Source organism: Gilvibacter sp. (genome assembly GCF_965601605.1).
Taxonomy (GTDB): domain Bacteria; phylum Bacteroidota; class Bacteroidia; order Flavobacteriales; family Flavobacteriaceae; genus Gilvibacter.
Genome location: NZ_CBFCWJ010000041.1, coordinates 57,672 through 113,623, shown reverse-complemented (window position 1 = coordinate 113,623; position 55,952 = coordinate 57,672). Strand labels below are relative to the sequence as shown.

Below are 55,952 nucleotides of genomic sequence, written 5' to 3'. Positions count from 1 at the left end.
CGGTGAGCTTTGAGATCAATCGCCGTGATTACGGCGTGGGTGGTCGCAGCTTGGTCATGTCCAAGAACGTTACCATCTCCATAAACCTTAGAAATTCCAAAAGTTTGAAGCAACAAGAAGCAGACGTACTGATTGTTGGTGGTGGATTGGCGGGTTTGAAGTGCTGCTATAGATCTGTCCGAGCAAGGTAAATCAGCGCTGCTTTTTGAACCTAAATCCTATCCGCGTCATAAAGTCTGTGGTGAATATATTTCTAATGAAGTGTTGCCATATCTTACTAAGCTTGGAATCGATCCCTTTGCCTTAGGAGCTGTTGAAATATCGAATTTTAGTTGGACCCATCCCAAGGGCAAAGCTATCCAAGCCAAGCTTCCACTAGGTGGATTTGGTATCAGCAGATATGCTCTTGAACAGGCCATGTTTGAAAGGGCCCAGTCAGTGGGTGTTCAGATTTGTAAGGCATCCGCAGAAAACATTGATCCACAACCAACGGGGTTGAAGTAAAGAGCAGTGACGGAAATAGCTATACCGCAAGAACTGGTATTGCAGCCTACGGAAGCGATCTATTCTAGATAAAAGTTACAGCGCGAATTCATCAGTAAAAAAGCCATTACGTAGCGGCCAAATGGCATGCGAAAGGAGCGTTTGACTCTTCCCTAGGAGCATTGCACATTTTGAAGGTGGTTATTGTGGTGTGTCCCGAGTAGAGCAGGGGCTCATCAATTTTGCTTTATTGCCAGTTATGAGGTTTTTAAAACTATCGTGATCACTCGAGATTCATGGATACGGTACTCAAATCCAATCCGCATTTAAAAGCCTTGTTGGATGAAACGGAGATGGTTTTTGATAAACCCTTGAGCATTGCACAAATTTCATTTAAGGATAAGCCTCCTGTAGAAGGTAATTGGATTATGTGTGGTGACACTGCTGGCTTGATACATCCGCTTTGTGGTAACGGCATGAGTATGGCCATTCGCAGCGCCGAGATGGCCTGCGAGGAGTTAATGGATTGCTTTTCCGAACGCCAGGATCTCAATCAAGCTTTACGGGGATATCAGTCTCGCTGGAAGCGTGAGTTTTCAAAACGCCTGCAAATGGGAAGGATTGCTTCGGGTATTTTTTCTAGTGATGCTGGCAGCAGTCTAGCGATGGATGCAATCAGATTTATTCCAGGCATTTTGCCGTTTTTCATCAAACAAACCCACGGAAAAGTGGATAAGTCATTAGCCTATGAAGCATAGATCTCATGAGCTGGAATGGATGGACGATCTTGAAATGGAAGGGCAACAGTTGTTGGATACCCTTAAAACCTTGGCCAAGATCAATGCTCGCTTGGGAGGAGATGCTGTTAGTCTAAAAGGAGTTTGTAAACTGAGTCGTGAGGCGGATTCCGCTACAGGCTTGCACATCATTGATTTGGGGTGTGGTGAGGGGAGTCAACTGCGACATTTAGCAAATTACAGCAGAAAACACCAATTAGATTGGCGTTTTACCGGCGTCGATGCAAACGCAACTTGTATTGCTTTCGCCGAGCAACGATCACAGAACTATCCTGAAATTACCTATCTTAAAGGAGATGTTTTTAAGTGGGACATGCCCGAATGCGATATCGTTTTGGCGACTTTATTTATGCATCATTTTGACGATCAGCAAATTAAACAGATGATTGAAAGCGCCAAATCCAAAACACGTTTGGGTTGGGTAGTGAATGATCTGCAGCGAAGCCCTATTGCTTATGGCCTTTTTTGGTCTTTGGGTCTCTTTATTCGCAATGAAATGATCATGCATGACGGCTTGTTGTCAATTAAAAAAGGATTTAAAAAACACGAACTAAAACAAATGTCGAATACCCTAAAAATGCAGTCGGAAGTCAATTGGAACTGGGCCTTCCGTTATCTGTGGTTGTTGCGCTCATGAGTGTACGTATAACAGCAGTATCCAAGGCCTTGCCCGAGTTTTCTCGTACTACGGATGAGATCCTTCCTTACGTTTCAAAATGGTTGGACGGCCAAGAAGATCGCTTCAAGCGCAAGGTTCTTAAGATCTTTGAAGGTGCTGGAGTCTCCCGTCGGTATGCTATTATGGATGCGCCAGATGTATTTAGTCAAACTTCCTTTGAAGAAAAGAATCGCTTGTTTGTCAAGGCAGCTATTGATCTAGGTATCGCTTCCTTACAGAAAGCTTTGGACAAAGCAGGGTGGCAGGCTGAAGAACTCGACATGCTTATCACTGTGAGTTGCACTGGTATTATGATCCCGAGTTTGGATGCCTATTTGATCAATGCCTTGGGATTGCGGCAAGATGTCATGCGTTTGCCGGTAACAGAAATGGGCTGCGCTGCAGGAGTTTCGGGAACCATTTACGCTTATAATTTTCTAAAATCGAATCCAAATAAAAAGGCGGCAGTGATCGCGGTGGAATCTCCAACGGCAACTTTTCAGCACAGCGATTATTCTATGGCCAATATGGTGAGCGCTGCAATTTTTGGAGATGGCGCCGCTTGTGTATTACTTTCTTCAGCTGCGGATGCGCAAGGGCCACAGATCTTAGGAGAAGGCATGTATCATTTTTACAACGCCACTCACCTCATGGGCTTTGATTTGACCAACGAAGGTTTGCAGATGATCTTGGATCCAGAAGTACCCAATATGATCGCCTCACATTTTGGTGAGATCATCCATCCGTTCTTAGCCAAGCATGGAAGTAGTATTGAGGCTGTGGACCATTTGATATTTCATCCGGGCGGACGCAAAATAGTGCAGACTGTTGATGAACTTTTTGGCTCGCTTGGAAAGTCGATAGAAGATACCCGAGCTGTGCTGGATCTTTACGGCAATATGTCAAGCGCTACGGTGCTTTATGTTTTAGAGCGCTTTATGGAAAAAGATAACCCCGCAGGAACTCAAGGTTTGATGTTGAGCTTCGGACCTGGATTCTCTGCCCAACGCCTTTTATTGCAATGGTAGGATCAAACAAATGGGCTTTGATATTGGGAGCCTCCAGAGGTTTAGGCTGGGCCACGACTCAGCAACTCGCCGCTCAAGGTTACAACTTGCTTTTGGTTCACCGCGATCCTCGGGCTAGCTTGGCCAATTTTCAAGAAGGCCTGGATCAGTTGCCATCCCAAGCAATTATACACACCTTCAACAAGGACGCGACACGTTCAGAAGGCATTGCCACTTTGATATCCAACTTTAAAGAGATCCTGCCAGAAGGAGCATCCATAGGCGTGATGATACACGCCATTGCCAAAGGGCATGTAAAACCACTTGCGGAATCGGAATCACTTACGGCTACAGATATGGCCATTACCTTGGAGGCCATGGCCAGCAGTTTAATGGAGTGGACCCAACAATTGCATCAGGCTAAATTGTTTGCAAGCGATACTCGTATCATCAGTTTTACTAGCGAGGGCAGTCATAAGGCCTGGAAACATTATGCGGCGGTTGGCGCCGCCAAAGCAGCTTTAGAAGCAATTACTAGAAGCATCGCTTTAGAATTTGCCCCGCACGGAATTCGTGCTAATTGCATACAAGCGGGCGTAGTAGATACAGCGTCGTTAAGACGAATTCCCAATGTGGATCAGATCTTAAAGTACGCAGCATCGCGAAGTCCATTCAAACGTATAACCACTCCAGAGGATGTAGCTCAAGTAGCAGGACTTTTATGTCGTCCAGAAGCGGCTTGGATCAACGGAGCAGTAATTCCAGTAGATGGCGGAGCACATATCCATTAATACGCGTGTAGTCATTACGGGCATGGGGGTAGTTGCTCCCAATGGTGTCGGTTTGTCTGATTTTGAGCGGGCATTGCGCGATGGGCGCTCCGGAATTGCCTTTATTCCACGTTTGGCTGATCTTAAATTCGGATGTCAAGTAGGCGGAATACCACCTGTACAGCAGCATCATATCGACGCCTGTTTGACCCCTTTGCAAGTCAGGAATTTTGACAGCGACGGAATCATTTATGGGATGATCGCTGCAGATGAGGCCTGGAAAAATGCAGACTTGGAATTAGGAACTGAGCAGTTCGATCCTCAAACTGGAGTCATTTTTGGAACTGGAACTTCTGGGATAGAAAAGTTAAACGCTTCCATGAAAATGGTGGATGAACAAAAGGTTCGTCGTTTAGGTAGCAATGTGGTGATCCAAACCATGGCCAGTGGTGTTAGTGCGTTTATCGCTGGACATATTGGGGCTGGGAATCAAGTTAGTACAAATTCGTCTGCTTGTACTACGGGAACAGAAGCCCTTTTGATGGGTTACAGACATATTAAAGCGGGTTATGCCCAGCGTATGTTGGTCGGTTCCACTTGTGAACACGGGCCGTATCTGTGGGCAGGCTTTGATGCCATGCGCGTAACGAGTCAGCGATTTAATGATGCTCCAGAAAGAGCGTCGCGCCCTATGAGTGCTACGGCAGGAGGTTTAGTGCCTGGGGGAGGCGCAGGTGCCTTTGTCATTGAAACCCTTGAATCGGCCTTGAGAAGAAAAGCTCCGATCATCGCTGAGGTTTTGGGTGGACAGATCAATTCCGGAGGGCAACGTGGCGGAGGAACCCTTACTGCTCCGAATCCACAAGCGGTGAGACAATGTATTACGGATGCGCTTAGTTCAGCAGGTGTTTCTGGCAGTAAGATTGATCTGATCAATGGCCATTTAACGGCTACTGCCAAAGATCCCGATGAGGTTGCCGCATGGGTTGACGAGCTTGGTGTAGAAAGATCAGATTTCCCTTATTTGCAATCCACTAAAAGTATGGTGGGTCATTGTTTGTCGGGCTCCGGAGCTGTGGAATTAGTAGCCACCGCTTTGCAAATTCAGCACGATTTTGTGCACCCTTCCATCAATTCAGAGGATCTACACGAAAGCATTGCTGCCCTTGTTTCACGAGAGAAGATTCCGCAGCAAGCTATAAATGCCTCAATTACAACCGCAATCAAGGCCAGTTTTGGTTTTGGCGATGTCAACGGCTGTGTCGTATTGCGTCAGTATAATTCGTAACTTCAAACCAAGCTAATACCGCAAATCCAATCAATTCATGAATGATGCCCAATTTTTTGATCGTCTCAAGGAGATCATCAGCCCTTATGTTCAAAATCAAGAAGCCTTTAAAGACTTAAAAGCAGAGACCCGATTTATTGAGGATCTGCAGATCAACTCCGCTAATTTAGTGGACGTGGTCTTGGATGTAGAAGATGCCTTTGATATTGAGATTGACAATGATTCCATGGAAAAGATGTTGACCGTTGAAGCTTCCTTGGCTGTGATCAAAGAAAAATTAAGCGCATGATCGGCAATGATGTGGTGGATCTTTCCTTAAGTACTTTCGATTCAGAAAGACGATTTTGGCGCTATAGCCAAAAGGTCTGTTCGCCTGTTGAGCTGAGTCAGTTCGGTCATTTTGAATCCAATAAGCAGAGCCTTTGGCGGTTTTGGAGTTTAAAGGAGGCAGCTTTTAAATCGGTTGTCCGCTTGGGTTATCAAGGACTTTTCCGTCCATCAAAAATCCAAGTTGAATTAATAGATTCAACGAGAGCGATTATCCAAATAGATCATTATAAGTTCAAAGGAAGAACAGGAATTGACCAACAGCAGTTGTGGTCGGATGTAGTTTTAAAGGATTTGGATTTCAAGTCGATCGTGTCTATCCAAAAGCCCGGTACTGTTCCCATTAGCTATAAGGGTCGTTTGCCTTTTATAAGATCCGTAAAACGAGGGAAGCTCCCTGCAAGTATTTCGCACCACGGTTCGTTTTTTAGATTAATCCATTTAAGCGAATGAATGCATTTATCGCCTATGCCCGAGACAAATTTAAGGTCGATAGACGCCTAATTTTGATCTATGTTTTGCTCTACTTTGGTTGGGGAATGGGCATGGACTGGTTTGGTGCCACGGTGGAGATTGCCACATTTACTTACTGGTGGCAAGTCATCACCGTGTATTTGCTGTACATGATCCCGATCTCACTTTTGCTTAGAGGTCTGCCTTTCCACATGCAATATGCCTATGGGCTAATAGCCATGGGGCTTTTAGAATTTGGTGGCTATGCGCTAGAAACTTCCATCGCTTTCCCGAACAATATTCTGGATCAGTTCTTTGGTGAACGAAACTTTGCCTTGGCCATGGCGCTCTTTTTTGCCCTTTATTTCCCGCTCGGGAATTGCGCTGTAAGTAAGATTTACAGCCTCATTTGGCCTAATCGGGACGTATCCCTTTCATAAAGGCTCCAATACCCGCAGTTCCCTTTTCACGAAGCATTTTGATAAATGCCGATCCAATAATGGCTCCTTTGGCTTTATGGGTTGCCGCCTTAAAAGTCTCCTCACTACTGATCCCAAAACCAACAATGCATTCACTCTTGAGATTCATGCTCGCAATGCGATCAAAATAGGCGGTTGTTTCACTGCCAAAGCCACTTTGCGCTCCCGTAGTACTTGCCGTGCTTACCATATAGATAAAACTGTTTGAAGCCGCATCAATTTCACGGATACGCGCTTCTGAGGTTTGTGGAGTGATCAGAAAGACCATGTCCAGGCCGTACTTTTCAAAGATGGCCTTGTATTCCAATTCAAACTCGCGCAGGGGTAAGTCTGGAATGATCAAACCGTCAATACCCAAGTCGCTACAGCGTTTGCAAAAGTCTTCCATCCCGTATTGCATCATAGGATTGAAATATCCCATCATGATCAGCGGAATGGACACCGTGTCGCGGATACCCTCTAATTGATCAAAAAGACGGGCAGTAGTGATTCCGTTTTTTAGGGCGTCGGTAGAACTTTCTTGTATGGTAGGTCCATCTGCTAAAGGATCGCTAAAAGGCAAGCCGATCTCGATCATATCGGCTCCGGAATTTTCCAATTCTTGAATTACCGTGACGGTATCGTCCAACTTAGGAAATCCAGCTGTGAAATAGATGGATAGCAGTTTTTTGTCTTGTTTTAAGGCCTGTTGAATTCGATTCATAACTAGGGCTTATAGTTTAAAGTATTCGATATAAGTGTTGAGGTCCTTGTCTCCACGACCAGACAGGTTGACCACCACAATGTCATCTGCCTTGAATTTTCGCTCTTCAAAAATCGCGAAGGCGTGCGAGGTTTCAATGGCTGGAATGATTCCTTCCAATTGACTCAAAAGCAGTCCAGCTTCCATAGCAGCTTTGTCGGTGATGGAGATAAATTCAGCACGACCACTGGCATAAAGGTGTGCGTGCATCGGACCAATTCCAGGATAGTCCAAACCAGCAGAGATGGAATAAGGCTCCGTGATCTGACCGTCTTCCGTTTGCATGAGCAAGGTTTTACTGCCGTGGATGATGCCTGATTTTCCAAGCTGAGAGGTAGCAGCACTTTCTCCAGTGTTAACCCCTTTCCCAGCTGCTTCAACAGCGATCAAGCCAACTTCTGGAGTATTGAGGTATTCGTAATAGGCCCCTGCAGCATTGGATCCTCCACCCACACACGCAACCACGTAATCTGGGTTTTCACGACCTTCTTTTTCTTCCAACTGCCATTTTATTTCCTGAGAGATCACGGCTTGGAAGCGCGCCACCATATCTGGATATGGATGTGGTCCCACAACACTACCAATGATGTAATGCGTATCCACAGGATTGTTGATCCAATCTCTGATAGCTTCATTGGTGGCATCTTTAAGCGTTTTAGAACCTGATTCCGCCGGAACTACTTTAGCGCCCAACATCTTCATTCGCGCCACATTTGGAGCTTGACGTTTGATGTCTATAGCGCCCATATAAACAATACATTCCATGCCCATCAGTGCGCAAACTGTAGCGGTAGCGACTCCATGCTGCCCAGCTCCGGTTTCTGCAATGATCCGCTTTTTACCCAAGCGTTTGGCCATCAAGATCTGGCCGATGGTGTTATTTACTTTATGCGCTCCGGTATGGCAAAGGTCCTCGCGTTTTAAATAGACTTTACAGCCGTAGTGCTCTGAAAATCTTTTAGCAAAATAGAGTGGAGTTGGTCTGCCCACATAATCTTTGAGTAAGGCATGGAACTCCTCCTGAAAAGCAGGGTCCGAAGCAATTTGAATATAATTCTGACGCAATTCCTCTACATTCGGGTAAAGCATCTCCGGGATAAAGGCACCGCCAAAATCTCCGTAATAACCGTGTACATCTACATTATAGTTCATAGTTCATCAAGGTCTTTAATTCATCAATTTTTTTTAATCCTGGGGCCGATTCAAACTTGCTGTTCACATCAATGGCCATTATGGGTAAAGAAGTATTGAGCAGTTCTTTGACTGCCGGCAGCTCTTCCAAGCCAATCCCACCACTGATCACAATGGGGAGTTCACTTCTGTATGCGTTAAGTAATTTCCAGTCAAAGGTCTTTCCGTTTCCGCCTGGTGCTTCTCCTCGAGTGTCAAACAAGAAGGCATCAACCAGTTCTTCAAAAGGTTTCAACTTTTTGAAGTCAAATTTTTCTCCAACAGAAAAGACTTTCCAAAAGTCAATGTCGGTGTGCACCAACTCGCGCAATAGACTTATGTACTGCTGATCTTCCTTCCCATGTAGTTGAATGACATCCAGGTTATGAACTTCAATTTGTTGCAGTACATATCCCTTGGGAGCATCTACAAAAACTCCAACTTTTTTAATGCCTTCAGGAACTGCTACGGGCTCCTGGTTCATAAACCGAGGAGACTTCTCGTAAAAGATAAAACCGATATAATCGGGCTTCAATTCCGTAAGCGACTGAATATTCTCCGCCTCACGCATGCCGCACACTTTAATTTTCATTGCTCGAAACTTTTAAAGCGTTTACAAAATCTGCTGCGGCCACTCCTGGGTTTTCAGCGCGCATAAAGTGTTCTCCCATCAGAAATCCTTTAAATCCTGCTCCGCGGAGCATAGCCACCGTTTCTGGATCACTCAGACCACTTTCAGAGATCGGGCAATAGCTTGCAGGGATCTGTTTTAGCAAATCCAAACTGGTTTGCACATCTACGGTAAAGGTTTTGAGGTTGCGATTGTTCACCCCGATCAAATCCACCTCAGGAATCAAATTGTCCTGTAATTCTTGCTCGTTATGCACCTCTAAAAGCACTTCCATTCCAAGAGATTTGGTCTTTTTAGCCAGCATTTGCAAACGGTCCGCCGGCAAACAGGCTGCAATGAGTAAAATCACATCAGCGCCGTGGGCTTTGGCTTCTGTGATCTGATACGGTTCGATCACAAATTCCTTACGCAATAAAGGCATGGAAGTAGCTGCTCGCGCCTGACTTAGATCTTCCAAAGAACCACCAAAGAAAGGACCGTTGGTCAATACAGACATTCCGCTAATACCTGCAGCTTGATAACCTGAAGCCACATAACTTACCTGCGCTTTAAAATTTATTGAAGGTTTGCTGGGTGAGCGTCTTTTAAACTCGGCAATGATTCCTGTATCACTGCTTTCGAGCGCTTGTTTTAGCGAAATACAAGGTCTGTTAAACAGCGGCGCTGCTTCCCAATAGCTTTCTGGGAAGCTTTGTTTTCTGCGGACGAGATCCTGCTGTTGTTGTTGTACTATACGTTCTAGAATGTCCATATTATGCGTTGGTTAGGGCTACCAATTGATTTAAATGTTGTTCTGCTCTTCCGCTTTTCAAGGTTTCCAGTGCTTTTTCAAAACCTTGCTGTGGAGAACAGGCCGTTACCGTAGCGATTGCCATTCCTGCATTAGCTGCCACCACGTGATTTTGTGGGTCGGTTCCTTTACCGGAAAGTACTTTTTTAAAGATCTGAGCCGCCTCCTCTACCGTATCTCCTCCGAAGATATCCTCCGCGGTAATACTAGCAACGCCAAAATCTGTTGGGTTGAGCTGCTGCTCAAAACGATTGCTAATCACACGCGTAGGCCCTGTTAAAGAGATCTCATCATATCCGTCTAGGGCGTGGAGTATGGTATAGTTCTTCCCAGATTGTTGATACAAATAGCCGTAAACGCGGGCCAACTCAAGGTTGAAAACTCCAACCAATTGATTTTTAGGGAATGCTGGATTCACCATAGGTCCCAACATATTAAAGAAGGTCTTCACACCTAAGGCGCGTCTAATTCCACCCACATTTTTCATTGCTGGGTGAAACAGTGGTGCGTGCAATACACAAATATTGGCCTCGTCCAAACAACGTTTCAAAACGTCCGTGTCATTGGTGAACATTACGCCCATATGTTCCATGACGTTGCTACTGCCGCTTACAGAAGACACACCGTAGTTTCCGTGCTTGGTCACTTGGACTCCAGATGCTGCTGTGACAAAGGAAGCCAAGGTGGATATATTGAACGTGTTCTTTCCGTCTCCGCCGGTTCCGCAGAGGTCAATGGTGTTGTAATCTTCTACGGGAACCGCAATACAGAGTTCCAAAAGGGCGTCGCGAAAGCCTTGAAGCTCATCTACCGTGATGCTGCGCATCATATAGACGGTCAAGAATGCAGCGATCTGCGCTTCGTTATATTGTCCTGCGGAGATATTGATTAAAATCTCTCGCGCTTCGTCTTTACTTAATATTTCCTGATTGATCAGGCGATTCAAAACAGCTTTCATAGCTTTAGTTGTTTTGGTTTAACCAGTTTTTGATCATGCTCTTCCCGTGAGGAGTTAGCACCGATTCCGGGTGGAATTGTACCCCACGTAAATCATACTCTTTATGCCTCAAGGCCATGATCTGTCCAGACTCATCCACTGCGGTGATCTCTAGCGCTTCTGGGAAGTCTTCCCGAGCTACCACCCAAGAATGATAGCGTCCAACTTGGAAGTTCTTAGGCAATCCTTCAAAGAGAGGCTCATCATCTACCAAGCGCTCTACATGGGTGCCCACGCCGTGAAATACCTGATCCAAATTGATCAGCGATCCTCCGAAGACCTCGCCAATAGCTTGTTGCCCTAAACAAACACCGAGCATAGATTTGGTAGGCGCGTAGCGTTCCACAACCGCTTTAAGCAGGCCAGCTTCCTCTGGGATTCCGGGACCGGGTGATAGAACAATTTTGTCAAAGGCTTCCACATCTTCTAAGACAAACTGATCGTTTCTCCAAACGGTTACGTCATCTACGAACTCGCGGATATAGTGTACCAAATTGTACACAAAACTGTCGTAATTATCGATCACTAATATCTTCATCTTATAAATTTTCTGCGAGCTCTAAAGCCTTGTTGAGCGCTCCTAATTTGTTATACACTTCTTGTAATTCTTTCTCCGGATCACTGTCGGTCACAATTCCTGCGCCGGCTTGATAATGCAGCTGGTGATTTTTGCTAACAAAAGAACGAATGATGATCGCGTGATTGAAATTCCCTTTAAAGTCCATGAAACCTATAGCACCACCATAAAAACTACGGTTGATGTTCTCATATTTTTCTAACAATTGCATGGCCATGTGTTTTGGCGCGCCACTCAGGGTACCAGCAGGGAAAGTGTCTGCAACGATTTGCATGGTTGGAGTTTCTGGGTGTTTCACTCCAACCACTTTACTCACCAAATGAATTACGTGAGAAAAGAACTGTACCTCTTTATAGGTCGCTACTTGAATATCTGTTCCGTGTCGGCTCAAGTCGTTTCTAGCCAAATCCACAAGCATGACGTGTTCGCTGTTTTCCTTCTCGTCTGCGGCCAACTCTAAGGCCAGAGCAGCATCTTTTTCATCGTTTCCGGTACGTCTAAAGGTTCCAGCAATGGGGTGAATCTCTGTCATTCTATCCTTGACTACCAGTTGCGCCTCCGGAGAAGATCCGAAGATCTTAAAGTTCCCGTAGTCAAAGTAGAATAGGTAAGGAGACGGGTTCACGCTTCTCAGGGCACGGTATACGTTGAATTCATCACCCGTAAATTGTTGTGAATAACGCTTGGAAGGAACAATTTGAAATACATCTCCGCGGTTGCAGTGTTTTTTGCACTGAGCGACCAATTCTTTGAACTCTTCATCGGTGCAGTTCGTGGTCACTGCGCCATCTTTTTGAAAAGGGTATTTTTTGTTGGTGGTACTTCTGATGAGTTGCTCTAGAGTGTCTAGGTTATCTTCGGAGTCATAACAATGCGCGAACAAATACGCCTGATTGTTAAAGTGATTGATCGCGATGATGTTTTGATAGACCGCGTAGTAGATATCTGGAATCTCCAGATCACCTTTTTTCTTGCTAATCTCAATGTCTTCAAAGTACTGAACAGCATCATAGGCAATAAATCCAAACAAGCCGTGATTTATAAATTTGTAGTCTTCACTATCCACGTCAAAACGGGCAGCAAAATCTGCAATTTCAGCAGGGACATCTATCTCCGAAGTCATTTCTTGTTGGGTGGTTGACCCATCTGGAAATTCACAGGAAATGTGGCCGTTGGCTACTTTTATACTGGCTATTGGATTGCAGCAGATATAGCTAAAACTGTTGTCATTAGCATGATAGTCACTACTTTCCAGCAGCAAGCTGTTCGGGAATCGGTCCCGCAATTGTAAATAGATGGAGACGGGCGTTAAGGTGTCCGCCAGCAGCTGTCTACTATGAGTTTTTAAGGTAAATCTTTGCATGTTTTCCATAAAAAAAGACCTGTCGTGAGCGACAAGTCTTTGGTATTTTTAACGTATACAATCAGACGATCAGCTTCACGAGCTAGGGCTTTGAGCTGACCACCACCAGGTATATACGTTGATTTGCTTCATTTGATCCCAAAGATAAATAGTCTTGAGAAATAATCAAACCCAATGGATAAAAAAATCCCGCCTTTTACAAGCGGGATTTTCTCGTGGGAATGGATCCTATTAAAAGGACAAATTTACCGTTAGGTCAAAATCATCATAGATGGTCTTGTCCCCAAGATTGTCAAAGAAGCTACCAGAACCGTAACGCACATCGAACTTAGAACGGTCGATAGTTACATTAGCAGTCATATCAGCACCATTCTTAGTGATGTCAAACGTGATCGGGTTTGTTTTTCCCTTGATCGTTAGATCTGCAGTTACTGTATAGGTGTTACCATTGCGGGCAGCACGTTTTACAGCAAGTTTTGCAGTTGGGAATGCCTCAACACCAAAGAAGTCGTCAGACTTTAAGTGTCCTTCTAGCTTTTCTTTCCCTTTTCCTGCTTGCAGGTCAGTTACGTTAATACTGGTCATGTCAATAATGAACTCTCCACCAACCATGGTTTCCCCGTCCATCATGAAATAGCCACTTTTAAGGTTGATCGTACCTTCATGCTGTCCAGTAACTTTTTTACCTACCCAGGTAATGCTACTGTCTTTAACCATTAGCTTTTCAACCGTGGTGGTATTGAATGCGCTAAAGGCGATGGCTAGCAACAACAAAGCTGCTGTTTTTACGTGATTTCTCATTAGAGTTGTTTTTAAAATTTATGAATGTATGTTATTTAAATAGGTATTCAATTGTTCCAGTTCGCCCGAATCCAGTTGATTGAGCATCTGCTGATTGTTCGCTTCAATGATGGGGTCTAAAACCTTGAGAAGTTCTAAGCCCTCGGTCGTTATAAAGAGCTCCACCTTTCTGCGATTGGTGGCGCAGACCTGTCTTTTGACCAAGTCTTTCTTCAATAGTTTGTCAATGAGACGCGTGGTGTTGGAGTTGCGATCCACCATGCGCTCAGTCACCGTAGACAGGTTGGCAGGATTGCCGCCTTGTCCGCGTAAGATGCGCAATACATTATACTGCTGAATGCTCAACTCATATCCTTTAAGGATGCGGTTTACCGATTCTTCAATAATACGAGCGCGATACATTAAGTTGATCACCGTTTTGGTGTGCAACTGCATCGGCTTTGTGGTTTTTATAATAGATTCAATCTCCATAATTGTCTTAACAACTATTGTATATACAAATGTAAGATGAAAATTTCAATCAAAAAGGGTTTTAACAGAATTTTAATGGAGGCTGAGGTGTTAAATCTTTGAACGAACTGTTAAATGATTTTTACTTGCCTTTGAGAATGAATATTTTTAATGGCTTTAAAATCATCAGCTTGAATCGATTACAACAATCTCTATTAGTAGCTTCATTGCTCTTGGTGACACTGCTCAGTTCGTGTAAAGACCAAAAGCAAGAAGAAGCTCCCTTGGCAACTGCTCCGACAGAAAAGGAGGTAGAAGCTCCAAATAGCTCGGACAGCAAAGTCCCTATTTATAAATTCGATGAGTTTGAGCCACTACTCAACCAAGATGATGGCAACGTTTACGTGGTTAACTTTTGGGCCACTTGGTGCAAGCCGTGTATAAAGGAACTGCCGTATTTTGAAACCATAGGGGAAAAGTATGCGGAGCAGAATGTAAAAGTGCTTTTGGTGAGTATTGACTTTCCGAAGTTGTTGGAGAAACAAGTAATCCCATTCATTGAAAAGAACGAACTAAAATCTCCGGTAGTCCTCTTGGACGATACTGGTGCCAATGAATGGATTCCAAAAGTGGATGAAAGTTGGTCTGGAGCAATTCCAGCCACAGTGATCTATAAAGGAGACCAGCGCAAATTTTTTGAGCAGTCGTTTACCTTAGAAGAACTAGAAAAAGAATTAAACACCTTTCTGTAAAATGAAAAAATTAAAAAATATCGCAGTAGTTGCAGTCTACGCCTTGGTGGCGACTATTGGACTGAGCAGTTTTACCAATTCCGAAGGTTATGGTATTGGAGATCAAGTAAAAGATGTAAAACTCAAGAATGTAGACGGTAAAATGGTTTCCATGGCCGATTACAAAGACGCCAAAGGATTCATCGTGATCTTTACTTGTAACACCTGTCCTTATGCCGTTGCGAGTGAAGATCGCATCATTGCCTTGGATAAGCAATTTAAAGGGCAGGGATATCCGGTGATCGCGATTAACCCGAATGATCCCGCCGTACAACCCGACGATACCTTTGAGCTCATGCAGCAAAAAGCCAAAGACAAAGGATTTACCTTCCCGTACCTTTATGATGAAAGTAGCATGGTCTACGCTCAGTTTGGAGCTAAAAAGACTCCACATGTCTACTTGCTTCAAAAAGAGAGTGGAGCCATGGTGGTGAAGTATATTGGCGCTATTGATGATAGTGTTCGCGACGCTTCTGGTGTTACAAAAACTTATTTGGAAGACGCTGTAAATGCCTTGATCGCCGGTAAAGAAGTGCCTGTAAAAGAAACTCGTGCTATTGGTTGTTCTGTAAAAGTATAAGCAGATTCAGCATAAAACATCAAAAGCCGTTTGCCGAAGTAAGCGGCTTTTTTTTGTTTAGGCCTTTAGTGTACCTCTAACTTTAAATTTTTGGCTTTATTCTTGAGCTTCAGCTGTTTGAAAATTATTGTTAATCCCCATAAGCAGTTAGATTCGAAGGTTTTTTGTGGAATTTCTTGCAAAAATTATTCCGTATATCCTTAACTTTGAAATACTAAATGCTGTTAAACAAAGTTTATTAGTTATGACCGATCTTACAAGCGCAGCATGGCAAGACCAAATTGCGCAAGACTCTGAAGCCGTTATTATCGATGTTCGCACCTCCGATGAGGTAGAAGAAGGCTATATCCCAAACGCCTTACACATGGATATCTACCAGCCTCAAGCTTTTATGGAGGCCGTGAATGCTTTAGATCCCAATAAAAATTATTACGTCTATTGCCGCTCTGGCGGACGCAGTGCTCAGGCCTGTGCTGTTATGGCTTCTGTTGGAATCAACAATACCTATAATCTATTAGGTGGATTCTCAGAATGGAATGGAGACGTAGCCAAATAACCGATCTATGAAACGTGCCTTTTTATTTTTAAGCCTAATGATCACCCTTAGTTTTGTGCAATCCTGCACAGAAACTAAAGCTGGAGAGATTGAACAGATTACGGTGGAGCAGATGACTGAAGCTCTGGAGGATACGAGTATTCAACTTATTGATGTTCGTACGGGGCAAGAATACCTTACAGGTCATTTGAAAAACTCCCACAACATTTGTGTGACCGATGATGACTTTGAAGAAAAGGCCGCAAGTTTAGATAGAGACAAGCCTGTTTATGTGTATTGTAAAAAAGGAGGACGCAGCGCCCGAGCAGCTGAGATCCTAAAAGAAATGGGCTTCAAGAAGATTTATGATCTTGAAGGAGGTATTGTGCTCTGGGAGGAATCAGGACAGGATACCGAAAAGGAACAATCCTAAAAATTCTGGTTCTAAAGATCTGAAGCCGCTTCTATTGAAGTGGCTTTTTTTATCTTGCGCCCCATGCAAGGCACTGCTCAACATTTCGAACTTAAAAATGCACAAGGCATGCGCGTACTGCTTACCAATGTAGGCGCGGCTTTAATGGAAATTCAATGCTCAGATAGAGACGGCAATGTGCAAAGTCTTATTCCCGGATTTCCAAAGGCGACCGATTATTTGGATGCTGACTATCAAAGCAAAAACCTCTGCATAGGCGCTACAGTAGGACGTGTAGCTGGACGCATTTCTAATGGGGGATTTACCCTTGGTGAAACTTACTTTAAAGTACCTCAAAATAAGGGCATGCATCTGCACAGTGAAACTTGTGGTTTTCAACATCAAGTTTGGGAGGTGCAATCTCACACTGACGAATCACTTGTTTTTAAGCTAAAACAGCAGGCCGGGACTTGTGGCTATCCTGGAACTGTTTCGGTGACGGCTAGTTATACCTTAAGTGAAACTAATGAGATTACTTTGGTCTATGAAGCTACTACAGATGCAGACACTGTGCTCAATCTCTGTAACCATACCTATTTTAATTTAGCCGGAGGCGGTTCAGTAAAGGAACATCAACTCTTTATTCCAAGTACGCAATTCTTGGAAACAATGGATAATATGGTGCCCACGGGCAGGCTGTTGGATACCCAAGAACACAACAAGGATTTTTCAACTCATAGTCGAGTAGGGGATCGATTGGGAACAGGCTTGGACCTTGCTTATGCTTTAGAAAAGGATCATGCGCCTTTACGACTTTACGCACCAGAGACGGGCATTGAAATGCAGGTGAGCAGCAACCAATTGGCCGCACAGGTTTATACCCCACCCAACTTTAAAGGATTGAATTTAAGAGATCAAAAGTTTGAAGATTTTCCTGCCATCTGTCTAGAAATGCAAGGCTATCCTGATGCCCCTAACAGGCCAGAATTCCCGTCAGTACTGCTAAAACCAAATGAGGTGTATCTCTCTGAGACCACCTATAGTTTTAAGTTAAGAAAGTAAAAGAGGAGTTTATAAACGCTCTTGTAGCTCAATCACGAGTCCAAGAATAAAGCACACTACGATAGTTCCAATTACGATGCCGCCTACGCCCATTTTGTTTGTTTTTTGAGTTGGGTCAAAGATAGGGTTTTTAAAAATTATTTTTTAGTTGTTCATACTTTTTCCATCGATGAAAAAGTATCCAAAAAATCTAGCGACGCTCGCTCCACTTTGAAAAATCTCAACACCCGTAGCCACAGATGCATTGGAGGCTCCTGGTGCTTCGCCCCAGATCGACACAATGCATCTCAAGCCCATTAGCTGCTGTTGGATTTTTCTAAAGTCCCCCTCGAAGTCGCATTGTTCGCCGCTTCGCGGCGATTATGTGTTAAAAATATTCCCAGACTTTATCCATAAATTCATGAATCAGGACTAAATTTTTATACCTTAGAGGAACATATACTCCCCATTTTCATTCTGGTTTAGGCTGGGGTGAGGGTGGGGGGTTTTAAATTTTGAATTATATGGCTTTTAGATCCTCTAAAAGAGAAAATGATGGTAAAAAGAATATTGAATCGCTGTTTCGTGATTTAAGTACCTCAGGAGTTGAATCACTTTATGCCCACCAAGCAGACGTACTTAGGATTTATGAGAGTAAAGCAAGCTCTGAGAAAGATGTTGCTATCGAGTTACCAACTGGAAGTGGCAAAACATTAATCGGATTGTTGATCGCAGAATTTAAAAGAAGACAATCAAAATCTAAAGTTGTCTATTTATGTCCAACTCGACAGCTTGTTCATCAGGTTGTAGAAATGGCAAATAAAAATTATGGTATTAATGCTATTTCATTTGTAGGCTCCAAAAAAGAGTATCCAAAGTCTGATAAAACAAAATATAATAATGCTGAAGCTATTGCGGTAACTACTTATAGTTCTTTGTTCAACGTAAATCCTTTCTTTTATGATCCAGAATTTATCATCATAGATGATGCACATGCCTCCGAAAATTACATATCAACTAATTGGTCGTTGAGGGTTGTAAGGGAAGAGCATGATGATTTGTATTTGAATATTATTGAATTTTTATCTGATTATATACCAAGGAATGTATATATCAGAATGCTTGACGAAGGAATTGATCCTTTAGATAAGAGGACGATTTATTTGGTTCCTATTTACGCGATTCACAATCAATTGGTCGAATTGGGTACATTAATTTCTAGCTTCATTGAAGAGTATGATTTGCGCTACCAGTGGAGTCTATTAAAGGACAATCTTCATGCGTGTAATATTTTTTATAGCTGGGGAGAAATATTGATTCGGCCTATTATTCCTCCTTCATTGACAAATTCTGCGTTTAACAATGCCACTCAAAGAATTTTTATGTCCGCTACTTTGGGTAATGGAGGTGATCTCGAGAGAATTACCGGAATAGCCAAAATTTATCGAATAGGTTTACCAGATGGTTGGGATAGACATAGTTTAGGAAGAAGGTTTTTTGTTTTTCCAAGTTTGGAGTTAGAAGAAGAAGAGTCAATGGCATTTATGCGAGACGCAATAAAATCGACCCCAAGAAGTGTCCTACTTGTCTCATCAAATCGAGATGTTGATCAATTTCATGATCTTTTCAACGATTGGGAATTAGCACACAAGTTCTATACAGCAAATGATATAGAAGATTCCAAAGATGAGTTTTTGCTTGAAGAAAAGGCAGTAGCTGTATTAGCTAATAGGTTTGACGGTATAGATTTTCCCGGAGATGATTGTCGATTGCTAATAGTTAAGAATATACCTTATCATGCAAACATTCAGGAAAGGTACTTACAATCTAGGGTGGACGCTTCGATAATATTCTACGATAGAAATAGAACACGATTAATTCAAGCAATTGGCAGATGTACTAGGAGTCCAAAGGATTTTGCTGCGGTAATAGTTGCAGGTGAGAATGATCTAACTGATTGGTTATTTTTTGAAAGCAAGCACAAATATTTTCACCCTGAATTACAAGCTGAATTGAAATTTGGATTTAACAATTCCAGAATGAGTAAAGTTGAAATGCTTGAGAATCTAGGTCATTTCTTCGCTCAAGATTCAATCTGGGCAAATGCAAATGAAACCATAATTGAAGATAGAGATAAGATATCGGTTTCTGAAATCGAAGGAATAACCAATTTAGATAATTCAGTTAGACATGAAATCAAATATTTATACGCACTATGGAATGGAGATTATGAACAAGCGCTTGAGAGATGTGATAAAGTTATAGAAAAATTAGATGGCGGGCCAAAGTTGAAGGGATATAGGGCTTTCTGGAGTTTTTTGAAGTCAAATGTATGTTTTCTTCTGTACAAAGATACTTCTGAGAAACAATACTATGATCTTGCAGTGTCGACTTCTTCTAGAGCAGCTCGGATTTCTTCAGCCTTCAGAACTATGAAATTAACGGAAGAGGCAGAAGAGTTTGACTTTGAATATTCGGAAAATTTTGAAAGTAATATTGATAGATTAATTGAGTATTTAGATACTCTGGGGATATCTAATAAAGCCAAATTCAGGAGATATATTGATGGCGTAGTGAGTATGGTCAGTAAAAAAGAAAACCTTGAGCGAGCACAGGTTGAGATAGGCAAACTTCTCGGTTTTGAATCGTTTAAAGATGAATCAAGTGGAGCGCCTGATCCTATTTGGATTTCGAATGATCAATTGGTCTTTGTATTTGAAGACAAACTCTATGATGATAAGGATAAAGCTATTCCCTTGATTGATATAAGACAAGCGGTTACACATGAGAAGTGGTTAAAAGAAAACCATAGAACTATAAATTTGGATTCAAAAGTTTATCCAGTTTTTATGTCCAATTCTAAAAAAATAGAGAGTAATGCAAAATTTGCTTGTGACGGTCTGAATTATTGGAATTATGAAAATTTCAAAACTTGGGCTTTAGAATTTCTTCTATTCATCGGGAATTTACAGTCGAAATATGCTTCAAAAACGGACCTTACATGGAGAGAGTACGTTCTTAAAGAATTCAAAAACAAAAATTATACTCCTGAAGAAGTTCTTGGTAAGCAGGTGCCTCTTTCCAATTTGATATAGTTTTTTCTGTAGCGAGGCATAGGCCTGCTTCGCTGGCGGAGTGAGACTCTCCCCGAGCGGAGCCGGAGGGAGTACCTCCTTCACTTCGTTCAGTCGGTGCTCACTCCTAACCAATGTTGCAAATACGAACCTGCATTGCTTGCGCAATGCGGTTTTACATTTTCATGAATCTGTACAAAGTAAACTTCTACAGATTCATAAAAACGCAAAACCCTGCAACTCTCGTTGCAGGGTTCGTGCTTGTCGTGGAGCCGGAGGGATTCGAACCCTCGTCCAAACAGGCAATTCAAATGCTTTCTACATATTTAGTCTTTAATTGATTGTCGGCCTGGCCCCGGTCAAAGACTACCAAGAACAGGCTTAGCTTCAATTTGAGTTTCGCTGCTTTATCAAAGCCCTAAAGCGGCTAGGTTTACTTTTACGAACGCTCTATATCAAATGCCGTAAACCAAGGCCTTTGAGAGCGTTCCTGCTTGTCTACCTTGTAGACCGAGGCATTATCCTACTATAATTCAGATTATGCAGCTAGGGCGTAGTTATTCTCGCCGTTTAAAAAGTGTGAATCATGAGATTAACGAGCTGTGGTCCAGCGCTCGATATGCTTACATTTCAATTGGTCCCGCTGTCAAAACCAGTCGGCCCCTTGAGTTTTCAATGAACGGTTGTGGCGTTTCCCGCTTTCCGCGGGTCGGGCTTTCGGCAGTCGCTTTTTTGGATTCCCAAAAAGAGCTCCAACAAAGCCTCAATCCCTAACGCACAGGCTCGCAAAGATACACGAAATACTGTATCTTTGCTCGCCTTACTAATTGAACAAAAAGTATTCCAAATGCCAGTAAAATTCGCCATAATCAAAGAACGCAAGTCTCCACCAGACAAAAGAGTGGTTTTTTCGCCTGAAAAATGTCAGGAAGTCATGCAAAGCTTTCCAGAGGCGGAGTTAGTGGCAGAATCCAGTGACATCCGCATTTTTAAGAATCAAGCTTACGCAGAGGCTGGTGTTGCTGTTCAAGAAGACGTAACCGCCGCGGATGTGATGTTGGGCGTAAAGGAGGTTCCGGTTGAGGCACTTATCCCTAATAAGAAGTACTTTTTCTTTTCACATACCATCAAAAAGCAACCCTACAATAGAAAGCTACTTAGAGCTATTTTAGATAAAAAGATTGAGCTTTATGATCACGAGACCATCGTAAAGGCTAGCGGAGCAAGACTTATTGGTTTTGGGCGCTATGCGGGATTGGTTGGAGCTTACAACGGATTCCGTTTACTGGGAATTCGCGATGGCCTGTTTGAATTACCCAAGGTGGAAAACCTAGCAGATCTAAAAGAAGTAAAGGCAGAACTGGATAAGATCAGCTTGCCGAACATCCGAATCATTTTAAGCGGAACCGGGAAGGTTGCCAAAGGCGCCAAAGAGATCTTAGACCATTTGCAAATCCGTGAGGTCACAGACGCTGATTACTTGTCCAAATCTTATGACGAACCCGTTTACTGCATGATAGACGTCACCGAATACAACAAGCGCACTGATGGCGCACCTATGGACAAATATGCGTTTTACGCAGATCCAACAGGTTATGAAAGTGATCTGATGAAGTACGCCAAGGTGAGTGATATGTTCATCACAGGACATTTCTACGGAGATGGAGCTCCGTTTTTGTTTACCCGTGAAGATGCGCGTCACCCAGATTTCAACATTAACTTGGTGAGTGATGTTTCTTGTGATATTGACGGACCGATCGCCTCAACGATTCGCCCTTCAACCATAGCCGATCCTTTCTATGGATACGATCCGCAAACCGAATCCGAAGTTGACTTTAAGGCTCCAGGCGCGATAGCAGTTATGGCGGTAGATAATTTACCGTGTGAATTACCTAAAGACGCCTCAGAGGGCTTTGGAGATATGTTTATGGAACACGTGATCCCGGCCTTTTTCAACGGTGATAAGGATGGTGTTTTAGAACGTGCTCGTATGACGACTCAAGAAGGTATCTTGACCGAGCGTTTTGCTTATTTGCAAGATTATGTAGACGGAAAGGAGTAATCCTCGATTAAAAATTAAGAGAAGCCCAATACTTTAAATAGCATTGGGCTTTTTTATTAGAGGTACTCAGGAGGTTTAATTTCCGTATAATTCTTTAGAAGCTTCTTCATATTTATCTCCAGCAATCCAGACAGGGGTGTTGGGATCGTTTCCAATAAGTCTGCCTGCTAAAACATAAGACTTAAAGAACTTTTCAAGATAGTCAAAATCAAGACCGTCTGCTTCATCGGCGGGACGGTGGTAATATTTCATCAATTGGCCGTCAAAGGCATCAAATCCTAAACTAAAAGTAGGAGCAGGAATCCCTTTGCGGGCAAAATTTACATTATCTGAGCGGTCAAAAAGTCCGCCAGAGTCTGCAGTTGGATCATCAACCGCTACTAAACCATAAGCCTTGCAGGCAGCGACAATGTGCGCTTTGGCAGTAGTACGTGCTAGACCAACTATGGTGGCTAAGTCCGTATTGTTGTATCCCGCATTATCGCTGTTAAAGCAATACACCATTTGATTTAATGGCAAAACCGGGTGATCTACATAGTATCTGCTCCCTAAAAGTCCTTTTTCTTCTCCAGTAAAGAGTATGAATAGTGCGGATCTCTTGGTTGGGTATTTGGCTAAATTTTTCGCCATACTCAAAACCGTGGTAACACCTACCGCATTGTCTCGAGCTCCATTATAGATAGTATCTCCACTACCGTCAGGAGCACCCACACCAACATGGTCGTAATGGCCGCTGTAGATGATGAATTCATCCTTTAACTCAGGATCCGTGCCTTGAATCCAACCTACAACATTGTAGCTGTTAAAAAGTTCTTTTTCCTTTTTGATCATATTTAAGCTTCCGGAGTGTGTATTTTTCTCCGCGAAGGCTGCCGCTTTGGTATGCCCGATATCTTGAATCCAAACAAAAGGAATGGATTCCGCATCTGCTTCGGTGCTCGCCAGACGAACTCCTGAACCGTTGAATTGTTGTTCAATGAATCCCCAGATCTGATCATTGGCATCTAAGAGTTCGACTACACCTAAAGCGCCCTTACTGGTGGCTAGTTCAATTTTTTCACTCACTAGATCAAAAGCATCTTGAGTGCTGTTGGCGGTTTCACTTCCAGAACGAACCAAAACCATTTTACCCTGAACATCTTTTCCTTGATAATCCTGTTCAAGTCCGTAGCCCATGAACATGAAGGCTCCGTCATAACTTATATCTGCTTGGCGCATGGCCACTAAACTGGTCATGGCATCACCTCCTATTGCCAGCGCAATGGATTCTGGTGGAAAACTGCGTTGCATGGGAACTGCCTGCAGATAACTCCCAGTTGCTGGATCAGGCTGCGCTCCGTATCCTCTTAGTTGGTTGGCCAAATAGGAAGCGGCAATATCGTTTTCTGCCGTTCCAGTTTCACGACCTTTTAAAAAATCGTCTGCCAAGAAGTAAATGGGACCTTCAATGCTGGGTCTATCTGTGGTTTCATTGACCAAACTGACCTCATCTTGCGCATGCAATGTCACACTGAGCAAGAACAAGCATAGAATTGATAAAGTTTTTCTCATGATGAATTTTTGATTTAGTCCTCTAAAAATAATCAATTCATCGGGGTCCACACGAAGTCTATCGACATATTGAGAGGAATTATCATTTCTTTAAGCATGTTTTGTTTAATAAATATTAACTTTGTTTAAACAAAAATTTGAAATGAAGACATTCTTAGTTATCGGAGGTACTAGTGGAATAGGCGCAGCCCTTGTTAAAATGCTCAGTGAGCAAGGAAATAAGGTGATTGCCACTTATAACACAACCACTCCAGAATCCATCAATAATGTAGAGTTTCATCAATTGGATGTTACTGATGAACAGGCCAGTTTCCCTGAACTTCCTGAAGCCATTGATGGTTTGGCATATTGTCCAGGTGCTATCGCACTCTTGCCTTTCAAACGTTTAAAGAAAAGCAATATTCAGGCGGATTTTGACCTCCAAGTTGGAGGAGCGGTGCGTGCTATTCAACACGCTTTGGAACCCTTGAAAAATGGTAACGGCTCGGTGGTGATGTTTTCAACAGTGGCGGTTCAGTCTGGTTTTAACTTCCACACCCAAGTGGCTATGTCTAAAGGTGCTATTGAGGGCTTAACACGTGCTTTGGCTGCGGAATTGGCTCCTACGGTACGTGTAAATGCTATTGCACCTTCAATTACGGATACACCTTTGGCTTCTCGACTGCTTAATTCCGACGAGAAAAAGGCAGCCAATGCTAAAAGACATCCGCTGCAAAAAATTGGCGAACCTGAGGACATTGCCAATGCAGCTTCATTTTTACTTAACGATTCTTCCAGCTGGATCACAGGCCAAGTGCTTCAAGTAGATGGCGGAATCTCCACCTTAAAAGTTTAAATCATGTTTGGATTATTCAAAAAGAAATCAGAATTGGAAAAGCTCAGTGAAGCTTATGCCAAAGCTATGGCTGATGCGCAGCGCCTTTCAACTTCCAACAGAAAGGCTAGTGATGAAATGTATGCTAAAGCGGAAGAGATCAACAAAAAAATTGACGCCATTCAGAACGCAAACTAATGGGTTTTTACCAATTTAAACGCACCCAAAAGATTCCAGCGACTGTTGATGAGGTATGGGATTTTATTTCCTCTCCGGCCAATCTGCAGGAGATCACTCCAGACCATATGGGATTTGAGATCACCTCAGGAGATCTGCCTGAAAAAATGTATCCGGGGATGATCATCAGCTATGTGGTGAAGCCCTTATTGGGGATACCCATGACTTGGGTAACGGAGATCACTCAAGTAATTGACAAGTCTTATTTTATTGACGAACAGCGCGTAGGTCCCTATAAGATTTGGCATCATCAGCACTTTATTGAACCTATTGAAGGTGGAGTTTTGATGCGTGATATCGTTTCTTATCAACCGCCACTCGGGATTTTGGGTTCAATCATGAACAGCCTAGTGATTCGCAAAAAGTTGGAGGAGATCTTCAATTATCGCGTTGAAGCTGTCGATAAACGTTTTGGAGCATTCAAATGAGTTTAGACGAAAGAGCAATAGACCGAATCATTGAAATGGCTTGGGAGGACAGAACTCCTTTTGAAGCCATTGAGGCGCAGTTTGGACTTCCAGAAAAAGAAGTGATCAAACTCATGCGTCGCGAACTCAAACGCTCCAGCTTTAACCGTTGGCGCAAGCGTGTCAACAGCGGCGTGAGTCAAAAGCACCTCAAAAAACGCAATCCAGAAATAGACCGATTCAAATGCAGCCGACAACGACAAATAACCGGAAACAGGATCAGCAAGCGCTAGACTTTCCTACCGATTTTGATACTATTCAGAAACGTGTGGAGGCCATTCGCCCAAAACGCTACGCTAAAACGCGCAATTTCATCAATGGAGATGTGACTTATCTGTCCCCCTATATTTCTAGAGGAGTCATTTCTACCAAGTTCGTTTTAGATTTTCTTAAGTCCGAAGGCTTTAAGAAATACGAGATTGAAAAGTTTATACAAGAATTGGCCTGGAGAGACTATTGGCAAACCATTTGGAAAGATCAAGGCGATGCGATAAATCAAGATTTCAAGCGCGCCCAACCCGATGTAAAGCACCATCAAATGGTCGCGGCTGTTGATCAAGCAAAGACTGGAATTGAAGCTATTGATGGTGCCATTAAGCAGTTGTACGATACGGGCTATATGCACAATCACATCCGCATGTACACTGCAGCCATAACCTGCAATCAAGGTGGAGCTCATTGGAAGCAGCCCGCCCGTTGGATGTATTATCATCTGTTGGATGGCGATTGGGCGAGCAACGCTTTAAGTTGGCAATGGGTAGCCGGTAGCAATGCTGGAAAAAAATACATTGCCAATCAGGACAATGTGAACAAATACACCTTCAGTAAACAAAATGGTACTTTTCTGGATGTGACTTATGAAGCTCTCGCAGAACTCGATGTGCCTGAGGAACTTTCCCAGCGCAGCGATTGGAAGCTGGAAACTCCCTTACCAGAAACTACTGCTTTGCAGATTGATGAATCCTTGCCTACTGCGGTTTACAATTATTACAATATAGATCCTCAGTGGTTGGATGATCAGGATATGAATCGCATCATGCTTTGGGAACCGGAAGTCTTTGAGAAGTATCCTGTGGGGCAAAAAGCTGTTGACTTTGCTATGGCTTTAAGTAAGAATATCCCAAACATACAGCACTATGTGGGGAGTTTTAAAGCTTTAGAAACAAAACTCGGTAGCTCAAAGATCCACTACAAAGAACATCCATTAAATACAGACTATCGTGGCATAGAGCACGCACGCGATTGGATGACCAGCGTTCAAGGAACCCACCGCTCTTTCTTTGCTTTTTGGAAAAAAGCGGAAAAAGAGTTGCGCTTTTGAGTAAATCCCCAATCAATATTGTATGGTTAAAACGCGACCTGCGCTCGCAGGATCACGAACCGCTCGCTGCGGCTGAGGCTGCAGGTTTGCCTTATCTCATACTTTATCTCTTTGAGCCGACGCTATTGAAGCATCCGGAATGGAGCCTTAGGCACAATCAGTTTGTGTTGGGTTCTTTGGAGGATTTAAAAAAAACATTTGCTGAGCAGCAAAGAGCACTTTCCATTTGTTATGCGGATGCAGTCCTTGTATTGAGTGAACTCTTGGAAACTTATGAGATCAAGCAGTTGTTTAGCTATCGTGAAAGCGGCGTGCAACTCACTTGGGATCGTGATAAAGAAGTGGCTCAAATTTGCATAGACCACAATATTGAGTGGCAAGAGTTTCAGCGAGAAGGTGTATTGCGAGGCATTCAAAATAGAGACGGTTGGGACAAGCAGTGGTATGTCAGGATGCATTCGCCATTGACTCAAAATACCTATGATCCAACGTTATCATTGGATTGGAATCATAAGTTCCCTATTCCGGAAGTGCTGTTTCAGGACTGGAAAGATTATCCAAGTACCTATCAAGCGGCAGGTGAATCTATGGCCTGGAAGTATTTAAAGAGTTTTTGTGAAGAGCGCGGCCGCAATTATATGCGACAGATATCTAAGCCGTTGGGCAGTCGTTACAGCTGCGGAAGAATTTCGCCGTATTTAGCATGGGGTTGTCTCTCCGTTAAACAAGTATTTCAGTTTGTCAAGAATCATCCCAACGCTCCGAATCACAAAAGAGCGTTCAATGGTTTTTTAACTCGAGTGAAATGGCGCTCGCATTTTATTCAGAAGTTTGAAGTAGAGTGTGAGTATGAGACCCTTTGTATAAACCGCGGTTATGAGCATATGGATTGGCAGCGTGATGAGGCCTTTATAAAAGCCTGGAAAACTGGTCAAACGGGCTACCCGATGGTTGATGCCAATATGCGTTGTTTACAGGCTACGGGTTGGATCAACTTTAGAATGCGGGCCATGTTGGTATCCTTTTTCTGCCATCATTTGGGGCAAGACTGGCGTGATGGGGTCTATCATTTGGCCCAGCTCTTTTTAGACTATGAGCCTGGGATCCACTATCCTCAGTTTCAAATGCAGGCCGGAACCACTGGAGTGAATACCATCCGTATGTACAATCCGGTCAAACAAGGTTTGGATCACGATCCAGAAGGTGAATTTGTAAAACAATGGGTGCCGGAACTTCGAGATGTCCCAGTAACACATATTCACCAACCTTGGACCTTAACACCCATGGAGCAGCAATTCATGAATTTTGAATTGGGCGTGGATTATCCGCATCCTTTGGTGGACTTGGAAGCTTCTGGAAAGGCCGCTCGCGAACGTATTTACGGGCACAGAAAACATCCGCAGGTACAAAAAGAAAAACAAAGAATTTTAAAAACACATACCCGACGCAGCAAATGAAAACACAATACACCCATAACGACATTGCCGAAATGGATCGGATTAAGCGTTTGCGTTTGATCAATTCCATTACAGGTGTTAAGCCTGCAAATCTAATTGGTACCGTGAGCAGTGATGGTCACGAGAATCTAGCGATATTCAGTTCTGTAGTGCATTTAGGGAGCAATCCGCCTTTTTTAGGTTTTGTGTTGCGCCCGCATTTTGAGTTTAGACGAGATACTTATAACAATCTTGAGCAGAGCGGTTACTACACCATCAATCATGTACCTGCCGCTCATACAGAACAAGCACATTATACCTCCGCTAAGTTTGATGAAGGGGAGAGTGAGTTTGAACGCTGCGGATTCACTCCGGAATATCTTGGAGATTTTCCAGCGCCTTTTGTGAAGGAAGCTCCAGTTAAGATCGGTTTGAAAAAAGTCAATGAGATCCCAATTCCTCAAAACGGAACTTTGTTCGTAATTGGTCAAATAGAACTCATTGAAGTCCCTGAGTGGGTAGATGAGGCGAACGGAAAATTGAACCTCGAAAAGTTGGCAATAGCGGGTATCTCTGGCTTGAACACCTATTACAAAATGACTGAAGTAGGCGACTATCCTTATGCACGAGTAGAAGATCTGCCTGATTTTAACAAGAACCGTTAAATGCGAAAACCACTGCCTACAAAGATCTGCCTTACTTGCGGTCGCCCTTTCACTTGGAGAAAAAAATGGGAGCGAGACTGGGAGCAGGTCAAGTATTGCAGTAAGCGCTGCAGTGGTAACAAAAACAAGAATTCATGAGTGCCGTTAGTATCGTCTTTCCCCATCAATTGTTTGAACAGCATCCAGCTTTGGATGATGGGCGCGATGTAGTTTTGGTGGAGTCACCGCTGCTTTTTACCTATCAAAACTTTCACAAGCAGAAGTTGGTCTATCATCGCGCAAGCATGAAAACCTATGCCGAGTTTCTAGAAAAGGAAGGATTTAAGGTGACCTATGTGGAGTTTCACGAAGAACATGCACCCCTAAAGAAGCTCATTGCTCAGTTAAAAAAGCAGGGGTATACCAAACTTTATTTGGCGGATCCCGTGGATTTCTATTTGGATAAATGGTTGAACGAGGCTGTTGATGCTGCAGGACTTGAATTAGAGGTCTGTGATTCTCCAATGTTTTTGAATAGTAGAGAAGAACTCACTGGTTTTTTTAGATCGGACAAAAAGAAGTTTCATCAAACAACATTTTACAAGGATCAGCGCAAGTCTCGAGATATCTTGATCACTGCGGGAGATCAACCTGAAGGCGGCAAATGGACCTATGATGTGGACAATCGCAAAAAATATCCCAAGGGCAAAACGCCACCGCCGATTCAATTTCCTGATCCAACGGCAGCCTACAAAGAAGCATTGGATTATGTGGAGAAGCACTTTGCAGATAATTATGGAAAAGTCAGTGATTCTCCCTTGTATGCAATGGATTTCCAAAGCGCAAAGGGTTGGTTTGAACAGTTTTTAGAGCAGCGTTTTGCAGGCTTTGGACCTTATGAAGATGCCATTGTGAAAGAGGAGATCTATCTGCATCATTCCATTCTGACGCCCATGATGAACGTCGGCTTATTGACTCCGCAGTACGTTTTGGATCGCAGTTTGAGTTTTGCTCAAGAAAACGGCATTGAGATCCAGAGTTTAGAAGGTTTTGTAAGGCAGATCATGGGTTGGCGCGAGTTTATTCGCGGGATGTATGTGGCCAAAGGCGTCCCGATGAGAACCGAGAATTTCTGGGGCTTTGACCGAAAGATCCCTAAGGCTTTTTATACTGGAGAAACCGGAATTCCGCCTATTGATGATTCCATTAAGAAGGTACTGAAGACCGGTTACTGTCACCATATTGAACGCTTGATGGTGTTGGGTAATTTTATGTTGCTCTGCGAGTTCGATCCCAAAGAGGTCTACAAATGGTTTATGGAGTTGTTCATAGATGCATACGATTGGGTTATGGTGCCCAATGTTTATGGTATGAGTCAATTTGCCGACGGCGGACTTTTTGCAACCAAGCCTTATATAAGCAGTAGCAATTATATTTTAAAGATGAGCAACTACTTCAAAGGAGATTGGCAGCAAACCTGGGATGCTTTATTTTGGCACTTTATGGACAAGCAAAGGGATTTCTTTGGTTCCAATCCGCGTTTGGCTATGCTTTTACGCACTTTTGATAAATGGGATGCGGAAAAGAAAAGCACTTTGATCAAAAGGGCAGAGAAATACTTCGAAACTTTAGAATAAGCCTAGTTTACGGCTCGACCTTACCAAAAAATAGGAAAAACCCTGTCATAAAAAGAGGGAAATTCCCTTTGTGCTACCCTGAGGAAATCGTCAACTTTACAGCATAGATTTTTTCAATTGGGGAGTTGATAAAATCAGGATTCTATTAAAAGGGTGGTGCTTAGGCAACGCCCTTTTTTTTATTTGAATTAGAGGAGTTTAAAATCAATAGCTGGACTTAGATTGCTGTACAGAGTCAGCTGTCGTGCATCTTTTTTGAGTCCAAAAATATCTACGCGGTATTGGCCGTCTGGCGTTTGTTTGATCCGATCAACTTCTACGATCTCTCTTTTGCCGTCTACGGCATAGAAAAGAGTCCGTCCTTTGGGAATGCTGGAAAAAGTAATGCTCACCTTTCTTCCCTCAGCAGTTAGGATACCGTCCTCTTTTGCACTCAAAACAAAACAATCGCGATAATAACTCGGGTAATAGATAGGTTCCTCAAAAAAAGCATCACTACTCAAAGGGAGTTGAAGCAATTGCCAATTAGGATCGGCCGGTAAGTGGGTGCTGATTAATTGCTGTGGATCGGTATTGAAGTAATAATCATTGCGCTCGCGTAGCCAACGGTCTTTCAATATATCAGTATAACCCGCAGCCCAGGTCAAATCAAAGAGTTGCCACTTTCCATCCAAATAAACCGCGTTCCAAGAATGGTTTTTAAAAGGCGTGGGGTCTCCAATTACGGCGACCGTTCTCTTGGTATACCCGTTTATGGTAACTGCATTTAAACCCATCAAATCACAGAGTCGTTTAAATAAATTGCTGTATCCAAAACACAAGGTGTGTTTTACGCGCAAGATCTCATTGAGACGAATATCTAAGGCCTGTTGTTCTTTGCTCTTTTTTTCTTCCTGACTGCGGTAACGGATCCAAGTGTTCTTGGGTTTTTGTTGGAAGATTTGATTGTAGTCATAACGAATGTTCGCGGTGATCCAACTGTAAATGGCCTCCACGCGATCCTCGTCGGTTTTGAAGTCATAAGCGATCTTTTTGGCCAGATCATTTACCGTTTCAAATTCTGTGGGGTAAGTAGCCAAAACAGTTTGAATCTCTGGGTTCTGCTGCCCCAAAGCTGTCAGACTAAAAAAAAGCAAAGCAATTAAGTGACGCATTTGTATCTTTAATTCACCAAAAAGTTACGAAATATCTTGAATCCCGCAGAAGCATATATTTTAGATCAGGCAGAGCCGTTCAAAAGCATACTCTTGCATTTAGAGGCCACGGTTAGACGTTTGGCCCCAGAGGCTGTGCTCAAATACAAGTATCGGATTCCTTTTTTTTATATCGATGACAAACCTTTCTGTTATTTAAATTTTACTAAGGGTTATGTAGATCTCGGCTTTTGGCATGCAGCGCATCTGACGGTCCATTTGGAGCATTTGGAAACTCAAGGGCGTAAAATCATGAAATCCTTGCGCTACAAAGAACTTGAAGCGATAGATCAACAAATTTTGGAAGAGGTGATTGCAGATGCTCTGAGCGTGCGCGATCGTGGTTTTTACAGCTGATTGATCGTTTTGCGAATAGCGGTAAGATCAGACAAAACCTTTTCCAACAGGGAAAGATCCAACATATTGGCGCCATCACTTTTGGCGTTTGCTGGGTCAAAATGCGTTTCAATGAATAAGCCGTCAACACCTGCTGCAATTCCCGCACGGGCAATAGTTGCAATCATCTCTGGGCGTCCACCGGTTACTCCGCTAGACTGATTGGGTTGTTGCAAACTGTGAGTTACATCCAATACCGTTGTCGCAAAATTCTTCATGGTTGGGATACCTCTAAAGTCTACTACCATATCTTGATAACCGAACATGGTACCGCGGTCGGTCACCATCACTTTGTCGTTTCCGCTTTCAAGCACTTTGGTCACTGCGTGTTGCATGCTCTCAGGACTCATGAATTGCCCTTTCTTCAAGTTGACCACTTTCCCCGTTTTAGCAGCAGCCACAACCAAATCGGTTTGACGTACTAAAAAGGCTGGGATTTGAAGTACATCTACATATTCTGCAGCCTTGGCAGCATCTTCTACCTCGTGGATATCAGTAACTGTCGGTAGATCGAAGCGAGCTCCAACCTTAGCCAATATTTCCAAAGCCGTGGTGTCTCCAATGCCTGTAAAGCTATCCAAACGGCTGCGATTTGCCTTTTTGAAACTGCCTTTAAAAATGTAGGGAATCTCTAATCGACTGGTAATGGCTTTGACTTTTTCTGCTATGAGCATAGCCATTTCTTCGCCCTCAATTGCACAAGGTCCGGCCATGAGAAAGAAGTTATTACTGTCGGTGTTTTTTAGCTTTGGAATACTGCTGAGGTTCATCAACTTGATTTTAAGGTGCAAAGATAGGAATCTTCTGAGTCATATAGCTGCTAATCCAATAATTGCGTGTACTTTTGCACCGCCTTAAACATAGGAGCTATGAATAACAAGAACATCGCCATTATTGCGCACGTTGACCACGGTAAAACAACCTTGGTAGACAAGATCATGCACCACTGTCAACTGTTTCGTGAGAACCAACAGACCGGGGAACTCATTCTAGACAATAACGATCTGGAGCGCGAACGCGGAATCACTATTACTTCTAAGAACGTAGCGGTAAACTACAAAGGGACCAAGATCAACATCATTGATACTCCTGGTCACGCCGATTTCGGTGGAGAAGTAGAACGCGTATTGAACATGGCAGACGGTGTGCTATTGTTGGTAGACGCCTTTGAAGGTCCAATGCCGCAGACGCGTTTTGTATTGCAAAAGGCGATCTCCCTAGGTCTAAAGCCTTGTGTGGTGATCAATAAGGTAGATAAAGAGAACTGTACGCCTGATTTGGTGCACGAAGCTGTTTTCGACCTCATGTTTGAATTGGGTGCAGAAGAGTGGCAGTTGGATTTCCCGACCGTTTATGGTTCGGCTAAGCAAAACTGGATGAGTGACGATTGGCAAAACAGAACAGATTCTATAGAGCCGCTTTTAGAAATGGTTATGGAGCACATTCCATCGCCAAAAGTAGAAGAGGGAAGCCTGCAAATGCTTGTAACCTCTTTGGACTATTCTTCTTTTACGGGTCGAATTGCGATTGGACGTGTACAACGCGGAGCCATCAAAGAAGGCATGCAAGTAAGCTTGATCAAAAGAGATGGGGCTCAAATCAAATCCAAGATTAAAGAGGTACATACTTTTGAAGGTCTTGGACGTAAAAAAGTGAGCGAAGTACACGCCGGTGATATTTGTGCACTTGTTGGATTGGAAGGTTTTGAGATTGGCGACACTGTAGCTGATCTAGAAGCACCTGAAGCCTTGGCAACCATTGCCATTGACGAACCAACCATGAGCATGCTTTTCACCATTAACGATTCTCCTTTCTTTGGGAAAGACGGAAAGTTCGTGACTTCTCGTCACATCAAAGAGCGCCTGGAGCGCGAATTGGAAAAGAATTTAGCTTTACGTGTGGAGCCGACAGATAGCGCGGATAAATTCATGGTTTTTGGTCGTGGGGTACTGCACCTTTCTGTACTGATTGAGACCATGCGTCGCGAAGGCTACGAATTACAGATCGGTCAGCCACAGGTAATCATCAAAACCATTGACGGAGTGCAGTGCGAGCCGTTTGAGGAATTGACCATCGATTTGCCAGAGACCGTGAGCGGAAAGGCTGTTGAATTGGTGACCATGCGCAAAGGCGATATTACTTCTATGGAAGCCAAAGGAGATCGCATGTTGTGTACGTTCTTGATTCCTTCTCGAGGGATCATTGGACTTAGAAATCAACTGCTTACTGCAACCGCTGGTGAGGCCATCATGACTCACCGTTTCTTGGAATACCAACCGCTGAAAGGAGGAATTCCAGAGCGTATCAACGGAAGTATGGTTTCTATGGAGAACGGAACGGCGATTCCTTATTCTATTGACAAGCTTCAGGAGCGTGGAAAGTTCTTTATCGATCCGGGAGAGCAGATCTATGAAGGCCAAGTAATTGGAGAGAATTCACGCGGTGATGATATGACCGTTAACGTGACCAAGACCAAAAAACTGACCAACGTACGTTCTGCAGGAGCTGATGATAAGGCGCGCATTGTTCCGGCCATTAAATTCTCTTTGGAGGAGGCTTTGGAATACATCCAAAAGGATGAATACGTAGAGGTGACTCCAAATCATTTGAGACTTCGCAAGGTTTTACTGAAGGAAGTAGATCGCAAACGCGCCAAAAACAATTCCTAGTTTCTGTCGTTTAAGTTGCCGTAGGTATTAGGTCAAGGCCGTCAATTTTTTTACCTTCACGCTAAATTCTGCAGCAATTTGAGTACGTACCGCGTAGCCGCTTACCGACCAGAATGGGCCGATGCCTGGAACCAGCTTGTGAGCCAGGCCAAGAATGCGACCTTCTTATTTCATAGAAGTTTTATGGAATATCACGCTGACCGTTTTAAGGATGCATCTCAGTGCATTTTTAAAGGCGATAAGCTCGTTGGGCTATTCCCAGCTAATCTCAAAGAAGATCAATGGGTTTCTCATGGAGGCCTTTCTTACGGAGGCTTGGTAGTTCCACCGTCGGTAAAATTCAATAGTTATGTTGAAATGCTTATAGCACTTTTTGAGGCTGCTGAATCTCAAGGAATTACTCAAGTGGTCATTAAAGCCATGCCAGACATTTACTGCAGTCAGCCCAGTCAGGAATTGGATTACTTAAGCTTTATTGCCGGGGCCAAAACACTTAAGATAGAGTCTGCTAGTACGATTGATCTGCGCAACCCTATGCCCATTCAATCCAACAGATATGAAGGGGTGAAAAAGGCCAAAAAATTAGGCCTGACCATCAAACAATCTACAGATTTTAAAGGCTTTTGGGATGAAATTCTAATTCCTAATCTGGAGGCACGTCACGAGGCCAAACCCGTTCACACGGCGGAAGAGATCGCTGCCTTGCAGTTGGACTTTCCAGAGAATATTCACCTGTTTTTGGTTTATGATAAAACCCGAATGGTTGGTGGCTGTGTGGTGTTTGAAACTTCAACTACAGCACATGTGCAGTATATTGCCGCAGGTGCAGACCGTCAGCAACTGGGCACTTTGGACTTACTTTTTGATCATTTGATTCTGATGGAATTTGACCATCTGAATTATTTTGACTTTGGAATCTCTACAGTAGACGGCGGCCTGGAACTCAACAGCGGCCTCTTGTATTGGAAGGAATGTTTTGGTGCACGCACCACAGCAAATAAAACCTACGGATTCGATCCGAAGCAAACCGAAAAACTAAAAGGCCTGCTTTAATGCGCATCCCGGAATTCATAAAAAAGAATGCCTTACTCAAGATGACTTCGCTCAATGCTGGGGTGATCATGATCCGACTTGCCATCTCCTTTTTTATAGAGCGAACCGTCTCTGTTATGCTCGGGGAAGCGGGAATTTACGCCATAAGTCAGCTCAGAAACGTACTCTCCTCCTTGATGTCTTTAACCACTTCTGGAGTATTCAACGGGGTGGTGAAGTACGTTGCAGAGAATAAAGAGAATGAGGAAAGTCTCAATAAGGTCTTCTCTACGGTAATGGTGTTTACTGTATTAGGTTCTTTAACTGCTGCTGTCGGACTGTTCTTCTGGGCAGAATATTGGAGTATTGAGCTTTTTGATACGCCGGACTTTGCTTATTTGATGAAAATCGTGGCCTTTGTGGTACCTGCAATTGCCTTGCAAAGGGTCTTCAATGGCGTGATCAACGGCTTGTCTGCCTATAAGAAGTTTGTCAAAATTGAGCTGTTCTCTTACTTGCTGTCCTCTGCAGTACTCATCCTGGGATTGTTTCAGTTTGGTTTGGACGGAGTGTTATTTGCTATAAGCATAACGCCCGTCGTTCAGCTGCTGACCTTGCTTTATATCTTTCATAAAGTACTGCGGAAGCACTTGCAATTCTCTAAGTTGCGTTTTGCAGTTCCCTTTGGAAAGGCGCTTTTGGCCTTTACTTTGATGAGCTTTATTTCAACGATCCTAAAGAACTTTATTGAACTGGATATTCGCATCATGATCAAGGACAATATTTCCAAGGACGATGCGGCTTACTGGTCTGCAGTGACTCGAATTTCCATGAATTATATGGTGTTTGCCAATGCGATATTCACGCTCTATGTGATTCCAAAATTCGCCACCATCACAACCCTAGGCGGTTTCAAAAAAGAAGTGGTCCATATTTATAAAACACTACTGCCTTTATTTGGAGTTGGGATGCTTTTGGTATATGTTTTTAGAGATTATGTACGCTTGTTGATCTATCCAGAATTTGAAGGCATGGTGCCTCTCTTTAAATGGCAGCTTATTGGAGATTTCATCAGATTTGCAGCACTTATTCTTGCTTATCAGTTTTTGGCAAAACGTCGCGTGGTTCCTTTTGTGATTACGGAATTACTCTCTCTCGGATTATTCTATGGCTTCTCCAAATGGTTGATCGGAGATTACGGGGCAGAAGGGGTAGTTATCGCCCATATGTTGCGTTACGGCGTCTATTTTGTGGTGGTGCTGATCATTGCCTTTACCTACTTTAAACCGCCTAAGGGAGAACCTCAAGAGGTCCAGACAGAAACATAACGATCCGCGATCTTCTTATAATCGTGTTGGTCTTCTACAAATTGACGCGCAGCTGAGGCTATTTGCTGTATTTCCTGTGGATTTTCAATAAGTCTAACCAACTGCTCTTTCAAGTAATCCACTTGTGGCAAGGCGTTGATGACAATCGCTCGGTCTTCTAGTTTGTAATATTCCAAAAACTCCTCAGAAGCACCCGTAAAGACCACTTTTCCTTTTGCCATGGCCTCCAAAGCGTTATAGCCTTGGTCGTAGCTGTATACCTGATCTAAAATGATGTGTGCGCGGTCATAGGCTTTGATATATTCGGAATAGGGCAGGCTTTCTGCAGTGATGAGTTCAAATTGATCCCCATGCGTCTTTTGAAGCTCTTCCAAAGCCTTTTCAAAGAAGTCGTTTCCTTTTTTGAAGTAATTCTGCCGATTGATCCCGTGAAAGATCACAATCTTTCCATCCGTTGTTAAAGGTATAACGGGTAGCTTTTCCAAATTGATCGGATTCGCAATAAGCCCTTTGTATTTTGGATTATTGAGCAATGGCAAATGATAATCCAGATCCGAGGCGATCACTCCATCTACCTGTTCCATCACAAAATGGTGCAAAGCCTCGTATTCAGGTCGCAAATATTTGAGAATGGAATAGGCCTGCTTGTCTGAGATCTTTCCCGCAGCGTGTGGCGTTAAAATGCTGTAGCGCAATTGCCCCGAATTGGCAAAAGCCACGCTGGTGTGATCTGTTCCACAGGAGAGTACAAAAAGCTTGTCGTTATATTCTTTGAGCCAGTTGATGAGCTCGCACTCGTGTTTGGGTTGTAATTCCAACGGACTCTCATTGATGAGTTGTACCACATCATAGCCTTGCAATTGAGCTGCGTGATCTTTAAACTGCTTAAGCAGGGCAGAAGAGCTCAGATCCAGTCCGAAGAAACGGTGAAAAGCCACGCGAAACTTCTTGCGCCAGCCTTTATGAAAGGTCCTTTTGAGTAATATGTCTGCTGGGAATTTTTTGAAACCGTCGCCAGTAGCTACCAAAGTAACTTCATGCCCTTGAGCCAAAAGTCCTTCTTTTAAGGAGTTGTGTAATCGGCTGTATTCTCCGACCAGCAGTATCTTCATAAATGCCCTATATTTACGCGACGCATCTCAAAGGTAGTATAATTTTATGGGGGTCGAAACTCCACAACAGAAACTTAAGGTTTGTCTAGTGACCATTTCTCTCGCCGGAGGTGGCGCCGAACGTTCAACGGCTGTCCTGTCTCAGATGCTCGCCTCCAAAGGGTATGCGGTGACCACTGCAGTAGTGGTGGATGCTGTGGATTATCCTTATGCTGGCGACCTCTACAAAATCGGTTCCGGGAAAAAGTCCCTGGGAGTCTTAAGCTCGCTCGCTAATATGCGTCGGTTTCGCTCTTTTTTAAAAAAGCAGAACTTTGATCTGATCATTGATAATAGATCCCGTCCGCAGAACTACAAAGAATCTATTTATAGCGGCTACGCCTATAAAGGCTTCAATGTACTTTATGTGGTCCGCAGTTTTAAGTTGGAAACCTATTTTCCTCAGAGTCATTCTTTGGCCAAGAAAATGATTGAAAGATCGATTGGTGTTATAGGAGTTTCCAAAGCGATTGCGGAGGAAGTATCCAAACGCTATCAAACCGCCAAAGCGCAGCACATTTACAACCCTCTGCCTCTAAAATGGATTGCGGAGCAGGCTGGAGGTGAAACTCAGAAGGGTCAATACATCATGGCTATGGGCAGACTTTACGACGACGTAAAGAACTACTCGCTTTTGATTGATGGGTATGCTGCTTCCAAGCTGTCTAAAGAAAATATTGCCCTCTACCTTATGGGGGATGGTCCCGACAAAGAGAAACTGCAGAACAAAGTGCAGGCCTTAGGACTAGAGGATCAGGTGAAATTCTTAGCCTTTAATCCGAATCCATATCCGGTACTTCAAGCGGCGCTTTGTTCGGTCTTGACCAGTCACTACGAAGGTTTTCCAAGAGCGGTCATTGAGTCGCTCGCTGTGGGTACGCCAGTAGTTTCTGTAGACTGCCAGAGCGGCCCTAAAGAGATCATTGTTGATGGACAAAACGGACTTTTGATTCCCAATTATGATGTGGATCGACTCGCGGAGGCTTTAAATAATATTATATTTGACCAGACGTTATTGTCAACAACCACTGGCAATGCAAAGGCTTCTGTAGCGCATTTGGATACAGAAGTGATCGCGAACCAGTGGGATACTATCATTCAAGAGCTGTCATGAGCGTAAAGGACTGTAAGCATATTTCTATTCCAAAGATCTCCGACCCAGACGGGCGTGGGAACCTCTCTGTTTTGGAAAAAGATATTCTGCCGTATGAGATCAAGCGGGTCTACTATTTGTATGATGTGCCATCTGGTTCTACACGCGGCGGCCATGCTCATAAGGAATTACAACAGTTTTTAATCGCTTTGAGCGGGAGCTTTGATGTGGTTTTAGATGATGGAAAAGAAAGACGCGTGGTGTCTTTGAATCGTCCGGATGAAGGCCTTTTGATTCCCACAGGAATTTGGCGAGAGTTGGAGAATTTCTCTTCTGGCGCTGTTTGTTTGTCTTTGGTGTCTGATGTGTACAAGGAATCAGATTACATCAGAGAGTACGCGGATTTTAAATCATTTATAGGCGCTTAGACCGATGCCCAAACGGGCAGCAATCCCCTTAATTTTATACAAGATTTTCAATTCCCAAGCGGAACGCCCTAACAGTTTGCGTTGCCTGCTGTTGAGGTTGCTCAGGGTGATTTTTTCCGATAGTGATCGCGCAGTTTTGGAGTCTCCTTGCAACTTCGCCTCTAAGGCTAAGCTGTATCTGTTAAGGTCTAAAAACTTCTTCGCGCCGGGGTTTTCTGCCTCTAAGGCAGCGAACTTATCAAAATCAAGAGTTTTGACTTCTGTCCCACGTTGTTGCGAAAGCCCCTTTTTATCGCGGATCACGCAGGCGGTGTAAGCCGGGTCAAAAACCACTGATGACTTTGCACCTAAGCGAATCCACAGGTCGGTGTCTTCTGTCCGGCTGAGTGACTCATCAAAACCACCCACAGTTTGTAAAAGCTCTTTTTTTATGGCAATCGTGGAGCTATTAATGATCGAATCAATACAGCTGGCTTCAAAAAAATCCAGTTTAGTCTTATGATTAGGAATCGCCACTGAATAGTTCCTTTGGCGTTTGTTAGAACCTTCCTGTAAATAACTGTTATTCGCAAAGACCGATTCTTCTGGGAAGGCGGTAATGGAACTGGCCAATGTCTCCAAATGCTCAGGATACCAAATGTCATCCGCATCAAGAAGGGCAATGTATGGCTTAGAAGCTTGAGCGATTCCTGTATTGCGAGCCGCAGAGGCACCTCGATTCTCTTGATTGATCAGCTTCACTCGAGCATCCGTGAGAAAAGGCTCAATCACGTAAAGACTGCCGTCTGTAGAACCGTCATTGACCAATAGCAGCTCAAAAGTAGGATGAGTTTGCTCCAAGACGCTTTCCAAGGTTCTTTGAATAAAGGCCTGTTTATTGTAAACGGGAATAACTACAGAGAATGCAATCACTTTTTGAGTTTAATGAGGTGATTCATTCGATAGACATCAAAAAGAAGCAGGCTGGGTTTATTGCTTTTTAAGTTTTTAACAATGACTGCGGAAAAGGCATTGGATAGGGCCAAGAACACACCAGTCAATCCAAACTTTTTAAGTCGGTTATAGATTCGTTGAATAGGGCGTAGGTCTGCTTCTATAGCCCCTTGAGCTTCCAGTTCCATGGTGGTTTGGATACCTGCTAAAGATTTCTCCAAAAAGGTATCCGAGGACTCCAATCCCAAATGCACCACTGGATTATCGGTATGCTTAACGCGTGCCTGTTGTTTTTTTAGATTATTGCTGAACAGATTGTCCAGGCCATAACCTTTGGCGGTTATGGTATTGCACTTTTGAAACATGCTCTTGGTGATGCACAGACTCTGAGAAATTATGAAATGCGGATTTTCAGCGCGCTGTACTGCCAATTTTGCCTCCCGCTTCTTACCGTAGACATAACGCAGCATTTGTTCACTTTTAGGAGGAGTAGCAGCGTACTCAATTCCTCCAAAGATCACGTCCCAGTCATCATGAATATCTGCAAGCATAGATTTTAAATAGTCTTTTCGGGCGGGCAAGACATCAGCATCTAAAAACAAAAGCCAATCCGTTTTTGCGGCTTCAGCCAGTTTGGAACGTGTTGCGGTACGTCCCAGATTTTCTGTATTGCTGAGGTATTGAAATCCTAAAGTAGCTGCCTGCTCTTTATTTTGTGCTGCAATGGCCTGATCACTCGAAGCATCATCACAGATCCAAACGCTAGCTGGGAGCTGATCGGCTTGTATCTGCCGATGCAATTCCTGCAATAGTTCTGCGATAGCTGTGTTGAAGGTTGGAATTAAAATTGAAAGCATGCGCAACTCGAGTTCAACAGTAAAAATACATTTTTAGCTACGATATGTCCTAAAAGCGATTTTTGTTTTACTTTTCTGGTGTCAAAAATTCAACGAATGAATCGAACCCAAATAGCTGATCTGATTGTAAAACGCCTCCGTGAAGTCCTGGCTGACGCAAAGGAGCAGTATCAAAACAGCAGTGCCGCTATTGGTAATTTTGTCGTTGATGATCTTTTGCCAGAAGACTTGGCGCTACAGATCCACAAGGCTTTTCCAGACAATAAGGACATGAAGCTCAAAAAGAGCATCCGGGAGTATAAGCATGTTGCGGCTCAGATGGATGAGTACGACCCGATTTTAGAAGAGGCCATTTATGCCTTTCAAGACGAGCGCGTGGTGAATTTGGTGCATGAGATCACAGGAATTGGTGATCTACAACCCGATGAACATCTGTATGCGGGAGGTATTTCTGCCATGGCGCAAGACAATTTCCTCAATCCGCATTTAGACAATTCACACGACAAGGATCGAGACAAATGGCGGGTGTTGAACTTATTGTTTTATGTGACTCCAGATTGGCAAGACGCTTATGGCGGTCATTTAGAATTGTGGCCGGAAGGGGTCAAAAAGCCGCAAATCACCTTGCACAGTAGATTCAATAGATTGGCTGTGATGGCTACGCACCAAAAATCGTGGCACAGTGTGAGTCCAGTAAAACACGCCGGTACAAGACAGTGTGTTTCCAACTATTACTTTTCAGATGCTGCCCTTACGCCTGAAGATCGTTTTCACGTGACCTCTTTTAGAGGGCGACCCGATCAAAAACTTAGAGATTTGGTGCTTCAAATGGACGCAAAAGCGCGAATGGCCTTGCGCAAGGTCTTTAAAAAAGGCGTTAGAGAGAATCCGCATGTTTATAAAAAAGATCAGTCTAAATAGCGTTGTCTTTGGCGCGGCACAACTTTTGTATCTTTAGTGAGCAAGAAAATTGTTCATTATGCGATTGACAAAACTTTTTACTCTAGCCTTAATCTTTTTGGGAGCTATGAGCTATGCTCAGGAATCTCTATATCTAAGTCCTGCTTCTTCAAAAACCGTGTCCAATTCACTGATCATTACTTCGGATGGTAATGTGGGAATTGGCAAGGCGAGTCCTGAGGATGCCTTAGAGGTCAACGGCCGTATTCACGCCAAATCTGTAAAAGTGGATCTGGAAGGATGGGCAGATTTTGTCTTTGCTTCGGATTATGAGCTTCCCAGTTTGACTGAAATGGAAGCCTACATTAAAAAACACGGGCATTTACAAGGGATTCCTTCGGAACTAGAAGCGCTTAGTCAAGGCATTGATCTCGGAGAAATGAACACCCTTTTATTGCAAAAGGTAGAGGAGTTGACCTTACACCTCATTGAAAAAGACAAAAAGATCACCGAGTTGGAAGCGCGTCTGGCACGACTAGAAGCTTTGATGACCAAAGAGGACTAAGATGCGCAAGATCCTACTCTTACTATTGGTTTTAAGCGCTTTGCCCGTTTCAGGGCAGGAAGCTTCTTGGGCCTATTTACGCATGAAGCCAGACCTCCCTGCATTAGAAGATAAAGAAGCAAACCGCTCCAGCAGCCACAGGTTCTGAATCCTTAAATGCCAAGCTCGATGCGGTGCCCAATACTATTTTTGCGCAATGCATTCTTGTATTCCAAGAATCCGGTATTGATGCGGACCTATTTGTTGATCAGTACTCAAGAAGATCTGGCGCAGCAATTAGTGGAAGAGTTTTCCGGAGTATTTTCGAATTCTATGAAAACCTCAAACCGGAAGATGCCAAAGTATTTTATCCCAACGATTACGGAAGTACGAATCCCTTGGGAACTACCACTACAGAAGGATTTACTCTAGATTATTTTAGATTTTCTGGATGCACCTAAGGCCTGGTATTATACCACTGGCTCAAGAGATATTATCATCGGAATTTCCGATGGCCGCTTGGATACTACCAATGTTGATTTTAAAGGTAAGAGCAGACAATTGCGTTCCTCAAGCGTTTTCTAACGGGCACGGCTACAGTATTTCTGCCAATGCCGCCGCCCAAGGAAATAACGGTTATGGAATCCCTGGCATTTGTTACGACTGCAGTATTTACGGGACCAGTTACGGTTATTTTAAAACTTTAGAACAGTTGGTGGAACTCTCTTATGCGGGCGCTCATGTGATCAATTGCAGTTGGGGTTCTCATATTTATTACGAGACGGCTCAGCAAGCCATTTATGAGATCTACAACAACGGAAGCATCATGGTTGCAGCGGCCCACAATAAGGATTGGAAAGTAACCAAAGGACAAAAGCCTTATTACCCGGCCTCTTATGACAAGGTGATCTCTGTTAGTGCGGTGATGCACCGTTATGATGATCCTGCGGACAATATTTTGATTGACGTCAAAGACAATTTCTATTCTGCCAATGTCAAGAATATTGTGGGGCGAACCATGGGTTATCCCAATAATGATTTAGATGCAGAGCCTTTCGTTTGGCCAGTGTCTACCGCTAATTTTGAATAAGGAAGTGGATATTTTAGCTCCCAGTGTGGGCCTATTCAGCTATTCAAAATTCATCCTAAAAGATACCATCAGCTACAGTATTTCTGAGACTACCTCTGGGGCAACACCTTTAGTATCTGGGACGATTGGCTTGATGCTTTCCTTGAATCTCTGCTTGAGTTTTTGAGGAGGTGGAATCGATCTTGAAAGCCACATCAACCAATATTGATAGCTTGGAGGCGAATAAACGGTTTAAAGGTTACTACGGATCGGGCTCATTGAATACGGGGCCGTGCAGTGATCTTGACCCATCACTTAATGACTCCTGAAGAAGAGGCCGTAATTGAGAATCAGGTGTTTGATCGTTGGGATTTTGAGTTTCGTTCTGTGGCGAGAAATACGATTTTGCGCAATCAGGTCTTCCGGGAAAGCAGTACCCTAAAGATCGAAGCAAAAGAAGGTATTGAATTGCAGCCTGGAGTGGAGCTGAGTCCAAATGCATCCGGAGGAATTTTATTGATTATGGATCCTGAGCTGGAAATAAGTTGTCCGGAGAAACAACCGGAGAATCGAGAGGTCATTCTACCCAAGGGCGAATCGCCTTAATATAAAACACTTAAAACTAGTTTACCCTTGCGGCTTGTGGATCTTGCGGATCTTAAAAGGCTTTTGCTTTTGAGACTCAAAGTAGGTGCGCATTTGCAGATCAATAATAATTCCAGAGGTGTAAAACTGAATTCCCATCAGCACAAATAATACACCCACAAAGACCAAAGGACGGTCGCCGATCTCATTACCGATCAGCTTTTCATAGAGCAAGTATCCGTTGATGAGTACCCCAAGGTCCAAAGAATAATAGTCCGAGGTTCCCAAAAAGGTACATGGGCTTTTGCAAATAGTTGCGCTGGAACAAGATCAATATCAAGTCATTAACTACTTTAACTGTCCGTCCTAAGCCGTATTTGGACTTTCCGTATTGACGCGGTCCTGTGATTCACGGCAACTTGGGCAATTCTGGCGCCATTTAAATAGGTGAGCAAACTGATAAAGCGATGCATTTCCCCATAGAGGTTGAGCTCTTTGGCGGTCTCCGCTCTAAATATTTTCAAAGCACAACCTTGATCCTTTACATTGAATTTGGTGGCTTTGCGAATGATAAAATTGGCAATTTTAGAAGGGATCTTCTTTAAAAAGGAATCCTTGCGATTCTTTCGAAAGCCCGTGATCATGTCCCAATCCTCAGCTTCCATTTTGTATAACATTGCTGGAATGTCCGCAGGGATCGTTCTGCATGTCGCCATCCAAGGTCACAATGAAATCACCGCTGGCGTAATCAATTCCTGCGGCCAAGGCCATAGATTGGCCGTAATTCTTTTTGAGTTCGATGAGATGAACGCTCTCGTCGGCTAATTTTAAGATCTCCGCACGGGTATTGTCCGTAGAACAATCGTCTATATAAATGAGCTCGTAGCTAAACCCTTTAAGCGCTTCAGCTACCTGCGCGGTAAGCGGAGCCACATTATCCTCCTCATTGTATAAGGGAATGACTAGGGAAAGTTTTACAGGGTCTGCCATGAACAATACTTAGGTCTGCAATATAGCATAAAACTAAAGATTGGGCGGTTGATAGACCCTAAAGTATGGCGTCTGATCTACCAAGGTCCAACGCTCTTTGATCAACACAGAAAGACGTGCGGATTCCTCATAATTGTTGGGGTGATCTTCAAAGGGTTCTAAAAACACGGTCACCTTTTTATCTACCAATATTTGATAGTGTTTTTCAATTTCTCCCGCCAAGTGGTGGTCAAAGACCCAGTCTACGCCAATTGGGTTTTTAGTGTCCGTCACATAATGCGCTAAGGTCATACTCGGCACCACGGTGAAATTATCGTATTGCTGGCTGAGGGTTTTGAGTTCTTGGTACTGCTGATGGGTTTCAGCATCACTTTTTATTCCAGCTAACCTCGGGAACACGTCTCCCATAGAGTAGGTGAGTTCGCTGCGATCGGAATCGTTGTACACCGTTTGATAACCTATGGAAAAGCAAACCACAAAGGCCAGCAAAACTGCTGCAGCAGAACCTTTGGAGAGTTCCACTTTAGGGAGTTTGATCAGCAACACATAAGTAGCAATAACCATAGGAACGGCGAAGTGCACCGGAGTTTTGAATCCATTACTAATGGAAGCGCACCAACTCAATCCGAGCAAGAGCAGCAGCAGACTAAAACCTTTGTCTTTACGCCACATCAAAAGCCCAAAGAGCACCGCTAGTAAAAACCAAACTTGATACAACCAAGCCTTAACGGAGTGGTAAGAATCTGGGTTGAAGAAGAGGTAGATCAAATACCCAACAATGGCTAAATTCAGCACCACATAGCTGGCCTGAACCGGAATCCGCTTTCTGAAGAAATAAAGAATTCCGCCAAGAGGAATCAACCAAAGCGCCTGGCTTTTAAAGGCCAAGGCGTAACTTTTAAAACCTGCTTTGTAAAGAGAGCTTCCACTGGTAAAACTAAAGGTCTGGGCGTAAAAAGCATCCCAAGCGCCTTGACTCAAAAGTAAGCCTGCAAAACATCCAGCGAAAAACAAACCAAATCCTATGAGAATTAAGAGTTTTTTAAAATCTTTCTGCAAAGCCAAATAGCCCGCGATCATCACAGGGAAGAAGTAAAAGGATTGCTTGCTCAGCACGCTTAAGGCAATAAAAAATGCGGCAAGCGCAATTTGATACCAGCGCTGATAACTCAATAAAATATACAGTCCAATCACTCCAAAAAACACTCCATCAATAGTGTTCCAAGGCATTGGTGGATAGTTGTGGATGGTGACCACCGCAGCAAGTGCGGAGAGAAAATAACGCTCTTCACTGCTGAGATTAAGCCAGAGTTTGGAGACCAGTTTGACCGCCAAGAACGAAAAGCTAAAGACCTGCACAAAATAAAATCCGCGGTTGAGTAAATAGGCGTGATCCTCAGTCAAATAAAGTAATAAGGAATGAAAGTAGGGTGGCAGTGCCGGTTTGATATAATAGAAATCCAGATGCGGAAAGTAGCCGTTATACATGGACCATGAGATCCCAAAAATGGAACCCATATCGCCGTTTTCCAATCCGTAGGGTGTGTAGAAAAGCAAATAGCCAATAAGGCAGCACCAAAAAAGGATCTTGAATGTGTTTTTAAACCAAAAGTCAGATTGCAGCTGCGTAGTTTGAGCCATATTAGACGGTCTTTTGAACCACCTCAAAGATCTGCTGCTCGTCACACTTTAAGGTTTTGGACGGGTATTTTAAGATCAAGGCGTAATCATGCGTAGCCATTAAAATGGTATTCCCGTTCTTGTTGATCTCTTGCAGCACTTCCATAACTTCTACGGAGGTCTGCGGATCTAAATTTCCAGTGGGCTCGTCGGCTAGAATGATCTCGGGTTCGTTAAGCAGGGCGCGTGCGATGGCAATACGCTGTTGTTCTCCTCCGGAGAGTTCATAAGGATATTTGAATGCCTTGGTTTCCATGCCTACTTTGGAGAGCACGGCCTCAATGCGTTGGTCCATTTTAGGTTTTTCCTTCCAACCGGTAGCCTTGAGCACAAACATCAAATTCTCTTTGACCGTTCTGTCGTTAAGCAGCTTGAAATCCTGAAAGACCACCCCCAACTTTCTGCGTAAAAACGGAATATCTTTTTCTTTAAGTGTACTCAGGTCGTAATCGGCTACAAATCCTTCGCCTTGCTTTAAAGGAAGGTCTCCATAAAGCGTTTTCATAAAACTACTTTTTCCAGAGCCTGTCTTTCCAATAAGGTATACGAATTCTCCTTTGTTTACGGAAAGATCTACATCTTTCAAGATCAAATTTTGATTCTGAAAAATGGAGGCTTTAGAAAGTTTTACTACGGCTTCTGACATGAAACGATCGGGATTTTAGGCGTTGATACGAAAATACTGTTTTTGTGCTAAGGTCTTTAAACGGCTGCTGAGTTTTTTTGTAACAAAGTAACCAACAGGACGTTTGTTAATAAACAACGCATGAATTGCGAGAATGTTTATAACCCCTGAATAATTTAGCTGGAATCAGCGCGTTATTAGGATAAGTATCACGCTATCTTTATTGGCGTTTTAACCCAAAATCATGAAGAGATACCTCACCGTATTTTACCTATTTCTTATGCTGAGTGTGGGTAGTTTTGCCCAACAATCTGCAGTCTACACCAGTGACGACGTCACCTTTAAAAAAGCAGTTGCCCTTTACAATAATGGTCAGTATTTAGCCGCACAGCCATTGTTTCAACGCATTGGTCGTGAAGCTGAAGACGACGGCCTTAAAAGTGAATGCGCTTATTATGCTGCCAATTGCGCCGTACGCCTCAATCAACAAGGCGCGGATGCGATGATGGAAGCCTTTGTGGCGGATTATCCCACCAGCGTCCGCAGAAATTCTGCCTATATCGATGTGGCGGAGTATTATTTTGAGAACGGCAAGTATTCCTATGCCAGAAAATGGTACGACAAGGTAGACGATACCCGTCTGAACCGATCGGACCTGGAACGCTTTTATTTTAACAACGGTTATGCATACTTTAAAAGCAAGAACTGGGATGAGGCCAAGACTTATCTGAATCGGGTGGCGGATTCTAAGAACTACGGTTCTCAAGCAAAGTATTACCTCGGATTCATCGCTTATGAGAACGATTCCTATGAGGAGGCCAACGATTATTTTGATCAAGTCGGGGACAACCCTGCTTACAACGAAGAGCTATCGTACTATCAGGCAGACATGAATTTTAAGCTCGGAAACTTTCAAAAGGCGATTGACCTTGGGAAAGAACAATACGATTCCGCAGCACCTAAAGAGCGTTCAGAGTTGGCAAAAATCATTGGCGAGAGTTATTTCAATCAAGAGAAATACGCTGAAGCCATTCCATACCTGCAAGAATTCAAAGGCCGCAGAGGCAAATGGAACAATACCGATTACTATCAGTTGGGATATGCCTACTACAAGCAAGGCCAATACGCAGAAGCCATCGCAGAGTTCAATAAAATTGTGGATGGCCGTAATTCCGTTGCACAGAATGCCTTTTATCACTTGGCCGAATCTTACCTCAAGTTAGATAAAAAGCAAGAGGCCCTCAATGCCTTTAAGAATGCTTCAGAGATGGACTTTTCTGCAGAGATCCAGCAAGATGCTTGGCTTAACTATGCTAAGCTCAGTTATGAGATCGGGAATCCGTATACCAGCGTGCCGCAGGTACTGGCTAGCTATATGGATACCTATCCAGATTCTGAGGTCAATGCAGAATTACAAACCCTGCTCATTGATTCCTATATCACCTCTAAGAATTATGAAGAGGCTTTGAATCTCTTGGAGCGCGAAAAGGATCCGGCTTCAAAAGCGGCTTTTCAGAAAGTAGCTTTTTACCGTGGGATTGAGCTCATCTTGGACAACGAATACGCAGAAGCAGAAGGCTATTTGGATCGTTCGTTAACGCAAAAACTGGATGCGGCCTTTACGGCCAGAGCCACCTATTGGAAGGCGCAGTGTGATTATGAACTCAGCAACTATGCGGATGCCTTGGTAGGCTACAGACAATTTAGTCAATTGACAGGAAGCGCTGCAACCCCAGAATGGCGTGATTTCAAATACCACAAAGGCTATGTGCATTTTAAGTTGAAGGAATACGACAGCGCCATTGAAGATTTTAAAAGCTTCTCAGCTTCAACAGCCGATCTGGACCTTAAAAACGATGCGCTCCTGCGTTTGGGAGACAGTTATTTTGTGACCAGTAAATACTGGCCGGCTATGGAGCATTACAATATGGCCATTGAAGGCGGAGTGCCGTCCACGGACTATGCAGAATTTCAAAAGGCGATTTCCTACGGTTTTGTAGATCGCAATCCGCAGAAAATAGAAGGCTTAAAGAACTTTGCCAGCAAGTATCCGCGTTCCGCATATAAGGATGACGCGCTTTACGAACTGGGCAATACCTACGTGAGTATTGACAATATTCCAGAGGCTATGCGAACCTACGATCAGTTGGTGCAAGATGTGCCGCAAAGTAGCTATGTGCCACGAGCGCTTTTGAAAAAGGCCTTGCTGTTGGATAATAACAATGAATCTGATGAAGCCTTAACTATTTTTAGAGCCGTAGTGGCTGATTACCCAGGAACGCCAGAGGCTTTGCAAGCTGTTTCCTCTGCCAAGTTGATCTATATCGATCAGGGTCGTGTGGATGAATACGGCTCATGGGTTTCTTCTTTAGACTTTGTTGAGGTTGCCGATTCTGAATTGGACGACGCTACCTACAAAGCTGCAGAGCAATCTTTCTTGGCTAATAACAAGCGCCAAGCCATCACCCGATTCAAAACCTATGTGGAAGACTTCCCAAACGGACGCCATGCTTTGCAGGCCAATTTCTATTTGGGACAATTGTACTACGGAGAGCAAGAATATGCCGAGACCATTCCGCATTATACCTATGTGGTAGAACAGCCCCGTAGCGAGTATACCGAGCAGGCGCTTTCAAGACTGTCTCAGGTGTATTTGGAGTCTGAAGATTATGCCCAAGCCATTGGACTTTTGGAGCAGTTGGAACAAGTGGCTGACTTCCCGGAGAACATCATCTTTGCGCAGTCTAACATTATGAAATCCAGTTATGAATTGGATCGTTATGAGCAGGCAGTGACCTATGCAGACAAGGTATTGGACAATCCAAAGATCGACACTAAAGTGAAAAGTGATGCGCAGATCATCATTGCGCGTTCTGCTTGGCAAACGGGAGATATGGAGAAGGCCAAATCCGCCTATAATGAGGTCAATAAAATTGCTTCAGGATCGCTTAAGGCTGAGTCACTTTACTATAAAGCTTACTTCCAAAATGCAGACGGGGAGTACGCTGCCTCCAATGAAACAGTGCAAATTCTGGCCAAGGATTATTCCGGCTACAAAGAATTTGGTGCCAAAGGCTTGGTGATTATGGCCAAGAATTTCTTTGCGCTGGATGACGCTTATCAGGCCACTTATATTCTGGAAAGTGTGATCAGTAATTTTGCCGATTATCCAGAAGTAGTCAGCGAAGCAGAAGCAGAACTTGCGACCATAAAAGCGGCTCAGGCCAAAACCAACGCTTCTGTAGAAACAGGAGGCACCAATTAATTCATCATCAATCTATTTCAAATGAACTTTTTTAACAGACTGATTGCGCTCAGTGCTATACTTATACTAGGGACCTACTCTGCCCATGGGCAAGATGACGATGAGGAACAAACCCTCGATACCGAGGTGGTCAACGTGGTTCGTCCTTACAGTCCGAGTCTTTCTGACGCTTTTAAAATAAAACAGACTCCAGAGATCAACGACTCCATTACGAGTCAAAAACAAGACGTGACCTACGGGATCTATTCGGTTCCTGTTGCTTCTACCTTTACACCGGCAAAAGGAACTGCTGTAGGCGTTGAAAAGGCGGAGCGTGCGGCTTTGTATGACAATTACGCTACCCTAGGGTTGGGGAGTTATACCACGGCTTTGGCAGAATTCTATTCCAGCTGGCAGCTGAGTAGAACAGATAACTTCGGGCTTTTTTTGCAACACAATTCGGCCCAAGGAGATATTGACGATATTCCTTTAGATGCTAGTTTTCTCGATACGGACCTCGCACTGTCTTATACCTCTTTTCAAAGAGATCTTGGTTATGATATTAATTTAGATGTTACCCATCAGCTTTTTAACTGGTATGGGATCAATCAAGACCTTTCTTTTCCAGATGATGTAGTCAACGGAATAGATCCTACTCAGACTTATTTCAGCGCTTTTTTGAGCGGAGGTTTGACCTTGGAGGATTCTTATTTCAAGTCAGGCCGTGGAACCATAGGATTTTTGTCTGATAAGTTTGGGTCCAACGAAATTAGAGCCATTTTAACGCCACAGATAGAATTGCCGATCACAGACTACCGCTTTTTGGTTGATCTGGATTTGGACTTTGTTTCTGGAAGTTTTGAACGCGGTTATTTTGACGACCAACCTATTGACTACGGATTCTTGAATTTGGGGGTAAGTCCTGCCCTTGAGATTCTCAATGACGATTTGACCTTGTTTTTAGGAGCTGCCGTTTATATGGGCCAGGACATTGAAAACAGCGATACGGACATTTTTGTGTATCCGCGTGTTCGAGCATCTTATAGACTTTTGGATGATACCGTGATTGCCTACGGCGGAGTAGAAGGAGATCTCAATCAGAATTCCTACTATGATTTTAAAGAGACCAATCCTTTCGTTTCTCCGACCTTGATGATCGCGCCTACAGATCAACTCTACGATGCCTATTTAGGGATCAAGGGTAAATTTGCGGGTAATGTGAGTTACAACCTCCGCGGTGGATACAGCAATGAAAACAACAAGCCTTTGTTTTTGTCTAACCCGTACAAAGGAGCAAGTGCCGGTTTTGAGGGTTATGAGTTTGGCAACTCCTTCCAAGTCGTTTATGACAATGTAGAAACGCTCAATTTCTTTGGAGAGCTTAAGATTGCTTTGACGGAGAAAGCCACTTTCGGAGTAAGCGGAAATTACTTCGGCTACACGGGAGAGCTCACAGGGAGCAATCCATGGAACTTACCGGAATTCACGGCAAATACATCCGTGGACATACAGTTTAGCGAAAAGTTGTTTGCCGGAGCGAGTCTCTTCTTTGTTGGGGAACGTCAAGACGTATTCTCAGATACTTTTACCAACACGCTCCCAGTAGTGGTCACTTTGGACAATTACTTTGATGCCAATCTTTACGGAACTTACCGCATCAATGAGCGCGTTTCTATCTTTTTGCGCGGTAACAATTTGGTGGGAACCAACTATCAGAAATGGTACAACTTCCCGGTTCAGGGATTGCAAGTTCTTGCAGGGGCTACCTATAAATTCAATTGGTAGTACTGCGGATTTGATCCGTTAAAGGCATTGACAGATACGCGGGTATTGTTGTATTTTTATACAAAATATCTAACCATGCGAATTCTATCCCTATTGCTTGTTTGTAGTCTGATCTCTTGTAAGACCGAACCTGAAAAGATCTCTGCGGAGCTTATTGTTACTAACGCCAATATCTATACCGTAGATGAGCAATTCCGGACGGCCAATGCTTTTGCTGTAGGTGAGGGTGGAGTCATTCTTGGCGTAGGGGCCGATTTTGATATCACTGCTGAATTCGAAAGTGAAAACGTATACAACGCAGAAGGGAAGACCATAGTACCTGGGCTTATTGATGCACATGCACACCTGCTTAATTTAGGGGTGGGGATGCAAGAAGTAGATTTGGTGGGTACAACCAGTGCCACCGATGTTATTGCTCGTGTTAAAGCCTTTCAGAAAGAAAATCAACCTATTTTTCTAAGCGGACGTGGCTGGGATCAAAACGATTGGGAAGTCAAAGAGTTTCCAACCAAGGAGCTTTTGGACGATGTTTTTCCGGATGTTCCCGTTGCTTTGAGACGTATTGACGGTCACGCCCTTTGGGTGAATTCTAAAGCCTTGGAATTGGCCGGTATTACTGCAGACACTAAAATGTCTGGGGGAGAAGTGATCCTTAGAAACGGAGCGCCTAGCGGAATTCTTGTTGATGCGCCCATGCGTTTGGTAGATGCGGTAAGACCAGAAAAGGATACGGCTTTTTATATCAAGTCTTTGAAAGATGCAGAAGATTTTTGTTTGTCTTACGGACTTACTACGGTCAATGACGCTGGTTTGGATCGATTTGTTATTGAAATGATCGACTCGCTGCAACAAGCGGGTACGATGAAATTGCGTCTCTATGCCATGGTTTCCAATGCTCCAGAGAATTTAGACCACTATTTGAACAATGGAATAGTAAAGACGGATCGTCTTAATGTGCGTTCCATCAAGGTTTATGGTGATGGTGCTTTAGGTTCTCGTGGTGCCGCTCTGCGCGCGCCTTACAGCGATCAGCACGATCATTATGGAGCCATGATAACCACAGAAGAAGAACTTATGGCTTTGGCTAAGCGAATTCACGACGCAGGCTACCAAATGAATACGCACGCTATTGGCGACTCGGCGAATATTGCTGTTTTGCGTGCTTACTCGAACGTCCTAAAAGATCAAACTGATGCTCGTTGGAAGGTAGAGCACGCTCAGATAGTGAGTGTTGCTGACTTTGATTATTTCTCTAAAAATATCATTCCATCAGTGCAACCTACCCACGCAACCAGTGATATGTACTGGGCAGAAGAGCGGGTAGGGCCAGACCGCATTCAAGGGGCTTATTCCTTCAAGACCTTGTTGGATAAGGCTGGATTGGTCGCTTTAGGAACTGATTTTCCAGTAGAACAAGTCAACCCTATGTTGACCTTCTACGCTGCTGTTGCCCGTCAAGACACCGATGGATATCCGGACGGCGGTTTCTTGCCCGAGCAAAAACTCAGCAGGGAAGAGGCACTAAAAGGAATGACCATTTGGGCCGCTTATTCCAATTTTGAGGAAGAAGAAAAGGGCAGTATTGAAGTTGGCAAACTTGCCGATTTCACGGTGCTATCCGCAGACATCATGACTATTGATGATGCAGAAATCCCAAAGGTTGAGGCTGTACGCACCTACATTAACGGGGAATTGGTTTACGAGAAAAAATAGTGACGACTACAGTCCGCCGTTCGCTTGAAGGTCCGCGATACACAACGGGTCTAGAGGCGTAATGGCATCTAAACTCTTCATTTTAAATACACCTCCTTGGATCTCTGTTTGGAAGAACATCAAACAGTCCTCCACCACACAGTGGCGAGTATTGATGGGATCTTCGTGGTCTGAGGTCAAAGGCGTGCCGAGATTCACCAAGCCCAATAAATGCGCGAACTCGTGATTGAGTGTAGTGCTTTCCAAAGCAACGCGTCCTGGTTCACCGGCTTCATCACTGAATTCACGGATGGTCTCTTCATAGATCACTAGGGAAGTATTGCGGTAAGCAGTTCCTAAAGTTTTGCTGAACTGGGTATCGTTGATGTTAGCACCATCCGTAAAGAAAATAAATACACCAAGCGTGGTTCCTTGATTGTACACCGTTCTTACCTGATCCTCAATTTCCGCGATCTCCGCAGTACTGAAAGGCTGCATGCCAATGGGTTCTATAGAACGTTCAATGATATTAACACCTCCAGGTTTGTTAAGGCGTTCTTCAATAAAAATGCGAAGGTTTTCTACGGTTTCCGCACGAGGATTGAAATTTTCTACAAATACCAACTCAATATTTACCGCATCAAAGTTAGCTGCTCCTAAGAGGTCCGCAGCAGAATCACCTACACTTAATAAGTTTCCTGCATTCGGGTTCGGTTCTTCCGTATCATCGCCTCCCGAGGAATCGTCACTTTTACAGGATGAAAGGACCATAAAGGACAAAAGGAATAAATAAGGTAGGTATCGTAATATTTTCATCGATTTAATATTTTTCTTTGTGCAGTCGATGAATCAAATAAAAGATATTTGCATCGATCGACCGCTTTGCTTTCGCACCAAAAATTTAATTAAAGCTGAAGTTATTCTAGCAATTAAATGTGTTGGTGCTCATTTCATAGCGTGAATGTGTATTTTGTACAAAATTAAAGCATTTTTTTAATCTTATGAGAGCTGTACTTTTTATAACGCTGGTTTGTAGTTTTTGTTTTTCGAGTCTCGCCCAGACCGATTCGGTCCAAGAGCAGACCGTGAATTACTTAAAGATCAATGGAACCCAAACTCAATATGAGGGTGCCTACGATCAAATGATCAACTTGATCAAGACCCAATTTGACGGGCAGGGAGTTCCAGAATCCCATTGGTCAAAACTGGAAGCCCAAAAAGAAGATCAGGTTGACGGCATATTGAATATGTTGGCTTCGGTTTACCGCAGCTATTTTGAAGAGACCGACATTCAAAACCTCTATACACACTACAGCAGTTCGCCTGAGGCGCAGCAGGCCAATCAAAGTACTTTTATAAATTCTGCCACTGGG

63 protein-coding genes and 1 other RNA gene (1 of these 64 only partly in view) are annotated in these 55,952 nt (G+C 43.6%); 42 read left to right on the top strand and 22 right to left on the bottom strand.

Going from position 1 to position 55,952, the window contains the following annotated elements; all coding sequences use genetic code 11:
• The 9 genes from ACSLP7_RS12265 to ACSLP7_RS12225 all read left to right on the top strand — a co-directional run.
• Nucleotides 1-191: hypothetical protein (locus tag ACSLP7_RS12265; RefSeq protein ID WP_435579567.1), on the top strand; the 191-nt coding region annotated here is incomplete at its 5' end.
• 588 nt (nt 192-779) lie between these two features.
• On the top strand, nt 780-1,241 hold the full coding sequence (locus ACSLP7_RS12260; protein WP_435579566.1) for an NAD(P)/FAD-dependent oxidoreductase: 462 nt from the start codon (nt 780-782) through the stop codon (nt 1,239-1,241).
• Nucleotides 1,231-1,917: a methyltransferase domain-containing protein gene (locus ACSLP7_RS12255; RefSeq protein WP_435579565.1), complete on the top strand. Its 687-nt coding sequence runs from the start codon at nt 1,231-1,233 to the stop codon at nt 1,915-1,917. Before ACSLP7_RS12260 ends, ACSLP7_RS12255 begins: the two co-directional genes overlap by 11 nt.
• Nucleotides 1,914-2,966, top strand: coding sequence for a type III polyketide synthase (locus tag ACSLP7_RS12250; RefSeq protein ID WP_435579564.1), 1,053 nt, complete (start codon nt 1,914-1,916; stop codon nt 2,964-2,966). Before ACSLP7_RS12255 ends, ACSLP7_RS12250 begins: the two co-directional genes overlap by 4 nt.
• The gene (locus ACSLP7_RS12245; protein ID WP_435579563.1) at nt 2,960-3,736 is read left to right on the top strand and encodes an SDR family oxidoreductase; all 777 of its coding nucleotides are present in this window, start codon (nt 2,960-2,962) and stop codon (nt 3,734-3,736) included. Before ACSLP7_RS12250 ends, ACSLP7_RS12245 begins: the two co-directional genes overlap by 7 nt.
• Nucleotides 3,714-5,003, top strand: coding sequence for a beta-ketoacyl-[acyl-carrier-protein] synthase family protein (locus ACSLP7_RS12240; protein WP_435579562.1), 1,290 nt, complete (start codon nt 3,714-3,716; stop codon nt 5,001-5,003). The genes ACSLP7_RS12245 and ACSLP7_RS12240 overlap by 23 nt, the downstream gene beginning before the upstream one ends.
• A 37-nt stretch (nt 5,004-5,040) precedes the next feature.
• On the top strand, nt 5,041-5,292 hold the full coding sequence (locus tag ACSLP7_RS12235; protein WP_435579561.1) for an acyl carrier protein: 252 nt from the start codon (nt 5,041-5,043) through the stop codon (nt 5,290-5,292).
• Nucleotides 5,289-5,783, top strand: a complete 495-nt coding sequence (locus tag ACSLP7_RS12230) for a 4'-phosphopantetheinyl transferase family protein (protein WP_435579560.1) — start codon at nt 5,289-5,291, stop codon at nt 5,781-5,783. The genes ACSLP7_RS12235 and ACSLP7_RS12230 overlap by 4 nt, the downstream gene beginning before the upstream one ends.
• On the top strand, nt 5,780-6,223 hold the full coding sequence (locus tag ACSLP7_RS12225) for a hypothetical protein (RefSeq protein ID WP_435579559.1): 444 nt from the start codon (nt 5,780-5,782) through the stop codon (nt 6,221-6,223). Before ACSLP7_RS12230 ends, ACSLP7_RS12225 begins: the two co-directional genes overlap by 4 nt.
• On the opposite strand, the gene trpA is transcribed toward ACSLP7_RS12225, so the two are convergent.
• From trpA to ACSLP7_RS12180, 9 genes are all read right to left on the bottom strand, one after another.
• A complete protein-coding gene (trpA, locus tag ACSLP7_RS12220) occupies nt 6,198-6,965 on the bottom strand; it encodes a tryptophan synthase subunit alpha (protein WP_435579558.1) in 768 nt (255 codons plus the stop codon). The genes ACSLP7_RS12225 and trpA overlap by 26 nt on opposite strands.
• A 9-nt stretch (nt 6,966-6,974) precedes the next feature.
• Entirely contained in the window at nt 6,975-8,156 is a 1,182-nt protein-coding gene (gene trpB / locus ACSLP7_RS12215) for a tryptophan synthase subunit beta (protein ID WP_435579557.1), read from the bottom strand.
• Nucleotides 8,146-8,766 (bottom strand): phosphoribosylanthranilate isomerase, encoded by a 621-nt coding sequence (locus ACSLP7_RS12210; protein WP_435579556.1) that lies wholly within the window; start codon nt 8,764-8,766, stop codon nt 8,146-8,148. Before ACSLP7_RS12210 ends, trpB begins: the two co-directional genes overlap by 11 nt.
• Nucleotides 8,756-9,556: an indole-3-glycerol phosphate synthase TrpC gene (gene trpC, locus ACSLP7_RS12205; protein ID WP_435579555.1), complete on the bottom strand. Its 801-nt coding sequence runs from the start codon at nt 9,554-9,556 to the stop codon at nt 8,756-8,758. Before trpC ends, ACSLP7_RS12210 begins: the two co-directional genes overlap by 11 nt.
• A 1-nt stretch (nt 9,557) precedes the next feature.
• On the bottom strand, nt 9,558-10,553 hold the full coding sequence (gene trpD, locus ACSLP7_RS12200) for an anthranilate phosphoribosyltransferase (protein WP_435579554.1): 996 nt from the start codon (nt 10,551-10,553) through the stop codon (nt 9,558-9,560).
• 4 nt (nt 10,554-10,557) lie between these two features.
• Nucleotides 10,558-11,130, bottom strand: a complete 573-nt coding sequence (locus tag ACSLP7_RS12195) for an anthranilate synthase component II (RefSeq protein ID WP_435579553.1) — start codon at nt 11,128-11,130, stop codon at nt 10,558-10,560.
• 1 nt (nt 11,131) lies between these two features.
• Nucleotides 11,132-12,532, bottom strand: coding sequence for an anthranilate synthase component I family protein (locus tag ACSLP7_RS12190; protein WP_435579552.1), 1,401 nt, complete (start codon nt 12,530-12,532; stop codon nt 11,132-11,134).
• A 231-nt stretch (nt 12,533-12,763) separates the two neighbouring features.
• Nucleotides 12,764-13,333: a YceI family protein gene (locus tag ACSLP7_RS12185; RefSeq protein ID WP_435579551.1), complete on the bottom strand. Its 570-nt coding sequence runs from the start codon at nt 13,331-13,333 to the stop codon at nt 12,764-12,766.
• A gap of 18 nt (nt 13,334-13,351) precedes the next feature.
• Nucleotides 13,352-13,768 (bottom strand): MarR family winged helix-turn-helix transcriptional regulator, encoded by a 417-nt coding sequence (locus ACSLP7_RS12180; protein WP_435579550.1) that lies wholly within the window; start codon nt 13,766-13,768, stop codon nt 13,352-13,354.
• A 206-nt stretch (nt 13,769-13,974) separates the two neighbouring features.
• Between ACSLP7_RS12180 and ACSLP7_RS12175 the strand changes: the two genes are divergently transcribed.
• The 6 genes from ACSLP7_RS12175 to ACSLP7_RS12150 all read left to right on the top strand — a co-directional run bounded on the left by ACSLP7_RS12175 (nt 13,975) and on the right by ACSLP7_RS12150 (nt 20,237).
• A complete protein-coding gene (locus ACSLP7_RS12175) occupies nt 13,975-14,535 on the top strand; it encodes a TlpA family protein disulfide reductase (RefSeq protein ID WP_435579549.1) in 561 nt (186 codons plus the stop codon).
• A 1-nt stretch (nt 14,536) separates the two neighbouring features.
• The gene (locus ACSLP7_RS12170) at nt 14,537-15,154 is read left to right on the top strand and encodes a thioredoxin family protein (RefSeq protein WP_435579548.1); all 618 of its coding nucleotides are present in this window, start codon (nt 14,537-14,539) and stop codon (nt 15,152-15,154) included.
• A gap of 244 nt (nt 15,155-15,398) precedes the next feature.
• Nucleotides 15,399-15,710 carry a rhodanese-like domain-containing protein gene (locus ACSLP7_RS12165; RefSeq protein ID WP_435579547.1) on the top strand — a complete coding sequence of 104 codons (312 nt, stop codon included), beginning with the start codon at nt 15,399-15,401 and terminating at the stop codon, nt 15,708-15,710.
• Nucleotides 15,711-15,717: 7 nt separating this feature from the next.
• Nucleotides 15,718-16,122, top strand: a complete 405-nt coding sequence (locus tag ACSLP7_RS12160; RefSeq protein ID WP_435579546.1) for a rhodanese-like domain-containing protein — start codon at nt 15,718-15,720, stop codon at nt 16,120-16,122.
• Nucleotides 16,123-16,185: 63 nt separating this feature from the next.
• Entirely contained in the window at nt 16,186-17,163 is a 978-nt protein-coding gene (locus tag ACSLP7_RS12155) for an aldose epimerase family protein (protein WP_435579545.1), read from the top strand.
• A 503-nt stretch (nt 17,164-17,666) separates the two neighbouring features.
• Entirely contained in the window at nt 17,667-20,237 is a 2,571-nt protein-coding gene (locus ACSLP7_RS12150; RefSeq protein ID WP_435579544.1) for a DEAD/DEAH box helicase, read from the top strand.
• A 243-nt stretch (nt 20,238-20,480) separates the two neighbouring features.
• Here the strand turns inward: ACSLP7_RS12150 and ssrA are convergent.
• Nucleotides 20,481-20,880, bottom strand: a transfer-messenger RNA (tmRNA) gene (gene ssrA / locus ACSLP7_RS12145).
• Nucleotides 20,881-21,063: 183 nt separating this feature from the next.
• Here ssrA and ACSLP7_RS12140 point away from each other — a divergent pair.
• Nucleotides 21,064-22,278 carry an NAD(P)-dependent oxidoreductase gene (locus tag ACSLP7_RS12140; RefSeq protein ID WP_435579543.1) on the top strand — a complete coding sequence of 405 codons (1,215 nt, stop codon included), beginning with the start codon at nt 21,064-21,066 and terminating at the stop codon, nt 22,276-22,278.
• A 75-nt stretch (nt 22,279-22,353) separates the two neighbouring features.
• Here the strand turns inward: ACSLP7_RS12140 and ACSLP7_RS12135 are convergent, their stop codons facing one another.
• A complete protein-coding gene (locus ACSLP7_RS12135) occupies nt 22,354-23,829 on the bottom strand; it encodes a M28 family peptidase (protein ID WP_435579542.1) in 1,476 nt (491 codons plus the stop codon).
• 142 nt (nt 23,830-23,971) lie between these two features.
• On the opposite strand from ACSLP7_RS12135, the gene ACSLP7_RS12130 reads away from it, so the two are divergent.
• Genes ACSLP7_RS12130 through ACSLP7_RS12090 form a run of 9 tightly spaced genes read left to right on the top strand, consistent with a single transcriptional unit; the run spans nt 23,972 to nt 30,385 of the window.
• Nucleotides 23,972-24,664 (top strand): SDR family NAD(P)-dependent oxidoreductase, encoded by a 693-nt coding sequence (locus ACSLP7_RS12130; RefSeq protein WP_435579541.1) that lies wholly within the window; start codon nt 23,972-23,974, stop codon nt 24,662-24,664.
• Nucleotides 24,665-24,667: 3 nt separating this feature from the next.
• Nucleotides 24,668-24,841, top strand: coding sequence for a Lacal_2735 family protein (locus tag ACSLP7_RS12125; RefSeq protein WP_291187963.1), 174 nt, complete (start codon nt 24,668-24,670; stop codon nt 24,839-24,841).
• Complete coding sequence (locus ACSLP7_RS12120) at nt 24,841-25,308, top strand: SRPBCC family protein (protein WP_435579540.1); 468 nt, start codon at nt 24,841-24,843, stop codon at nt 25,306-25,308. The genes ACSLP7_RS12125 and ACSLP7_RS12120 overlap by 1 nt, the downstream gene beginning before the upstream one ends.
• On the top strand, nt 25,305-25,580 hold the full coding sequence (locus tag ACSLP7_RS12115) for a TIGR03643 family protein (RefSeq protein ID WP_435579539.1): 276 nt from the start codon (nt 25,305-25,307) through the stop codon (nt 25,578-25,580). Before ACSLP7_RS12120 ends, ACSLP7_RS12115 begins: the two co-directional genes overlap by 4 nt.
• Nucleotides 25,532-26,668 carry an FAD-binding domain-containing protein gene (locus ACSLP7_RS12110; RefSeq protein WP_435579538.1) on the top strand — a complete coding sequence of 379 codons (1,137 nt, stop codon included), beginning with the start codon at nt 25,532-25,534 and terminating at the stop codon, nt 26,666-26,668. Before ACSLP7_RS12115 ends, ACSLP7_RS12110 begins: the two co-directional genes overlap by 49 nt.
• A complete protein-coding gene (locus ACSLP7_RS12105) occupies nt 26,665-28,125 on the top strand; it encodes a deoxyribodipyrimidine photo-lyase/cryptochrome family protein (protein WP_435579537.1) in 1,461 nt (486 codons plus the stop codon). The genes ACSLP7_RS12110 and ACSLP7_RS12105 overlap by 4 nt, the downstream gene beginning before the upstream one ends.
• The gene (locus tag ACSLP7_RS12100; protein WP_435579536.1) at nt 28,122-28,769 is read left to right on the top strand and encodes a flavin reductase family protein; all 648 of its coding nucleotides are present in this window, start codon (nt 28,122-28,124) and stop codon (nt 28,767-28,769) included. Before ACSLP7_RS12105 ends, ACSLP7_RS12100 begins: the two co-directional genes overlap by 4 nt.
• The gene (locus ACSLP7_RS12095; RefSeq protein WP_272832661.1) at nt 28,770-28,907 is read left to right on the top strand and encodes a DUF2256 domain-containing protein; all 138 of its coding nucleotides are present in this window, start codon (nt 28,770-28,772) and stop codon (nt 28,905-28,907) included.
• The gene (locus tag ACSLP7_RS12090) at nt 28,904-30,385 is read left to right on the top strand and encodes a cryptochrome/photolyase family protein (RefSeq protein WP_435579535.1); all 1,482 of its coding nucleotides are present in this window, start codon (nt 28,904-28,906) and stop codon (nt 30,383-30,385) included. The genes ACSLP7_RS12095 and ACSLP7_RS12090 overlap by 4 nt, the downstream gene beginning before the upstream one ends.
• Before the next feature lie 188 nt (nt 30,386-30,573).
• Here ACSLP7_RS12090 and ACSLP7_RS12085 read toward each other — a convergent pair whose 3' ends face one another.
• Entirely contained in the window at nt 30,574-31,539 is a 966-nt protein-coding gene (locus ACSLP7_RS12085) for a transglutaminase domain-containing protein (RefSeq protein WP_435579534.1), read from the bottom strand.
• A 36-nt stretch (nt 31,540-31,575) separates the two neighbouring features.
• Between ACSLP7_RS12085 and ACSLP7_RS12080 the strand changes: the two genes are divergently transcribed.
• On the top strand, nt 31,576-31,935 hold the full coding sequence (locus tag ACSLP7_RS12080) for a DUF1801 domain-containing protein (protein WP_435579533.1): 360 nt from the start codon (nt 31,576-31,578) through the stop codon (nt 31,933-31,935).
• Here the strand turns inward: ACSLP7_RS12080 and kdsA are convergent.
• On the bottom strand, nt 31,926-32,744 hold the full coding sequence (gene kdsA / locus ACSLP7_RS12075; protein ID WP_435579532.1) for a 3-deoxy-8-phosphooctulonate synthase: 819 nt from the start codon (nt 32,742-32,744) through the stop codon (nt 31,926-31,928). The two genes, ACSLP7_RS12080 and kdsA, sit on opposite strands and share 10 nt — an antisense overlap.
• 99 nt (nt 32,745-32,843) lie before the next feature.
• Here kdsA and typA point away from each other — a divergent pair, with 99 nt between their 5' ends.
• The 3 genes from typA (at nt 32,844) to ACSLP7_RS12060 (ending at nt 37,003) form a co-directional block, all read left to right on the top strand.
• Nucleotides 32,844-34,643: a translational GTPase TypA gene (typA, locus tag ACSLP7_RS12070; RefSeq protein ID WP_435579531.1), complete on the top strand. Its 1,800-nt coding sequence runs from the start codon at nt 32,844-32,846 to the stop codon at nt 34,641-34,643.
• Between the two features lie 78 nt (nt 34,644-34,721).
• Nucleotides 34,722-35,696 carry a GNAT family N-acetyltransferase gene (locus ACSLP7_RS12065; RefSeq protein ID WP_435579530.1) on the top strand — a complete coding sequence of 325 codons (975 nt, stop codon included), beginning with the start codon at nt 34,722-34,724 and terminating at the stop codon, nt 35,694-35,696.
• The gene (locus tag ACSLP7_RS12060) at nt 35,696-37,003 is read left to right on the top strand and encodes an O-antigen translocase (RefSeq protein ID WP_435579529.1); all 1,308 of its coding nucleotides are present in this window, start codon (nt 35,696-35,698) and stop codon (nt 37,001-37,003) included. Before ACSLP7_RS12065 ends, ACSLP7_RS12060 begins: the two co-directional genes overlap by 1 nt.
• Here ACSLP7_RS12060 and ACSLP7_RS12055 read toward each other — a convergent pair.
• Nucleotides 36,979-38,115 carry a glycosyltransferase gene (locus ACSLP7_RS12055; RefSeq protein WP_435579528.1) on the bottom strand — a complete coding sequence of 379 codons (1,137 nt, stop codon included), beginning with the start codon at nt 38,113-38,115 and terminating at the stop codon, nt 36,979-36,981. The genes ACSLP7_RS12060 and ACSLP7_RS12055 overlap by 25 nt on opposite strands.
• A gap of 88 nt (nt 38,116-38,203) precedes the next feature.
• On the opposite strand from ACSLP7_RS12055, the gene ACSLP7_RS12050 reads away from it, so the two are divergent.
• Together ACSLP7_RS12050 and ACSLP7_RS12045 are read left to right on the top strand one after the other, a co-directional pair.
• On the top strand, nt 38,204-39,268 hold the full coding sequence (locus tag ACSLP7_RS12050) for a glycosyltransferase (protein ID WP_435579527.1): 1,065 nt from the start codon (nt 38,204-38,206) through the stop codon (nt 39,266-39,268).
• Entirely contained in the window at nt 39,265-39,675 is a 411-nt protein-coding gene (locus ACSLP7_RS12045; RefSeq protein ID WP_272832651.1) for a sugar 3,4-ketoisomerase, read from the top strand. The genes ACSLP7_RS12050 and ACSLP7_RS12045 overlap by 4 nt, the downstream gene beginning before the upstream one ends.
• Here the strand turns inward: ACSLP7_RS12045 and ACSLP7_RS12040 are convergent.
• Together ACSLP7_RS12040 and ACSLP7_RS12035 are read right to left on the bottom strand one after the other, a co-directional pair.
• Nucleotides 39,658-40,587, bottom strand: coding sequence for a glycosyltransferase family 2 protein (locus ACSLP7_RS12040; protein ID WP_435579526.1), 930 nt, complete (start codon nt 40,585-40,587; stop codon nt 39,658-39,660). The two genes, ACSLP7_RS12045 and ACSLP7_RS12040, sit on opposite strands and share 18 nt — an antisense overlap.
• Nucleotides 40,584-41,465, bottom strand: a complete 882-nt coding sequence (locus ACSLP7_RS12035) for a glycosyltransferase family 2 protein (protein WP_435579525.1) — start codon at nt 41,463-41,465, stop codon at nt 40,584-40,586. The genes ACSLP7_RS12040 and ACSLP7_RS12035 overlap by 4 nt, the downstream gene beginning before the upstream one ends.
• A 96-nt stretch (nt 41,466-41,561) precedes the next feature.
• Between ACSLP7_RS12035 and ACSLP7_RS12030 the strand changes: the two genes are divergently transcribed.
• The 7 genes from ACSLP7_RS12030 to ACSLP7_RS12000 all read left to right on the top strand — a co-directional run bounded on the left by ACSLP7_RS12030 (nt 41,562) and on the right by ACSLP7_RS12000 (nt 44,584).
• Nucleotides 41,562-42,386 (top strand): 2OG-Fe(II) oxygenase, encoded by an 825-nt coding sequence (locus tag ACSLP7_RS12030; protein ID WP_435579524.1) that lies wholly within the window; start codon nt 41,562-41,564, stop codon nt 42,384-42,386.
• A gap of 58 nt (nt 42,387-42,444) precedes the next feature.
• Nucleotides 42,445-42,930 (top strand): hypothetical protein, encoded by a 486-nt coding sequence (locus tag ACSLP7_RS12025; RefSeq protein ID WP_435579523.1) that lies wholly within the window; start codon nt 42,445-42,447, stop codon nt 42,928-42,930.
• A gap of 1 nt (nt 42,931) precedes the next feature.
• The gene (locus ACSLP7_RS12020; RefSeq protein WP_435579522.1) at nt 42,932-43,078 is read left to right on the top strand and encodes a hypothetical protein; all 147 of its coding nucleotides are present in this window, start codon (nt 42,932-42,934) and stop codon (nt 43,076-43,078) included.
• A 25-nt stretch (nt 43,079-43,103) separates the two neighbouring features.
• On the top strand, nt 43,104-43,370 hold the full coding sequence (locus ACSLP7_RS12015) for a hypothetical protein (RefSeq protein WP_435579521.1): 267 nt from the start codon (nt 43,104-43,106) through the stop codon (nt 43,368-43,370).
• 71 nt (nt 43,371-43,441) lie between these two features.
• Complete coding sequence (locus tag ACSLP7_RS12010; RefSeq protein ID WP_435579520.1) at nt 43,442-43,999, top strand: S8 family serine peptidase; 558 nt, start codon at nt 43,442-43,444, stop codon at nt 43,997-43,999.
• Nucleotides 43,992-44,165 carry a hypothetical protein gene (locus ACSLP7_RS12005; RefSeq protein WP_435579519.1) on the top strand — a complete coding sequence of 58 codons (174 nt, stop codon included), beginning with the start codon at nt 43,992-43,994 and terminating at the stop codon, nt 44,163-44,165. Before ACSLP7_RS12010 ends, ACSLP7_RS12005 begins: the two co-directional genes overlap by 8 nt.
• A 131-nt stretch (nt 44,166-44,296) precedes the next feature.
• Entirely contained in the window at nt 44,297-44,584 is a 288-nt protein-coding gene (locus ACSLP7_RS12000) for a hypothetical protein (protein WP_435579518.1), read from the top strand.
• A gap of 21 nt (nt 44,585-44,605) precedes the next feature.
• Here the strand turns inward: ACSLP7_RS12000 and ACSLP7_RS11995 are convergent, their stop codons facing one another.
• The 5 genes from ACSLP7_RS11995 to ACSLP7_RS11975 form a co-directional block, all read right to left on the bottom strand.
• Nucleotides 44,606-44,851, bottom strand: a complete 246-nt coding sequence (locus ACSLP7_RS11995; RefSeq protein WP_435579517.1) for a hypothetical protein — start codon at nt 44,849-44,851, stop codon at nt 44,606-44,608.
• A 65-nt stretch (nt 44,852-44,916) separates the two neighbouring features.
• Nucleotides 44,917-45,228 (bottom strand): hypothetical protein, encoded by a 312-nt coding sequence (locus tag ACSLP7_RS11990; protein WP_435579516.1) that lies wholly within the window; start codon nt 45,226-45,228, stop codon nt 44,917-44,919.
• Nucleotides 45,218-45,553, bottom strand: a complete 336-nt coding sequence (locus ACSLP7_RS11985) for a glycosyltransferase (RefSeq protein WP_435579515.1) — start codon at nt 45,551-45,553, stop codon at nt 45,218-45,220. The genes ACSLP7_RS11990 and ACSLP7_RS11985 overlap by 11 nt, the downstream gene beginning before the upstream one ends.
• 33 nt (nt 45,554-45,586) lie before the next feature.
• Nucleotides 45,587-47,194, bottom strand: a complete 1,608-nt coding sequence (locus ACSLP7_RS11980) for a hypothetical protein (protein ID WP_435579514.1) — start codon at nt 47,192-47,194, stop codon at nt 45,587-45,589.
• Nucleotide 47,195: 1 nt separating this feature from the next.
• Nucleotides 47,196-47,879 (bottom strand): cell division ATP-binding protein FtsE, encoded by a 684-nt coding sequence (locus ACSLP7_RS11975; RefSeq protein ID WP_272832641.1) that lies wholly within the window; start codon nt 47,877-47,879, stop codon nt 47,196-47,198.
• A 223-nt stretch (nt 47,880-48,102) separates the two neighbouring features.
• Here ACSLP7_RS11975 and ACSLP7_RS11970 point away from each other — a divergent pair, with 223 nt between their 5' ends.
• The 3 genes from ACSLP7_RS11970 (at nt 48,103) to ACSLP7_RS11960 (ending at nt 54,600) form a co-directional block, all read left to right on the top strand.
• On the top strand, nt 48,103-51,123 hold the full coding sequence (locus ACSLP7_RS11970; protein ID WP_435579513.1) for a tetratricopeptide repeat protein: 3,021 nt from the start codon (nt 48,103-48,105) through the stop codon (nt 51,121-51,123).
• 21 nt (nt 51,124-51,144) lie between these two features.
• Nucleotides 51,145-52,887 carry a TonB-dependent receptor gene (locus ACSLP7_RS11965; protein WP_435579512.1) on the top strand — a complete coding sequence of 581 codons (1,743 nt, stop codon included), beginning with the start codon at nt 51,145-51,147 and terminating at the stop codon, nt 52,885-52,887.
• 75 nt (nt 52,888-52,962) lie between these two features.
• Entirely contained in the window at nt 52,963-54,600 is a 1,638-nt protein-coding gene (locus ACSLP7_RS11960; RefSeq protein ID WP_435579511.1) for an amidohydrolase, read from the top strand.
• 6 nt (nt 54,601-54,606) lie between these two features.
• Here the strand turns inward: ACSLP7_RS11960 and ACSLP7_RS11955 are convergent, their stop codons facing one another.
• Complete coding sequence (locus tag ACSLP7_RS11955) at nt 54,607-55,395, bottom strand: membrane metalloprotease (RefSeq protein ID WP_435579510.1); 789 nt, start codon at nt 55,393-55,395, stop codon at nt 54,607-54,609.
• Between the two features lie 185 nt (nt 55,396-55,580).
• On the opposite strand from ACSLP7_RS11955, the gene ACSLP7_RS11950 reads away from it, so the two are divergent.
• Nucleotides 55,581-55,952, top strand: partial view of a DUF2059 domain-containing protein gene (locus ACSLP7_RS11950; RefSeq protein WP_435579509.1) — the 5' portion only. 132 nt of this gene lie beyond the right edge of the window; 372 of the gene's 504 nt are visible here — the first part of the coding sequence; the start codon lies at nt 55,581-55,583; the stop codon falls past the right edge of the window.

Coding starts and splice junctions, on each gene's coding strand:
- ACSLP7_RS12260 (WP_435579566.1), top strand. CDS start 780: ATGGATACGGTACTCAAATCCAATCCGCATTTAAAAGCCTTGTTGGAT.
- ACSLP7_RS12255 (WP_435579565.1), top strand. CDS start 1,231: ATGAAGCATAGATCTCATGAGCTGGAATGGATGGACGATCTTGAAATG.
- ACSLP7_RS12250 (WP_435579564.1), top strand. CDS start 1,914: ATGAGTGTACGTATAACAGCAGTATCCAAGGCCTTGCCCGAGTTTTCT.
- ACSLP7_RS12245 (WP_435579563.1), top strand. CDS start 2,960: ATGGTAGGATCAAACAAATGGGCTTTGATATTGGGAGCCTCCAGAGGT.
- ACSLP7_RS12240 (WP_435579562.1), top strand. CDS start 3,714: ATGGCGGAGCACATATCCATTAATACGCGTGTAGTCATTACGGGCATG.
- ACSLP7_RS12235 (WP_435579561.1), top strand. CDS start 5,041: ATGAATGATGCCCAATTTTTTGATCGTCTCAAGGAGATCATCAGCCCT.
- ACSLP7_RS12230 (WP_435579560.1), top strand. CDS start 5,289: ATGATCGGCAATGATGTGGTGGATCTTTCCTTAAGTACTTTCGATTCA.
- ACSLP7_RS12225 (WP_435579559.1), top strand. CDS start 5,780: ATGAATGCATTTATCGCCTATGCCCGAGACAAATTTAAGGTCGATAGA.
- trpA (WP_435579558.1), bottom strand. CDS start 6,965: ATGAATCGAATTCAACAGGCCTTAAAACAAGACAAAAAACTGCTATCC.
- trpB (WP_435579557.1), bottom strand. CDS start 8,156: ATGAACTATAATGTAGATGTACACGGTTATTACGGAGATTTTGGCGGT.
- ACSLP7_RS12210 (WP_435579556.1), bottom strand. CDS start 8,766: ATGAAAATTAAAGTGTGCGGCATGCGTGAGGCGGAGAATATTCAGTCG.
- trpC (WP_435579555.1), bottom strand. CDS start 9,556: ATGGACATTCTAGAACGTATAGTACAACAACAACAGCAGGATCTCGTC.
- trpD (WP_435579554.1), bottom strand. CDS start 10,553: ATGAAAGCTGTTTTGAATCGCCTGATCAATCAGGAAATATTAAGTAAA.
- ACSLP7_RS12195 (WP_435579553.1), bottom strand. CDS start 11,130: ATGAAGATATTAGTGATCGATAATTACGACAGTTTTGTGTACAATTTG.
- ACSLP7_RS12190 (WP_435579552.1), bottom strand. CDS start 12,532: ATGCAAAGATTTACCTTAAAAACTCATAGTAGACAGCTGCTGGCGGAC.
- ACSLP7_RS12185 (WP_435579551.1), bottom strand. CDS start 13,333: ATGAGAAATCACGTAAAAACAGCAGCTTTGTTGTTGCTAGCCATCGCC.
- ACSLP7_RS12180 (WP_435579550.1), bottom strand. CDS start 13,768: ATGCAGTTGCACACCAAAACGGTGATCAACTTAATGTATCGCGCTCGT.
- ACSLP7_RS12170 (WP_435579548.1), top strand. CDS start 14,537: ATGAAAAAATTAAAAAATATCGCAGTAGTTGCAGTCTACGCCTTGGTG.
- ACSLP7_RS12165 (WP_435579547.1), top strand. CDS start 15,399: ATGACCGATCTTACAAGCGCAGCATGGCAAGACCAAATTGCGCAAGAC.
- ACSLP7_RS12160 (WP_435579546.1), top strand. CDS start 15,718: ATGAAACGTGCCTTTTTATTTTTAAGCCTAATGATCACCCTTAGTTTT.
- ACSLP7_RS12155 (WP_435579545.1), top strand. CDS start 16,186: ATGCAAGGCACTGCTCAACATTTCGAACTTAAAAATGCACAAGGCATG.
- ACSLP7_RS12150 (WP_435579544.1), top strand. CDS start 17,667: ATGGCTTTTAGATCCTCTAAAAGAGAAAATGATGGTAAAAAGAATATT.
- ACSLP7_RS12140 (WP_435579543.1), top strand. CDS start 21,064: ATGCCAGTAAAATTCGCCATAATCAAAGAACGCAAGTCTCCACCAGAC.
- ACSLP7_RS12135 (WP_435579542.1), bottom strand. CDS start 23,829: ATGAGAAAAACTTTATCAATTCTATGCTTGTTCTTGCTCAGTGTGACA.
- ACSLP7_RS12130 (WP_435579541.1), top strand. CDS start 23,972: ATGAAGACATTCTTAGTTATCGGAGGTACTAGTGGAATAGGCGCAGCC.
- ACSLP7_RS12125 (WP_291187963.1), top strand. CDS start 24,668: ATGTTTGGATTATTCAAAAAGAAATCAGAATTGGAAAAGCTCAGTGAA.
- ACSLP7_RS12120 (WP_435579540.1), top strand. CDS start 24,841: ATGGGTTTTTACCAATTTAAACGCACCCAAAAGATTCCAGCGACTGTT.
- ACSLP7_RS12115 (WP_435579539.1), top strand. CDS start 25,305: ATGAGTTTAGACGAAAGAGCAATAGACCGAATCATTGAAATGGCTTGG.
- ACSLP7_RS12110 (WP_435579538.1), top strand. CDS start 25,532: ATGCAGCCGACAACGACAAATAACCGGAAACAGGATCAGCAAGCGCTA.
- ACSLP7_RS12100 (WP_435579536.1), top strand. CDS start 28,122: ATGAAAACACAATACACCCATAACGACATTGCCGAAATGGATCGGATT.
- ACSLP7_RS12095 (WP_272832661.1), top strand. CDS start 28,770: ATGCGAAAACCACTGCCTACAAAGATCTGCCTTACTTGCGGTCGCCCT.
- ACSLP7_RS12090 (WP_435579535.1), top strand. CDS start 28,904: ATGAGTGCCGTTAGTATCGTCTTTCCCCATCAATTGTTTGAACAGCAT.
- ACSLP7_RS12085 (WP_435579534.1), bottom strand. CDS start 31,539: ATGCGTCACTTAATTGCTTTGCTTTTTTTTAGTCTGACAGCTTTGGGG.
- kdsA (WP_435579532.1), bottom strand. CDS start 32,744: ATGAACCTCAGCAGTATTCCAAAGCTAAAAAACACCGACAGTAATAAC.
- typA (WP_435579531.1), top strand. CDS start 32,844: ATGAATAACAAGAACATCGCCATTATTGCGCACGTTGACCACGGTAAA.
- ACSLP7_RS12060 (WP_435579529.1), top strand. CDS start 35,696: ATGCGCATCCCGGAATTCATAAAAAAGAATGCCTTACTCAAGATGACT.
- ACSLP7_RS12055 (WP_435579528.1), bottom strand. CDS start 38,115: ATGAAGATACTGCTGGTCGGAGAATACAGCCGATTACACAACTCCTTA.
- ACSLP7_RS12045 (WP_272832651.1), top strand. CDS start 39,265: ATGAGCGTAAAGGACTGTAAGCATATTTCTATTCCAAAGATCTCCGAC.
- ACSLP7_RS12035 (WP_435579525.1), bottom strand. CDS start 41,465: ATGCTTTCAATTTTAATTCCAACCTTCAACACAGCTATCGCAGAACTA.
- ACSLP7_RS12030 (WP_435579524.1), top strand. CDS start 41,562: ATGAATCGAACCCAAATAGCTGATCTGATTGTAAAACGCCTCCGTGAA.
- ACSLP7_RS12025 (WP_435579523.1), top strand. CDS start 42,445: ATGCGATTGACAAAACTTTTTACTCTAGCCTTAATCTTTTTGGGAGCT.
- ACSLP7_RS12020 (WP_435579522.1), top strand. CDS start 42,932: ATGCGCAAGATCCTACTCTTACTATTGGTTTTAAGCGCTTTGCCCGTT.
- ACSLP7_RS12010 (WP_435579520.1), top strand. CDS start 43,442: ATGTTGATTTTAAAGGTAAGAGCAGACAATTGCGTTCCTCAAGCGTTT.
- ACSLP7_RS12000 (WP_435579518.1), top strand. CDS start 44,297: ATGACTCCTGAAGAAGAGGCCGTAATTGAGAATCAGGTGTTTGATCGT.
- ACSLP7_RS11990 (WP_435579516.1), bottom strand. CDS start 45,228: ATGGAAGCTGAGGATTGGGACATGATCACGGGCTTTCGAAAGAATCGC.
- ACSLP7_RS11985 (WP_435579515.1), bottom strand. CDS start 45,553: ATGGCAGACCCTGTAAAACTTTCCCTAGTCATTCCCTTATACAATGAG.
- ACSLP7_RS11980 (WP_435579514.1), bottom strand. CDS start 47,194: ATGGCTCAAACTACGCAGCTGCAATCTGACTTTTGGTTTAAAAACACA.
- ACSLP7_RS11975 (WP_272832641.1), bottom strand. CDS start 47,879: ATGTCAGAAGCCGTAGTAAAACTTTCTAAAGCCTCCATTTTTCAGAAT.
- ACSLP7_RS11970 (WP_435579513.1), top strand. CDS start 48,103: ATGAAGAGATACCTCACCGTATTTTACCTATTTCTTATGCTGAGTGTG.
- ACSLP7_RS11965 (WP_435579512.1), top strand. CDS start 51,145: ATGAACTTTTTTAACAGACTGATTGCGCTCAGTGCTATACTTATACTA.
- ACSLP7_RS11960 (WP_435579511.1), top strand. CDS start 52,963: ATGCGAATTCTATCCCTATTGCTTGTTTGTAGTCTGATCTCTTGTAAG.
- ACSLP7_RS11955 (WP_435579510.1), bottom strand. CDS start 55,395: ATGAAAATATTACGATACCTACCTTATTTATTCCTTTTGTCCTTTATG.